The following is a 57,245-nucleotide window of genomic DNA, read 5'->3' as shown; positions in this document are numbered from 1 at the left end:
GGATGCCAGCGGCGGCCTGATCGAGGCGGTCACCGACCGGGAGATCCTGACCGCGTACCGCCTGCTGGCCCGGGAGGTCGGCGTCTTCGTGGAGCTGGGCAGCGCGGCCAGTGTGGCGGGCCTGTTGCAGCAGGCCGCCGCCGGTCGGGTGCCGGCCGGGTCCACCGTGGTCTGCACCGTCACCGGGCACGGCCTCAAGGATCCGGAGTGGGCGATCACCACGGCGCCCGCGCCGGTCACCATCGCCAACGACCCGCTCGCCGCGGCCCGTTCGCTCGACCTCGCCTGAGGCCGCAGAACCGCCCACTTTCTCCTTTATGGGCGTTTTGGCAGCAAAAGCGGCTTCTGGCGGTACAACTGTGGGGTGGCTACCGACCCGGTGGCTGCCGAGGCCCCGCGGGCACCCGGCGCGACAGGCGTCGCGTCCGTCGTCGCCGTGCAGCCACGGACCTCCTACCTGGACCTGCTGCGCGCCGCGGCACTGGCCCGGGTCCTGCTGTACCACGCCACCGGGTGGCTGTGGCTGAGCCTGCTGGTCCCGGCGATGGGCGTCATGTTCGGCGTCGCCGGTGCGTTGCTGGCCGCGTCGCTGGACCGGTACGGCACCCGGGCCGTCGCCCGCCGGATGCGGCGGCTGCTGGTGCCGTTCTGGGCCTTCGGCGCGACGGTGCTGGTGCTGGTCGTCGTCGCCGGTCGCGTGACCGGTACGCCGAGCGGGTTCGGGTTCGGCGACGTCTTCTGGTGGCTGCTGCCGCTGCGGGTGCCGTCGGCGGGCGGGATGTCCTGGGGGTGGGCGTTCACCGTCGGGCTCTGGTACGTCTCGACGTACCTGTGGCTGACCCTGCTCTCACCGCTGCTCCTGCCGCTGTACCGCCGCTGGCCGTGGCCGGTGCTCGCGGCGGCCACCGCCCTGCCGGTGTGCACGTATCTCGCCGGGGTCACCCAGTTCTACTTCGTCGTGTCGTACCTGCCCTGCTGGCTGTTGGGTTTCGCTTACCACGACGGACTGCTGCGGCGGGTGCCGGCCCGCCTCTACCACGGCCTGGTCCTGGTGTTGGCCACCGTCGGTGGCACCTGGGTGCTGCTCGCCGCCACCACGGGTACGCCGAGCGAGCTCAACCACATCCCGGCCGGCTCCACCATCTGGTCGGTGGCCTGGGTCGCGGCGCTGCTGCGGCTGGCTCCCCGCTCGTCCGGCGCCCTCCGCTCGTCCGGGGCGGCCCGGCCGGCGCGGGGCGGCGGGCTGCTGCGCCTGGTCAACGCCCGGGCGCTCACCGTCTATCTGTGGCACATCCCGGCCAGCGCGGCGATCACCGCTCTGCTCATGCCGTGGCTCTCCTTCGACTCCGTCGCCCATGTGGGGCTGCGCCTGGTCGGGATGGTCCTGCTGACCGTCGTCGCGGCGCTGGCCGTCGGGTGGATCGAGGATTTCGCCGCCCGGCGGCGGCCACGGCTGCTGCGGGTGGGCGCCCCGGCGGTGCCACAGTCGACACGCCGAGGTGGTGCGGGCGTGCCGCGTCGGCGGGCCGCCACCGACGGGCTGGTCGAGCCCGTGCCGATCACCGGGCCGATGTCACAGGTCGGGCCGGGGTCGTCGGTCGGGCCTGTGTCGTCGGCTGCGCCGGGGGAGTCGGGCGGGTGACGGCGGTCGGGGTCGAGTGACGCCGACGGTCAGGCCCGGGGCGCGACCGCGCCGGCGATGGTTCGGATGACCAGGCCGAGGGCCTCGTGCCGGGAGACCTCGTGCGAGGCCAGGTAGCTCCAGCCGGCGTACAACTGGGACCAGAGCACGGACTGCACCCACGGCGCGGGCAGCGCCGGGTCGATGCTGCCGTCGGCGTGGCCCCGCGCGATCACGGCGTAGAAGTCGTCGTCGCAGACCTCGGTGCCCCAGACCGGGTCCTCGATGATCGCCGGCTCCGCGAAGACGAGCGAGAGCAGGTCGCCCAGGTCGAAGTACTCCGCGCAGAGGCGGAGCAGCGCCTCGGCGCCGGTGCCGTCGGCCAGGCGAGCGCGTCCGGTGGCCTCGTTCAGCCGGGTCGCACCTTCGGCTGCCACGGCGGCCAGCAGGTCGGAGCGTTCGGCGAAGTAGCGGTGCAGGGTGGTCCGACCGACCTGGGCGGCGGTGGCGATCTCGCCGAGGCTGGCGGCCTGGTGGTGACTGAGCACCTCGATCGCGGCTTGCAGGATGGCCTGCCGGGTCCGCGCCCGGCTGCCGCTCTCGTCGGTGGTCGTCACGCCGGACAGGTTACCAACGTACGGATTCGGAATACTGCTTGCCCGTAGTGGAACAGTGGTGTTCCATTGCGGGGTGACTGTGACCGGCGTACCCATCGCGACCGAACCGGAGCCGACCGCCCCGCGAGCCCGCACCAGGCTGCTGCTGACCTATCTCCGACCGCACTGGCCGGCCATGCTGGTCGGGTTGCTGCTCGGCCTGGTCGCCAACGCGGCCGGGCTGGCCACCCCGCTGGTGACCAAGTGGGTGCTGGACACCCTCGGTGCCGGCGAGTCGCTGGCCCGACCGGTCGCCGTGCTGCTGGTGCTCGTGGTGGTCGGTGCCGCCATCTCGCTGTGGCAGTGGATCCTGATGGGCCGCATCGCCGAGCGGGTGGTGCTCGACGCCCGCACCGGCGTGATCCGCCGCTACTTCGCCGCCCGGATCGACCAGCTCACCCACCGCTCCGGCGGTGAACTGGTCACCCGGGCCACCTCCGACCCCGCGTTGCTGCACCAGGCGTCCGGGAGTCTGGTCGGCCTGACCAACGGTGCGTTGGCGCTGGTCGGGACGCTGGTGCTGATGGGCGCGCTCGACCTGGTGCTGCTCGGCGCCACCATGGTCGCGGTGGTCGTGGTGGCGGTGCTGATGGGACTGCTGCTGCCCTCCATCGGCCGTGCCCAGGAGGCGGCCCAGGAATCGGTCGGGCGGTTCGGCGGGGCCCTGGAAGGCTCACTGCGCGCCATCCGGACGGTCAAGGCCAGCCGCGCCGAACAGCGTCAGACGTCGGCGCTCACCACGCACGCCCGCGACGCCGCCGAGCACGGACTTCGCGCCGCCCGGCGCAGCGCCCTGGTGTGGACGATCTCCTGGACCGGCATCCAGCTCGCGGTCATCGTCATCCTGGGCGTCGGCGCGGCGCGGGCCGAACGCGGCCTGATCGAGGTGTCCACCCTGATCGCGTTCCTGCTCTACGCCTTCGGGCTGATGGGGCCGATCAGCGAGCTGACCCAGAACCTCACCGCCATGCAGGCCGGGATCGCGGCGGCCGGCCGGCTCCGCGAGATCGAGGCGGTGGAGGTCGAACCCGGCTCGTCGCCGACCACCACCACGGCCGCCGCACCGGAGCCCGTACCGGCGGTCGTCACCGCCGGATACCGCGACCCCGCCGGGCCGGTGCTGACGCTGCGCGGCGTCACCGCCCGGTACGCGCCCTCGGCGCCACCCGCCGTGCGGGACATCGACCTGGAGATCCCCCGCGTCGGCCACACCGCGCTGGTCGGGCCCTCGGGGGCCGGCAAGACCACCCTGTTCTCCCTGCTGCTGCGCTTCGTCGAACCGGAGCACGGGGAACTGCTGCTCGACGGCGGTCGGTACGCCGACCACACCCCGGCGCAGATCCGTGGCCGACTGGCCTACGTGGAGCAGGAGGCGCCGGTGGTGCCCGGCACCATCGGGGACAACCTGCGCTTCACCCATCCGGACGCCACCGACGACGAACTGTGGACCGCGCTGCGGGCGGTGAACCTGCACGAGAAGGTGAGCGGGCTGGCGCTCGGGCTGGACACGCCGTTGGCGGCCACCACCGTCTCCGGCGGCGAACGGCAGCGCATCGCGCTGGCGCGGGCGGTGCTGCGTACGCCGGACGTGCTGTTGCTCGACGAGGCCACCTCGCAGGTCGACGGCCTGACCGAGGCGGTGGTGAGCCGGTGCGTCCGGCAGCGGGCCCAGGAAGGGGCGGTGGTGACGATCGCGCACCGACTCTCCACCGTGCTCGACGCCGACCAGATCGTGGTGATGGAGCGGGGACGGATCCGCGCCGTCGGGGACCACGCCACCCTGTTGCGCACCGACGCGCTGTACCGGGACCTGGTGGCGTCGCTGCGGATCGGCACCGCCGAACCGGTGCCCGCCGGGCCCGCCCCGGACACCGACGGGCGGACCGGGTCGGGCACACTGCTCGTGCCCTTCGAACGTCTCCCCCAGGAGTGAGCCACGCCGATGTCGCTGCTCGCCAGATTCAGCCTCGCCAACCGAGGGCTGGTCGCCCTCATCGCGGTGGTGACCACGGCGTTCGGTGCGTACGCCGTGCCGTCGCTGAAGCAGCAACTCCTGCCCTCGTTGGAGTTCCCCGCCGCGTTCATCGTGGCGTCCTACCCCGGTGCCGGTCCCGAGGTCGTCGAGTCCCAGGTGACCGTGCCGATCGAGAACAGCCTGCAAGGCATTCCCGCGCTGGACAGCGTCACCTCCACCTCCCGCGAGGGCCTGAGCACCATCCAGGTGCAGTACGAGTTCGGTACCGACCTGGACGACGTGGTCAACCGGATGCAGACCGCGCTCAACCGCACCCGGCTGCCCGACGAGGTCGAGCCGCAGGTGATCGCGGGCAGCACGGACGACCTGCCGGCCGTGGTGCTGGCCGCCAGCGGCGGTGACGACGAGCGTGCCCTCGCGGCCACGCTGCGGGACACGGTAGTGCCCGAACTGGCGGCCATCGAGGGCGTACGCGGCGTCGAGCTGACCGGCGTCCGCGACGACCTGGTGGTCATCACCCCGGACCCGGCCAAGCTGTCCCGGGCCAACGTGCCGCCGACCGCGATCGGCACCGCGTTGCAGGTCAACGGGGTGTCGGTGCCCGCCGGGGCGGTCCTGGACGGCAATCGGGCGCTGCCGGTGCAGGTGGGCTCGCCACTGACCACGCTGGACGACCTGCGGGCCGTCATCGTCGCGCCGGCGAGAGGCAAGACCGGTCCGGTCCGCCTGGGCGACGTCGCCACCGTCTCCGAGCAACTCGCCCCGGCCACCGCGATCACGCGTACCAACGGTCGGGAGAGCCTGGGCATCACGGTCACCGCCGACCCGGACGGCAACGCGGTGCAGATCTCGCACGCGGTCGCCGACCGGCTCGACGGCCTGCGGGCCGCCTCCGGCGCCGAGCTGACCGTCGTGCTCGACCAGGCCCCGTTCGTGGAGAAGTCGATCAAGACGCTGAGCACCGAGGGTCTGCTGGGCCTGATCATGGCCGTGGTGGTCATCCTGGTGTTCCTGCTGTCGATCCGCTCCACCGTGGTCACTGCGGTCTCCATCCCGCTGTCCGTGGTGGTCGCGCTGCTCGCCCTCTGGATCGGCGACTACTCGCTCAACCTGCTCACCCTCGGCGCGTTGACGGTCGCCGTCGGGCGGGTGGTGGACGACTCGATTGTGGTGCTGGAGAACATCAAACGGCACCTCACATACGGCGGACCGAAGCGGGAGGCGATCCTCACCGCCGTCCGCGAGGTGGCCGGAGCGGTCACCGCCTCCACGCTCACCACGGTCGCCGTCTTCGCGCCGATCGCCCTGGTCGGCGGCTTCGTCGGCCAGCTCTTCGCACCGTTCGCGATCACGGTCACGGTGGCGCTGCTGGCCTCGCTGCTGGTCTCGCTGACGGTGGTGCCGGTGCTCGCGTACTGGTTCCTGAAGCCGGTCACCGGCGCCGACGGGGCAGCCGTGCGCCGCGCCGCCGAGGAGCGGGAACTGCGCAGCCCGTTGCAGCGGGCGTACCTGCCCGTGATCCGGTTCGCCACCGGGCGGCGGGCGTTCCGCTGGGCCACCCTGGCGGCCGGGCTGGTGGTGCTGCTCGGCACGGTCGGCCTGGCCCGGCAGTTGGAGACCAACTTCCTGGACGACTCCGGCCAGGACACCCTGAACATCCGGCAGGAGCTGCCGGTGGGCACCGGGCTGGTCGGCACCGACGCGGCGGCCCGACGGGTCGAGGCGGTGCTGGCGGAGACGCCGGGGGTGCGGTCGTACCAGGTCACCGCCGGTGGCGGCGACTCGCCGTGGGGCGGTGGCGCCGGCAACAACGTGGCCAGTTACGCGCTGCTGCTCGGCGAGGAGACCGACGCCAAGGAGATGCGCGGCATCCTGCGGGACCGCATCGGGGCGCTCGGCGCCGAGGCGGGCGAGATCACCTTCCCGGCGGGCCAGGGCGGGGCGTCCGCCAACGAGCTGGCCGTGGTGGTGCGCGCCGCCGACCCCGAGGCGCTGACCCGGGCCGCCGAGCAGGCCGAGGCGGTGTTGACCCGCCTCGGGGGCGTCGAGGACGTCTCGTCCACCCTCACCGAGCAGGTGCCACGGGTGGAGGTGACCGTCGACCGGACGGCCGCCAGCCGGGCCGGGCTCACCGAGGCTGCGGTCGGCCAGCTCGTCGCGCAGGCGTTCCGGGGTACGCCGCTGGGTCAGGTGAGCCTGGACGACGGTGCGCGCGACGTGGTGCTGCGGCTGTCCGCGCAGCCGCCGACGACCGTGACCGAGCTGCGCGAGATGCGGGTCGGCGCGGTGAAGTTGGACGACATCGCCGAGGTCACCGAGACCACCGGACCACAGCAGGTGCGGCGGATCGACGGTGAGCGCAGTGTCTCGGTGACCGGCACGGTCACCGGCTCCGACCTGGGCGCGATCAGCAGCGAGCTGCAACGCGAACTGGACGCGATCGACGTACCCGGAGCGACCCTGACCATCGGCGGGGTCAGCGCCGAGCAGCGGGACACCTTCGCCGATCTCGGTCTGGCCGTGCTGGCCGCGATCGCGATCGTGTTCCTGATCATGATGGCGACCTTCCGTAGCGTCGTACAGGCGCTGATCCTGCTGGTCTCGATTCCGTTCGCGGCCACCGGCGCGGTCGCCCTGCTGCTGGCCACCGGCACCGCGTTGAGCGTGCCGGCGCTGATCGGCGTGCTCATGCTCGTCGGCATCGTGGTGACCAACGCGATCGTGCTGTTGGACCTGGTCAACCAGTACCGGGCCCAGGGGATGGGCGTCCGGGAGGCGGTGGTCGAGGGTGGACGCCACCGGCTCCGCCCGATCCTGATGACCGCCATCGCGACCATCTTCGCGTTGACGCCGATGGCCTTCGGGCTCACCGGCGAGGGCGGGTTCATCTCCCGACCGCTGGCGATCGTGGTGATCGGCGGCCTGCTCAGCTCCACCCTGCTCACGCTGATCCTGGTGCCCACGCTGTACGCCATGGTGGAGGACACCAAGGCGTCGGTGCGGGGCCGGCGTCGGGGCCGGTCCGGCCCGCCGCCCGAGGACGAGCGACGCGAGGTCGAGCCCGCCGACGCGACCGGCGACGAGCCGGTCGGCGGGGAGGCGGATCCGGCCGCGCCGGCCGCCGAGGAGCGGAAACCGGAGAGCCGACCCGTGCCGGCGGCGCCCTCCGGCGCGCTGATCGAGAACACCGACCAGTTCGAGGTGCTCCGGCTGCCGAAGACCCGCAACTCGCCGTTCCCACCCACCGAGTGAAAGGAGGGGTCCCCTACTAACGCCTCGTGCATAGCAGGGGACCCCTCCTTACATCCGGGTGTCCGCGCCACGACTCACCGGGGGAGGGCGGCCGGGTAGGGTCCGGCTCGTGGCGTCCACCGTCGGGGTCATCACCCGCAACCGGAACTTCCGCAGCCTTTTCCTGGCCCAACTGGTGGTCTTCGGCGCCGACTGGTTCGTGATGGTGCCGCTGCTGGTCCTGTTGCCGCAGCTCACCGGCAGCGGCGTGTGGGGCGCGCTGGTGCTGGCCGTGGACACCGGCATCGTGGCGTTGCTGCTGCCGTACACCGGGACCATCGCCGACCGGTTCGACCGTCGCAAGATCATGATCGCCGCGAACGCGGCCGCGCTGGTCGGCGCCCTGCTCCTGCTCGGCGTACGCGACGCCGACACGGCCTGGCTGGCGATGCTCGGCATCGGCGTGATCGCGGTGGCCAAGGCGTTCTACTCCCCGGCCGCGCAGGCGGCCCTGCCGAACGTGCTCGACCCGGAGGAGTTGGCCGCGGGCAACGCGGTAGCCGGGTCGGCCTGGGGCACCATGACCGTCGTCGGTGCCTCCCTCGGCGGCGTCCTCAGCGCGGCCGCCGGGCCGTACGTCTGCTTCTGGGTCGCCGCCGTCGCGTTGGTGCTCGCCGCGGTGCTGGCCACCCGGATCCGCCGTCCCCTCCAGGCGCCGCGCGAGCGGGACGAGGCGCCGCCGCAGACCTGGGCGGCGATCCGTGAGGCGTTGGGCTACATCGCGCACCGCCCCCGGGTGCTGGCCCTGGTGACGGTGAAGTCGGCGGTCGGCCTGGGCAACGGCGTGCTGACCGTCTTCCCGCTGCTGGCCGGGGTGTACGGGGTCGGCGCGCTCGGCACCGGCCTGCTGTTCGCGGTACGCGGCGCGGGCGCACTGGTCGGCCCGATCCTGATGCGTCGGGTGCTGACCAACCGGGCCTGGTTGCTGCCCGGACTGGCACTGTCCATGTCGGCGTACGGACTGGCCTATCTGGGCACCTCGGTGGTGCCCTGGTTCCCGCTGGTGCTGGTGCTGGTGTTCGTGGCGCACTTCGCCGGCGGCAGCAACTGGGTGATGTCGAACTTCGCGTTGCAGGGTGAGGTGCCGGACCGGTTGCGGGGTCGGGTGTTCGCCACCGACATGATGCTGGCGACGCTGGCGATCTCGGTCAGCCAACTCGCGGTCGCCTCGGTGGTGGACGTGGTGGACGAACGGATCGTGCTGGCCAGTTGCGGCCTGGTGACTTTGGCGTACGCGATCGGCTGGCGGGTGGCCACCCGACGACTCTCGCTCGCCGCCGTGGCGCCGACCGTCGCCGAGACCGGGACTCGGTAGAACCGCCCCGCTAGCGGGTGACGGTGGGCGGTCGGTACGGGTCCGCCGAAGGTCCGTACGGGTCGGCTGGCGGCTGGTAGGCGTCCACCGGAGGTTGGTAAGCGTCGGCCGGCGACGCGTCCCAGGCTGCGGGGGCGTCCGGTCCGGTCGGGCCCGGTGCCGGGCCGCTCCGCCGGCCGGCCAACGCGGCCGCGATCAGCAGCCCGAACCCGGCCGGGAGGAGCAGCGCGTGGATCACTCCGACCACCAGGGACAGCGCGCCGAAACGGGCGGGACCCTCGGCGGCCACCCAGGGCAGGGCGACCGACCACGCGGTGCTGAACAGCGTGAGGACCAGGAGGACGGCGAGCCCGGCCAGCAGCAGGCGGCGGACCGCCTCCGACAGCCGACCCCGGGAGGAGGCCGCCAGTACGCCGCCGGTGATCAGCACCGCCAGCGTCGGCAGCTCCATCGCCACCTGCACCAGCAGATACCTGAAGTCGTACACGCAGTCCTCCCGAAGCCGTCGGTCTGGGCAGACTAGGACCTGTCGGCAAGCGTGCTCAGGCGGTAGCTGCGTCCCAGGGGACGGGCGGCGTGCCGGACGTCGTCGTTGGGGCCCTAGCATGGGCGGCGTGCCGACCACATTCGCCGCCGGCCCGGTCCGGGTCCGGGTCCCCGCCACCAGTGCGAACCTGGGTCCCGGCTTCGACGCCCTGGGCCTCGCCCTCGCGCTCTACGACGACGTCGCCGCCGAGGTGACGGCGGGTGGCGTGACCGTCTCGGTGGCCGGTGAAGGCGCCGACGACCTGCCGGCCGACGACGGGCACCTGGTGGTACGCGCCATGCGGGCGACCTTCGACGAACTCGGCGGCCAGCCGTCCGGGTTGGCGTTGGAGTGTGTCAACCGGATCCCGCAGGCACGTGGGCTCGGTTCCTCCTCGGCGGCGATCGTGGCCGGCGTGCTGTTGGCCCGGGCCCTGGTGGTCGACGGGGAGCAGCGGCTCGACGACGACGCCGCGCTGCGGCTGGCCGCCCGGATCGAGGGGCATCCGGACAACGTCGCGCCCTGTCTGCTCGGCGGGTTCACGCTGGCCTGGACGGAGTCCGCCGGTGCGCGGGCGGTGACGTTGCCGGTGGCCGAGGGCGTACGCCCGACGGTGCTGGTGCCGACCGAGCGCGGGCTGACCGCCTCCGCGCGGGCGGCGCTACCGGCGACCGTGCCGCACGCTGACGCCGCGCTCACCGCCGGGCGGGCGGCGCTGCTGGTGCACGCGTTGACCACCGCGCCGGATCTGTTGCTGCCGGCCACCGTCGACCGACTGCACCAGGGTTATCGCGCACCGTCGATGCCGGGTACGGCCGCAGTGGTCGACAAGTTGCGTGCGGCCGGTGTGGCCGCCGTGGTCAGTGGGGCCGGACCAACCGTGCTCGCTCTGTCTGAGCTGCCGGAAGGCTTCGACGCGGGAACAGAATGGCAGGTTCTGCAGTTGCCGATAGACGTGCCCGGCGCGCAGGTCGAGCAGGGTAGACTCGGACACGCGGAGCGGGACCCTGTTGCCGCAGGTCGGAAGAGTTGATTACGCTCTAGACTTAGCACAGCCGCGAAGCATGCGATCTCCTGCGGGTCGGCGCACCCCCGAAGCTCTCGGCGGTAAGCCCGTCACCCCTGCTTAGGCATACGCCGCACCGCAGTCTTCACTGGTCGCCGCAGACGGCGAAACCCGCTCTCCGGCTTCCTGGAGGGTCGGGCGACCGACCGGCTGCTGTGTCACAGACTCCCGCGAAGCGTCATGCGAGGCGGGTGCACCGAGGCCGCCCGGCCACCTGTTAGTCGATTCCGGGCAGTCCCGGCCTTATCGAGGGAAGGAATCCATTGAGCGACACCACCGACGTGACGTCGGATGTTTCCAACGTCGCTGGCGATGCCACCACCGCTGCCCCTGCCCGGCGTCGGCGCAGCGGCACCGGCCTGTCGGCGATGCTGCTGCCGGAGCTGCAGAGCCTGGCCGCGTCGCTCGGCATCTCGGGTACGGCTCGTATGCGCAAGGGCGAGCTGATCAGCGCGATCTCCGAGCGCCAGGGCAGCGCCGCCGGGGCCCCTCGACCACGGGCCGAGGTCGCGGCGGCCGCCGCACCGGTCCGCGAGGAGGTCCACGCGGAGGTTCGCGACGCGGGTGAGCGGCCGGAGGCCGAGCGCCGCGCCGAGCAACCGGCGGCGAGCGTCGAGACCGAGGGCCGGAGCCGGACCCGGCGCAGCCGGGCCACCGCTGCTGCGGAGCCCCGGACCGAGGAGCCCCGCACCGAGGAGCCCGCCGCCGAGACCGGCGAGCGCACCGAGGGCCGGTCCGGCCGTGAGCGTGGTGCCGACCGTGCCGAGCGTGCGGAGCGGGGCGACCGTGCCGAGCGGGGCGAACGTCCCGAGCGCGCGGAGCGGGGCGAGCGCGCCGAGCGCGGTGCCGACCGTGCCGAGAAGACCGACCGTGCCGAGCGCGGCGAGCGTGGTGCCGACCGCGCCGAGCGTGCGGAGCGGGGCGACCGTGGCGACCGTACCGAGCGGGGCGAGCGCACTGAGCGCACCGAGCGGGGTGACCGGGGCGAGCGCAGCGACCGCAGCGACCGCAGCGACCGTGGTGACCGCAACGACCGGGGTGACCGGGGCGAGCGCGGGCAGCGGGCCGACCGCGACAACGACGGTGACGACGACGAGGGCGGCGGTCGGCGTAGCCGGCGCAGCCGCTTCCGGGACCGTCGACGCGGTCGTGGCGACCGTAACGAGGGCGGTGGCGGCGACAGCGGCGGTCGCGAGCCGCAGGTCGGCGAGGACGACGTGCTCGTCCCGGTGGCCGGCATCGTCGACGTGCTCGACAACTACGCCTTCGTCCGGACCACCGGCTACCTGGCCGGCGCGAACGACGTGTACGTGTCGATGTCCCAGATCAAGAAGTACGGGCTGCGGCGCGGTGACGCGATCACCGGTGCGGTCCGCGCGGCACGCGACGGCGAGCAGCGGCGGGACAAGTACAACCCGCTGGTCCGGCTGGACAGCATCAACGGGATGGAGCCGGACGAGGCCAAGCGTCGGCCGGAGTTCTACAAGCTCACCCCGCTGTACCCGCAGGAGCGGTTGCGGCTGGAGACCGAGCCGCACATCCTCACCACCCGGGTGATCGACCTGGTCATGCCGATCGGCAAGGGCCAGCGGGCGCTGATCGTCTCGCCGCCGAAGGCGGGTAAGACGATGGTGCTCCAGGCGATCGCGAACGCGATCACGCACAACAACCCGGAGTGCCACCTGATGGTGGTGCTGGTGGACGAGCGGCCCGAAGAGGTCACCGACATGCAGCGGTCGGTGAAGGGCGAGGTCATCGCGGCCACGTTCGACCGCCCGCCGCAGGACCACACCACCGTCGCCGAGCTGGCGATCGAGCGGGCCAAGCGCCTGGTCGAGCTGGGTCACGACGTGGTCGTTCTGCTCGACTCGGTGACCCGGCTCGGCCGGTCGTACAACCTGGCGGCGCCGGCCAGCGGCCGGATCATGTCGGGTGGTATCGACTCCACCGCGCTGTACCCGCCGAAGCGGTTCCTCGGCGCGGCCCGGAACATCGAGAACGGCGGCTCGCTGACCATCCTCGCCACCGCGCTGGTGGAGACCGGTTCGATGGCGGACACGGTCATCTTCGAGGAGTTCAAGGGCACCGGTAACGCGGAGCTGAAGCTGGACCGGAAGATCGCCGACAAGCGGACCTTCCCGGCCATCGACATCCACCCGTCCGGTACGCGCAAGGAGGAGATCCTGCTCGCGCCGGAGGAGCTGGCCATCGTGCACAAGCTCCGCAAGGTGCTGCACTCGCTGGACTCGCAGGCGGCACTCGACCTCCTGCTGGACCGGCTCAAGCAGTCCCGCACCAACATCGAGTTCCTGATGCAGATCGCCAAGTCGACGCCGGGGGAGTGACCTCCACCGGGTGAGACCTACGTCGAAGGGGCGCGGCCGATCCGGTCGCGCCCCTTCGACGTACCGCCGGAGGGTCTCTCTGCCGCCACGCCGGACCCACGCGCCTCTCCTGTGCCGCCTTTGCTCTGCTTCAACCGGCGCATCGGTTCGGGCGTCTCCGCCGCGTGGGGTGAAGCAGAGCAAAGGGCGGCGGGTGGTAGCCGACCCGCCGGCATGTTCGGCGGGTCGGAATGCGCCAGCCCGTGCGGGGAATGCGCAGAGCGGGTCCGGCGTTGACCTGGCCGACCAGCCGGTACGGCCCGCTTCGCGGGTCGGCTGGGCCCCATGGCAGACTGGTCAATCGGCCACCGGTTCCGGTTCACGCCCCGATCGTGCGCACTGGCGCGCGAGGGCGACCCGGCGACCTAGACGAGAGGACCGAGGCGAGATGAAGTCCAACATCCACCCGGAGTACGTGACCACGAACGTCACCTGCTCCTGCGGCAACTCCTTCACCACCCGCAGCACCGCGAAGGGCGGCTCGATCCACGTCGAGACGTGCAGCGCCTGCCACCCGTTCTACACGGGCAAGCAGCGCGTCCTGGACACCGCGGGCCGGGTCGCGAAGTTCCAGCAGAAGTACGCCAAGGTTCAGGCCAAGAAGGCCAAGTAGCTCCTGGTCCGACGCCCGCGTCCGGTTTCTCCCGGACGCGGGCGTCGTCCGTCTGTCGTCCGGTCTCCCCGCCGTCCAAGGAGCGATCCGCAGCATGAGCAGCGAGCGCCTGGCCGCCCTCCTCGACGAGTACGCCGAGCTGGAGAAGCGTCTGGCCGACCCCGCCATCCACGCCGACCAGGGCACCGCCCGTCGGGTCGGCCGCCGGTACGCCGAGCTGGTGCCGCTGCACAAGGCCGCCGGGGAGCTGGAGCAGGCCCGGGCCGACCTCACCGCGGCCCGGGAGCTGGCCGCCGAGGACGCGTCGTTCGCGGCGGAGGCGGAGACGATCGCGTCGACGCTGCCGGCCCTGGAGGAACGCCTGGCCGAGCTGCTCATCCCGCGCGACCCGCACGACGCCAAGGACGTCATCGTCGAGATCAAGGCCGGCGAGGGCGGCGAGGAGTCCGCGCTGTTCGCCGGTGACCTGCTGCGGATGTACACCCGGTACGCGGAGCGGCGGGGCTGGCTCACCGAGGTGATCGACGCGCAGGACTCGGACCTCGGCGGGGTCAAGGACGTCTCGCTGGCGATCAAGACCAAGGGTGTGCCCGACGGAGGCCACGGCGTCTGGTCGCGGCTCAAGTGGGAGGGCGGCGTGCACCGGGTGCAGCGGGTGCCGGTGACCGAGTCGCAGGGGCGGATCCACACCAGCGCGGCCGGCGTCCTGGTGCTGCCGGAGGCCGAGGAGGTCGACGTCACCATCGACCCGAACGAGCTGCGGATCGACGTCTTCCGGTCGTCCGGTCCCGGTGGCCAGTCGGTCAACACCACCGACTCGGCGGTGCGGATCACCCACCTACCGACCGGCATCGTGGTCTCCTGCCAGAACGAGAAGTCCCAGTTGCAGAACCGGGAGCAGGCCCTGCGGATCCTGCGCGCCCGGCTGCTGGCCGCCGCGCAGGAGCAGGCCGACGCCGCCGCCTCGGACGCGCGCAAGGCGCAGGTCCGTACGGTGGACCGCTCGGAGCGGATCCGCACCTACAACTTCCCGCAGAACCGGATCACCGACCACCGCATCGGCTACACGGCGTACAACCTGGATCTGGCGTTGGCCGGCGACCTGGACGGCGTGCTCGACGCGCTCAGCGAGGCGGACCGCGCCGCCCGCCTGGCCGGCGACCCGGAGCTGGCCCGCCGCTGACGCCGCTCAGGCGGTACGCGGCCGGGCCTTGGCCTGCAACATCTCGCGGTCGGCGGCCTCGAAGGCGGCGCCGAGCGCGTCCCGTTGCCCCGGCCCGGCAGTGCCCACCTCGGCGAAGCCGATGCTGACGCCGACCGGCGTGCCGGGCACCAGCGACTCCCAGTCCTCGGTCCGGATCGCGGCGTCGATCCGACGCGCCACCTCGGCGGCCTCGGACATTCCGGCACCGGCCAGCACCACCACGAACTCGTCGCCGCCGTAGCGGGCCACGAAGTCGCCCCGGCGCATCACCCGGTTGATCACTCCGGCGACCCGCTGGAGGACCAGGTCGCCCGAGTGGTGGCCGTGCCGGGTGTTGACCGCCTTGAAGCCGTCCAGGTCGCAGACGCCGATCACCACGCGCTCGCCCCGGGCGACCACCGAGGCGATGTACCGCTCCAGCCGGCGCCGGTTGGGCAGCCCGGTCAGCGGGTCGGTCAGCGCCTCGCCCTCGAACCGCGCGGCCTCGCGGCGCATCTCCTCGTGGTCGATCCGGGCGGCGATGCCGTCGATGTAGACGTCGCGGAGCCGGTCGTGCCGTTGCGCGGCGAGCCGGAAGGCCAGCCGGTCGGCGCGGTGCGCCGCCGCGTGGTCACCGGCGCGGGCCAGCGCGATGCTGCGCAGCCGGGCCGGTTCGGCCGCCCCGAGCGTCTCGGCGGAGACCTGGACGGCGTCGAGTCGGGTGACCGCCTCGATCGGCCGGCCGGCCGCCACGGCGAGGCAGGCATGGCCGAGCTGGCGCATGTCGCGGGCCCGGGCACTGTCCGCGCCGTGGCCGAGCAACCGGGCCGGGTCGGCGCCGGCGGGGGAGTCGAACTCGTCGCCGAGGGCGGCCCGACGGGCCGCCGCGTAGCCGTACGCGGCCAGGCTGCTCGGCCGCAGTCGGTCGGCGCGACCGGCGGTGACGAACCGGTCGAGGTCGGTGGCGACGTCCCGCAGCACCCGCAGGCAGCCGTCGCTGTCGCCGGTGTGGTCCAGGGCGACCGCGTTGCGCAGTCGGATCCCGGGGGCGGCGAACGTCTCCTCCGGGATGCCGGCGGCGGTGCCGAGCTGGCGGGCCCGTTCGATCGCGCCGAGCGCGTAGCCGTGAAAGCTGAGGTAGGAGTACGCCATCGCCAGGTCGTGCCAGCCCCAGGCGGTGTCGCGGTCCGGGTCGTCGACCGCGCCCAGCGCCCGGGCGGCCTTCACCAGGTGCGTCACGCAGCGGTCCAGCGCGCCCTGGTGGTGGGCGGCCAGCGCGGCCAGCGCGTTGAGATGGCCGTGCAGGTACGGCTCGGCGAGGTCGCGTACGGCGGCGGACGCCTCCTCGATCGCCCGGGTGTACTCCGCCGTGCGACCGAGATTGATCAACGCGGAGAGCCGCTGGACGAGCGCGTCGGCGCGGACCCGGGAGTCGCTGCTGGTGCACAGCACCCGGTCCAGGATTGCGGACGCCTCGACCGAGCGGCTCACCTCCTGCAACGCCCGCGCCTTCGTCAGGGCGTCAACCTGGTCATCGACCCGGTCGAGCCAGCCCACCCGCGACCTCCCGTCGGTGTGTCGCCGGATGCACCCGCTTATGCACGTGCACCGCGACGACTCATGATTATTGCGTGACCTCCGTGCCGCAACACCCGTCCGAAGGGACGAGACGAGAGCGCCCCACCGTCGTGCTGGCGCGGGCCGCCCGGATCCTGGCCGACGCCGGGCTGCCCTCGGCCCGCGCCGAGGCGGAACTCCTGGCCGCGTACGTGCTGGCGGTGCCCCGGGGGCGGCTGGCGCTCGCGGACGGCTTCACCGACGAGCAACGGGCCCGCTTCGAGGCGTTGGTGACCCGGCGTTCCCGGCGGGAGCCACTGCAACACCTCACCGGCAGCACCGGCTTCCGGCATCTGGAGCTGGCCGTCGGGCCGGGTGTCTTCGTGCCCCGTCCGGAGACCGAACTGCTCGCCGGCTGGGGCGTCGAGCGGGCCGCCGAGCGGGCGGCCGACGGGGAGACCCCGGTGGTGGTGGACCTGTGCAGCGGATCGGGTGCGATCGCGTTGTCGGTGGCGCAGGAGGTGCCGGCCGCCCGCGTGGTGGCGGTCGAGCGCGCGCCCGCCGCGGTGACCTGGCTGCGTCGCAACGCGGCGACCCGGGAGGCGGCGGGGGACCGGCCGATCGAGGTGGTGACGGCCGACGTGACCGCACCGGACCTGCTGGCGGGGCTGGTCGGTCGGGTGGACGTGCTGCTCTGCAACCCGCCCTACGTGCCGCTCGCGGTGGCCGTACCGCCGGAGGTGGCCGGGCACGACCCGGCCGAGGCGGTGTTCGGCGGGGACGACGGCCTGACCGTGATCCGTCCGGTGGTGCGGCGGGCGGCGGACCTGCTGCGTCCCGGCGGCGCCGTCGGCGTGGAGCACGACGACACCCACGGCACCTCGGTGCCAGGGCTGCTCGCCGCCGACGGCCGGTACACCGCGATCACCGCCCACCGCGACCTCGCCGGCCGGTCCCGTTTCGCCACCGCGTTCCGTCGCACGGACCACCGGCGACCCGCGACGGGCGACACGTGGCAGACTGGCTCCTCGTGATGCTCTACGACTGCCGGTCCCTCGCCGACCGGGACCGCGGCATCGCTGCGGCCATCGAGGCGGTGCGCAACGGCGAACTGGTCGTCCTGCCGACCGACACCGTGTACGGGGTCGGTGCCGACGCGTTCACGCCGTACGCGGTGAAGGCTCTGGTGGACGCCAAGGGTGGGACGCAGGCGTCGCCACCGGTGCTGATCGGCTCCCGGCACACCCTCGACGGTCTGGTCTACACGCTGCCGCCCGCCGCCCGCGACCTGGTGGAGGCGTTCTGGCCGGGAGCGCTGACCATCCTGGTGAAGCACTCGGCGAGCCTGCGGTGGGACCTGGGCGACGACAGTGGGGTGGTGGCGGTCCGCATGCCACTGCACCCGGTGGCGTTGGAGGTGCTGCGGGAGACCGGCCCGATGGCGGTCGCCTCGGCCAACAAGATCGGCCGTCCGGCGGCGCAGACCGCCGACGAGGCGCGGGAGCAACTGGCGTACTCGGTGCGGGCGTACCTGGAGGCCGGACCGGCCGTCGACCCGGTGCCCAGCACGATCGTGGACCTGACCGGTGAGGTGCCGACGGTGGTCCGGGAGGGCGCCATCGACCTGGCCCGGCTGCGCGACGTGGTGCCGGAACTGGTCGAGAGCCAGGTGGCGTGAATGCCTCCGTTCACCGTCCTGCACGTCTGCATGGGGAACATCTGCCGCTCGCCGATGGCGGAGCGGCTGCTCACCCTCGCGGTGGGTCAGCGGCTGGCCCGGCATGACCTCGACCCCGGCCGGGCCGAGGAACTGCTGTACAGCCACAGCGCGGGCACCGGTGGCTGGCACGCCGGCGAGGAGATGAACCCGCCGGCAGCCCGCCAGGTGACCACCCGGGGCGGCGCGGTGACCGGCTTCGCCGCGCGGAAGCTGCGGTCCGACCACATCGACGCCGCGGACCTGGTCCTGACCGCCACCGCCGACCAGCAGGAGTACGTGGTGGCGCTGCGCCCCGACGCCGCCGCGCGCACCTTCGTGCTGGGCGAGTTCGGTCGGCTGCTGACCGCGCTGGACCGCGACGGGCTGCCCTCGGCCGAGGCCACTCCGGACGCGGTGTACGCCCGGGGCATGGCCGTGGTGGAGGCTGCCAACGTCGCCCGCCAGGGCACGTCCCTGCTGCCCAGCGACGACCTCGACGATCCGTGGGGGCGCGGCGACCAGTGCTTCAGCCGGGTGGCGGACGAGATCGAGGAGACGATCCACCCGCTCGCGGCGATCCTGTTGCCCTGATCGGTGAACTTCCTCCGGGTTTGAGGAAAACCAGGGTGCAAAGGGTGGTTAACGCCATTCTGGGAGGGTCCTGACGGCTCCTGCGGGGAGAGCTGATGACCCGGGCGTTCCTGCCGAAAGTGTTCACCGTCCTGCTGGCCGGCACGTTGGCCGGCCTGGCCCTGGCGGTGGCGGCGCTGCCGGCCGCGCTGGTGTTCGGAATCGGCTTCTCGGCGATGGCCGCGCCGTACACGGAGCTGCCCAACACGCTGCGGACACCACCGACGGCCCAGCGTTCCAACCTGTACGCCAAGGACGGCACCACGCTGATCACCTCCTTCTATCAGGAGGACCGGGTGGACGTGCCGCTCGACGAGGTGGCCCCGGTGATGCGCCAGGCCATCATCGCCGCCGAGGACGTCCGGTTCCACGAGCACAGCGGGGTCGATCTGCGGGGCGTGGCGCGGGCCTTCGCCGCCAACCAGGGCGCCGGCGGCACCCGGCAGGGCGCCTCCACCCTGACCATGCAGTACGTCCGCAACGTGTTGAGCACCGACCCCCGGTTGACCGAGTCGCAACGGGCGGCGGCCACCGAGGTGAGCACCGCCCGCAAGATCCAGGAGATGCGGTACGCGCTGGCGCTGGAGCGGGAGCTGACCAAGGAGCAGATCCTGACCCGGTACCTCAACATCGCGTACTTCGGTGCCGGGGCGTACGGCGTCGCCGCCGCCAGCAAGCGCTACTTCTCCACCTCGCCGGACCGGCTCACACTGGCACAGTCGGCGATGCTGGCCGGGCTGGTCCGCTCCCCGCACACCGACGACCCGATCAACGGCGACGCGGACGCGGCCACCGCCCGCCGGGGGTACGTGCTGGACCAACTGGTCAGCACCGGTCAGGTCACCGCCGAGGCGGCGGACGCGGCGCGGGCCGAACCGCTGAACCTGCGCCCCAGCGAGACGCCGAACGACTGCACGGCGGTGCCCTCGGGGCACAACGACTGGGGCTTCTTCTGCGACTGGTTCACCCGCTGGTGGAACGAGCAGAAGGCGTTCGGCAGCACGGTCGACGAGCGGCAGCGCACCCTGCGTCGGGGCGGTTTCACCATCGTGACCTCGCTCGACCCGAGCGTGCAGCGGGCCACCACCGAGCAGGTACGGCGGGTCTACTCGGTGGACGAGCCGTACGCCATGCCGACGGCGGTCGTCGAGCCCGGCACCGGGCGGGTGCTCGCCATGTCGGTGAACCGCAACTACAGCGTCGAGGCCAACCCGCCCGGGCAGAAGAACTACCCGAACACGGTCAACCAACTCGTCGCCGGTGGCGGCACGATCGTCGGGTACCAGGCCGGTTCGACGTTCAAACTGTTCACCATGCTGGCCGCGCTGGAGGCCGGGATGCCGCTGCGGACCGTCTACGACGCTCCGTCGCGCATCGTCACCGACTACCGGATCAGCGGTGAGACGAGCTGCGGCGGGTACTGGTGCCCGTCGAACGCCAACGTCTCGATGCGCGGCGAGCACGACATGTGGTCCGCGTTCGGCGAGTCGGTCAACACGTACTTCGTCTGGCTGACCGAGCGGGTCGGCGCGGACCGGGTGGTGGAGATGGCCGAGCGGCTCGGCATCGTGCTGCGGGCCGAGGACGACGTCCGGCTGGCCCGGCACGGCGCGCGCGAGTGGGGGCCGTTCACCCTGGGGGTGGCCGCCACCACCCCGCTGGACCTGGCCGGGGCGTACGCGACGCTGGCGGCCGAGGGGACGTGGTGCGCGCCCACCCCGGTCACCTCGATCGTCGACGGGACCGGCCGTCGGGTGACCACCGGCCAGCCGGACTGCCGCCAGGTGCTCGACGTCGACGTGGCCCGCGCGGCGGCGGACGCCGCCCGTTGCCCGGTCGGGGACCAGTCGATGTACCAGGGCTGCGACGGCGGCACCGCCTCCGCCCTGCGCGGTCAGCTCGGTCGGCCGGTGGCCGGCAAGACCGGCAGCTCCGAGCGGTACGCCACGGAGACCGTGGTGGCCTTCACCCCGCAGCTCGCGGCGGCGGCGATGGCGGCCAACCCCGACGACCCGCAGGACGCGGTCGGCCGGGCGGTGCAGAGCCGGATGGTGGAGGGGGTGGGGGAGATCCTCGCCTTCGCGCTGCGCGACGTGCCGCCCCGCGACTTCGTGCCGCCCAGCGAGACGACCGCGTGGCGGTACACCACCACCCGCAGCGGCGACTGAGCGATCCCGGGTCGGTCAGCGCGCGGCCGGGGGCGCCTCGACGGCGGTCCGCTCGGCGTCGGCGGCGATGTTGCGGGCCATCCCGCCGAAGACCACCGCGTGGAACGGCGCCACCGCGACCCAGTACGCGTGCCCGCCCAGCCCCCGGGGGAGGAACACGGCCCGTTGGCGGTACCGGACCTGCCCGTCGTCGTCGCGCTGCACCTGCATCTCCAACCAGGCCCGGCCGGGCAGCCGCATCTCGGCCCGCAGCCGCAGCAGCTCACCGGGGACGATCTCCTCCACCCGCCAGAAGTCCAGCGCCTCACCCACCCGCAGTTGGTGCGGATGCCGTCGGCCCCGGCGCAGCCCGACGCCGCCCACCAGCCGGTCCAGCCAGCCGCGCACCGACCAGGCCAGCGGGAACGAGTACCAGCCGTGCTGGCCGCCGACCCCCTCGATGACCCGCCACAGCGCCTCCGGCGAGGCTGTCACCGCCTGCTCCCGTACGTCGGTGTAGACGCTGCCGCCGCTCCACTCCGGGTCGCTGGGCAGCGGCTCGGCCGGGGCGTCCCGTCCCGCCGCCGACGACCACCGGGTCTCGACCTCGGCGTCGCGGACCTTGGCCAGCGCCAGCTCCACCGCCCGGTCGAAGCCGGTCAGCCCCTCCGGCGGGTCCGGCAGGTACGCCGCGATGTCGTGTTCGTGCGCCACCGCCTCGTGCACCAGGCTCTCCACCAGCGGACGGGCGAGCGCGTTCGGCACCGGCGTGACCAACCCGACCCAGTGCGAGGAGAGCCGGGGCGTCAGCGCGCGCACCGGCAGCAGGACCCGGCGGCTCAGCCCGGCCACCCGGGCGTACCGCTGCATCATGTCGCCGAAGGTGAGCACGTCCGGGCCGGCGATGTCGAAGGCCCGGTTCACCTCCGGCGGCAGGGCCACACAGCCGACCAGGTAACGCAGCACGTCCCGGACGGCGATCGGCTGCACCCGGTTGGACACCCAGCGTGGGGTGACCATCACCGGCAGCCGTTCGGTCAGGTAACGCAGCATCTCGAACGAGGCCGAGCCGGACCCGATGATCACCGCCGCACGCAGCACCACCGTGGGCACGCCGCTGTCCAGCAGGATCCGGCCCACCTCGGTCCGCGAACGCAGGTGCGCCGAGGCCGCGTCGCCGACGGCCGGCTCCGGGCCGCCGAGGTAGACGATCCGGCGTACGCCCGCCGCGTGCGCCGCCTCCGCGAATGCCGACGCGGCCTGCCGGTCGGCGTCCTCGAAATCGGCCTGCCCGAGCGCGTGCACCAGGTAGTACGCGACGTCGACGTCGTCGAAGACCCCGACCAGGCTCTCCGGCCGGCTCAGGTCGCCCTCGGCGATCTCGACCTGCCCGGCCCACGGCACGTCCCGCAGCCGTCTGGCCCGCCGGGCCAGGCAGCGCACCGTGTGTCCCTCGGCCAGCAGGCGGGGCGCCAGCCGCCCGCCGATGTATCCCGTCGCACCGGTCACCAGGCATCTCACGGCCTCCAGTGTGCGGCCGAATAGACTCGGGCGCTGTGGAGACCGGTAAGGGCACCTTCTGGGGGCCCGACTTCGAGCAGCTCAGCACCACCGACCCCGAGATCGCGGAGGTGGTGCTCGGCGAGCTGGACCGGCTGCGGGGCGGTCTGCAACTGATCGCCAGCGAGAACCTCACCTCCCCGGCGGTGCTGGCCGCGCTCGGCTCGACGCTGACGAACAAGTACGCCGAGGGCTACCCGGGTCGGCGCTACTACGGCGGTTGCGCCCAGGTGGACCGGGCCGAGGAGCTGGGTATCGCCCGGGCCCGGGAGCTGTTCGGCGCCGAGCACGCCAACCTCCAGCCGCACTCGGGTGCGAGCGCCAACCTGGCCGCGTACGCGGCACTGGTGCAGCCGGGTGACGCGGTGCTGGCGATGGAGTTGCCGCACGGCGGCCACCTGACCCACGGCAGCCGGGTGAACTTCTCCGGCAAGTGGTTCGACACGGTCGGCTACACCGTCCGACGGGACACCGAGCTGATCGACTACGACGAGGTCCGCGACCTGGCCCGGACCCACCGACCGAAGATGATCATCTGTGGCGCGACGGCGTACCCGAGGCTGATCGACTTCGCCGCGTTCCGGGAGATCGCCGACGAGGTGGGCGCGTACCTGATGGTGGACGCGGCGCACTTCATCGGGCTGGTCGCCGGGCAGGCCATCCCCTCCCCGGTCCCGTACGCCGACGTGGTCTGCGCGACCACGCACAAGGTGCTGCGCGGTCCGCGCGGAGGGATCATCCTCTGCCGCGAGTCGCTGGCCGACCGGATCGACAAGGCGGTCTTCCCGTTCACCCAGGGCGGGCCGTTGATGCACGCGGTGGCGGCCAAGGCCGTCGCGCTGCGCGAGGCGGCGCAGCCGGAGTACCGCACGTACGCCGCACAGGTGGTGGCCAACGCGCAGGCGCTCGCCGACGGGCTGGCGGCGGAGGGGATGCGACCGGTCTCCGGCGGCACCGACACCCACCTGGCCCTGGTCGACCTGCGGGAGACCGGGGTGACCGGGGCGCAGGCGGAGGCCCGCTGCGACGCGGCGACCATCACGCTGAACAAGAACGCCATCCCGTACGACCCGCAGAAGCCGATGGTCGCCTCCGGCATCCGGGTGGGCACCCCGAGCGTCACCACGCAGGGCATGGGCGAGCCGCAGATGCGCCAGGTCGCCGAGCTGATCGCACGGGCGCTACGCACCGATCCGGCGGCGCCGGGCGGCACCGACGAACTGGCCCGCGTCGCCTCCGATGTGGCCGAGCTGGTCGCCGAGTTCCCGGCGTACCCCCGATGACCGCGCCTCGCGCGGGGGAGCCCGGCGCCATCCGTGCCCGCCTGCCGCACCTGCGCCTGCCGCTGCTGGCCTGCGCCGGGCTGGCCGTGGTCGGCGTACCGATCGCCGCGCTGCTGCGGGGCCCGACCGGCGCGGCCGGGGTGGCCGCCGGGATCGGCCTGGTGGTGGTGAGCTACCTGGTCTCCGGGCTCTCGGTGGCCTGGGCGGACGCGGTCAGCCCGAAGATGGTCATGCCGGTGGGGCTGGTCACCTACGCCACCAAGATGGTCTTCCTGGGCGTGGTGATGGCCGCCGTGGCGCGGACCGGCTGGCCCGGACTGCCCGACATGGGGGTGGCGATCATCGCGGGCGTGCTGGTGTGGATCGTCGCGCACACCACCTGGGCCTGGCGCTCCCCGCTGCCCACCGTCGACCGGGCGTCGGGTCACTGACCGTACGGCCGGTGTTCGCCCGGCGTTTCGCCCCCCTTCCCGGCGGGCTCTGCAGGAGTAAGCTGAGCGCGGCTTGAGGCGCCGTATCGATCGCCCGCACGCTGCTCGGCAGTGTGGGGGGTGCCGCACACTCGCGAAACCCCCGGCTGATAAAGTTCGCCTCGTCATGGCCGACAACCCTCATCGCGGAAGCTCCGACGAGCACTCGTCGGAAGGCGTTGCCGGAGCCGTTCTTGGCTACCTGCTCGCCGGCATCCTGGTGTGGGGATTCCTCGGCTGGTTGGCGGGGACGTTCCTCGGCCTGCCGACCGGCATCGGGATCGGCGTGGGCATGATGCTCGGCGCAGCCGGAGCGATCTACCTGATCATGAAGAGGCTCGGTGCCTGAGTTTCGGCACGCGCGGGTCTGTCGAGTGCGGAGGATGACACGGTGAGCGCACAGCTTGTCGCCGCTGAAGGGCTGCCCTGGCCCCCGGGGGTCTCGGACTTCTATCTGCCGGAAGTGGCCGGCCCATTCGTCACCAAGTTCACCCTCATGATCTGGCTGGCCGTCGGGCTGCTGATCATCTTTTTCATGGTCACCTATCGGAACCCGAAGCTGGTGCCGACCAAGGGCCAGTGGATGGCCGAGTCGATCTACGGCCTGGTCCGGGACAACATCGCCAAGGAACAGATGGGCAGCGCGGGCGTCAAGTTCGCGCCCTATTTCACGGTGCTGTTCTGCTACGTCGCGTTGACCAACCTCTTCGGCATCATCCCGGGGTTGCAGATCTCGCCGAACTCGCACATCGCCTTCCCGATCGTGCTCGCGGCGATCACCTACGTGATGTACATCTACCTCGGCATGCGCAAGCACGGTGTCGGCGGCTACCTCAAGCAGAGCCTGATCCTGCCGGGCATCCCGTGGCCGATGCACATCCTGCTGATCCCGATCGAGTTCCTGCAGACCTTCATCAACCGGCCGGTCACGCTGGCGGTGCGTCTCTTCGCCAACATGTTCGCCGGTCACCTGATCCTGCTGGTCTTCACCATCGGTGGCTTCGTGCTGCTCGCCTCGGACAACATCTTCATCCAGGCGACCTCGATCTTCTCCTTCATCATGGCGATCGTGATGGCCTTCTTCGAGGTGCTGATCGCGCTGTTGCAGGCATACGTCTTCGTCACGCTGAGCGCCAACTACATGGGGTCGGCGATCGCGTCCGAGCACTGATCCGATCCACCGGCGGGGCACCCGCCGAAGCTTCAGGTACGACCGTGTACGCGTGAAACCTCACGTGTCAAACAGGAGGAATACCGGCAATGACTGTTCTCGCTGCGATCGAGGGTAACGTCAACACGATCGGCTACGGCCTCGCCGCCGTCGGCCCCGCGATCGGCGTGGCTCTGATCTTCGTTGCGTACATCAACTCCAGCGCCCGTCAGCCCGAGTCGGCCGGCTACAACCGGACCTGGCTGGTCCTGGGCTTCGCCCTGGTCGAGGCGCTCGCCCTGTTCGGCCTGGTGCTCGCCTTCGCTGTCTGACCGTCCGCTTCCCGACCCGGAGGTCTGAAATGTTTGTCGCCGCCGAAGGTGTGGAGCACCACCCGCTCATTCCGCTGTGGCAGGAGCTGGTGATCGGCACGATCGCCTTCGCCCTGCTCTGCTTCGTGCTGCTGAAGTTCGTCATGCCGCGTATCGAGGCGATGTACCAGGCGCGGGTCGAGGCGATCGAGGGTGGCCTCAAGCGCGCCGAGGCGGCGCAGGCCGAGGCCAACCAACTGCTTGAGCAGTACCGGGCCCAGCTCGCCGAGGTGCGTACCGAGGCGGCGCGGATCCGGGACGACGCCCGTGCCGACGCCGAGTCGATCCGCACCGACATCCTCGCCAAGGCGCGGGAGGAGTCCGACCGGATCATCGCCGCCGGCCGGGAGTCGCTGGCCGTCGAGCGTCAGACCATCGTGCGCGAGCTGCGCGCGGAGGTCGGCGGTCTCGCGGTCGACCTGGCCGGTCGGATCGTGGGCGAGTCGCTCGCCGACGAGGCCCGCCGTAAGGGCACCGTCGAGCGCTTCCTCACCGACCTCGAGAGCGCGGGGGCCCGCTGATGCAGGCCGCCAGCCGGGAGTCCTACACCGTCGCGAGTCAGCGGCTGGAGGAGTACGTCCGGGGCGCCGATTCGACGGCTCTCGCCACCACCGGTGCCGAACTGCTCGCCGTGGCGGACCTGCTGCGGCGGGAGGTCCGGCTGCGCCGGGCGCTCTCCGACCCGGCCCGCCCGGGCACGGACCGCAGCGGCCTGCTCGGCTCGGTGCTCTCCGGCAAGGTCGGCGCGGACGCGCTCGACCTGCTCGGTGTGCTGGTCGCCGGTCGGTGGTCGGCACCGTCGGAGCTGCTCGACGGTGCCGAGCGGCTCGGCGTGCAGGCCCTGCTCGCCAGCGCGGACCGCGCCGACGAGCTCGGTGAGGTCGAGGACGAGCTGTTCCGCTTCGGCCAGGTGGTCGCGGCGGACCCGCAGCTCTCCAACGCCCTGTCCGACCCGGTGGCCCCGGTGGCCCAGCGGGCCGAGCTGATCGGGATGCTCCTGACGGGCAAGGCCCGGCCGGTGACGGTGCGACTGGTGGAGGCGGCGCTGGCCGGCTTCGGCGGTCGGTCGTTCTCCGCCGCGCTGTCCCGGCTGGTGGAGCTGGCGGCCGAGCGGCGTGACCGGCAGGTCGCGTACGTGACGGTCGCGGCGCCGCTGTCCGCGGACGAGGAGAGCCGGCTCACCAACCAGCTCTCGGCCATCTACGGCCGGGCGGTCGCCGTGAAGCTTACGGTTGACCCGACGATCCTCGGCGGAGCGAGCGTCCGGGTGGGTTCGGACCTGTACGACGGGACGATCCTGCGCCGCCTCAACGAGACCCGTAACGCGCTCGCGAAGCGCTGACCAGCACCCCGCGAAGCGCCCGGAATAACAGTCGACCCGAGGACCGGTCGGTACTAGGTATCCCGGGCCCCTGATACTTAAGGAAGCAGAGGATGGCCGAGCTGACCATCTCGACGGAGGAGATCCGCGGCGCCCTGGAGCGCTACGTCTCCTCCTATTCGCCCGACGTCTCCCGTGAGGAGGTCGGCACCGTCGCCGACACCGGCGACGGTATCGCCCACGTCGAGGGCCTGCCCTCGACCATGACCAACGAGCTGCTCGAGTTCGAGGACGGCACGCTCGGCGTGGCGCTGAACCTCGACGTCCGGGAGATCGGTGTCGTCGTCCTGGGCGACTACGCCGGTCTTGAGGAGGGCCAGCGGGTCAAGCGCACCGGCCGGGTGCTCTCCGTGCCGGTCGGTGACGCCTTCCTGGGCCGCGTGGTCGACGCGCTCGGCGCTCCGATCGACGGCCTCGGCGAGATCGCCGACGAGGGCTACCGCGAGCTGGAGCTCCAGGCCCCGAACGTGATGGCCCGGCAGTCCGTCTTCGAGCCGATGCAGACCGGCATCAAGGCCATCGACGCGATGACCCCGATCGGTCGGGGCCAGCGGCAGCTGATCATCGGTGACCGGAAGACCGGTAAGACCACGGTCGCCCTGGACGCCATCCTCAACCAGCGCGAGAACTGGGCCTCCGGCGACCCGACGAAGCAGGTCCGCTGCATCTACGTCGCCATCGGCCAGAAGGCCTCCACCATCGCCTCGATCAAGGGGCAGTTGGAGGAGGCGGGCGCGATGGAGTACACCACCATCGTCGCCTCCCCGGCCTCCGACCCGGCCGGCTTCAAGTACCTCGCCCCGTACACCGGCTCGTCCATCGGTCAGCACTGGATGTACGGCGGCAAGCACGTCCTGATCGTCTTCGACGACCTGAGCAAGCAGGCCGAGGCGTACCGGGCCGTGTCGCTGCTGCTGCGTCGCCCGCCGGGCCGTGAGGCGTACCCGGGTGACGTCTTCTATCTGCACTCCCGCCTGCTGGAGCGCTGCGCGAAGCTCTCCGACGAGATGGGCGGCGGGTCGATGACCGGTCTGCCGATCATCGAGACGAAGGCCAACGACATCTCGGCCTTCATCCCGACCAACGTCATCTCGATCACCGACGGCCAGATCTTCCTGGAGACCGACCTGTTCAACCAGGGCGTCCGGCCGGCTATCAACGTCGGTACCTCGGTCTCCCGGGTCGGTGGCGCCGCGCAGGTGAAGCCGATGAAGAAGGTCTCGGGTTCGCTGCGGCTCAACCTCGCCCAGTATCGCGAGCTGGAGGCGTTCGCCGCCTTCGCCTCCGACCTGGACAAGGCCTCCCGCGCCCAGCTGGACCGCGGTGCCCGCCTGGTGGAGCTGCTCAAGCAGCCGAACTACTCGCCGTACCCGGTGCAGGAGCAGGTCATCTCGGTCTGGTCCGGCACCGAGGGCAAGCTGGACGACATCCCGGTGGGTGACGTGCGGCGCTTCGAGACCCAGTTCCTGGAGCACCTGCGGCGCAAGCACAACGGCACCCTGCTGGCGATCGCGGACAACAAGTGGGACGACGAGATCATCGCCACCCTCGACGCGGCCGTCACGGAGTTCAAGCAGGGCTTCCTCGGCCGGGAGGACGAGCGCACGATCAACGAGGCGCCGGCGGCGCCGCTGGAGGGCGAGGCCGAGCAGGAGACGGTCACCCGTTACAGCGCTGCGCCGGCCCAGAAGCGTTAGGGCCGGGCCATGGCGGCGCAGGTACGTGTTCTTCGTCAACGCATTCGCTCGGCGAAGGGGATGAAGAAGATCACCAAGGCGATGGAGCTCGTGGCGACGAGCCGGATCGCCAAGGCCCAGGCCCGGGTGGAGGCGTCCCTGCCGTACGCCCGGGCCATCACCGGCGTCCTCACGGCGCTGGCGTCCAACGCGTCGGTCGACCACCCGCTGCTGACCCCGCGCGAGCGGGTACGGCGGGCGGGCGTGCTGCTGGTGACCGCCGACCGGGGTCTGGCCGGCGGTTACAGCTCCAACGCCATCAAGACGGCGGAGTCGCTGATCGCCCGGCTGCGGGAGGACGGCAAGGAGCCGGTGCTCTACGTCGTCGGGCGCAAGGGCGTGTCGTTCTACCGGTTCCGGAACCGGCCGATCGAGGCGAGCTGGACCGGCTTCTCCGAGCAGCCGTCGTTCGCCGACGCCCGCGAGGTGGGCGAGACGCTGGTGAAGGCGTTCTCGGCCGGCGCGGACGACATCGACGGCGGTCCGGGTGCGGACGGGGTGCTCGGGGTGGACGAGTTGCACATCGTCTTCACCGAGTTCAAGTCCCTGATGACGCAGACGCCGGTCACCCGGATCATCGGTCCGTTGCAGGTGGAGGAGCGGCCTCGGTCGGAGGCGGCCCCCGGGCTGCTGCCCGACTACGAGTTCGAGCCGAACCCGGAGGAACTGCTCGACGCGCTGCTGCCGAAGTACATCAACACGCGGATCTACGCGGCGTTGCTGGAGTCGGCGGCGAGCGAGTCGGCGGCCCGGCGGCGGGCGATGAAGAGCGCCACCGACAACGCCGAAGAGATGATCGACAAGTACACGCGTGAGATGAACTCGGCCCGCCAGGCCGGGATCACCCAGGAGATCAGTGAGATCGTCGGCGGCGCTAACGCGCTGGCCGCGTCGGGAAGTGAAGTGTGATGACTGTTTCCATCGCGGCTGGGGGACCAGCCGAGACCAAGACGGCCACGGGTCGCGTGGTCCGGGTCATCGGCCCGGTCGTCGACGCCGAGTTCCCGCGCGACGCCATGCCGGACCTGTTCAACGCGCTGCACGTCAACGTGACCCTCTCCGGCGGCGAGAAGACGCTGACCCTGGAGGTCGCCCAGCACCTGGGTGACAACCTGGTCCGCGCGATCTCGATGCAGCCCACCGACGGCCTGGTGCGCGGCGCCGAGGTGCGCGACACCGCGTTCCCGATCCGGGTGCCGGTCGGCGACGCGGTCAAGGGCCACGTCTTCAACGCGATCGGCGAGTGCCTCAACCTCACCGAGGGCGAGACCATCCAGGCCGACGACCACTGGGGCATCCACCGCAAGGCCCCGGCCTTCGCGGACCTGGAGCCCAAGACCGAGATGCTGGAGACCGGCATCAAGGTCATCGACCTGCTCGCCCCGTACGTCAAGGGTGGCAAGATCGGCCTGTTCGGCGGTGCCGGCGTGGGCAAGACGGTGCTCATCCAGGAGATGATCACCCGGGTCGCCCGGAACTTCGGTGGTACCTCCGTCTTCGCCGGTGTGGGTGAGCGGACCCGTGAGGGCAACGACCTCATCCACGAGATGACCGAGTCCGGCGTCATCGACAAGACCGCGCTGGTCTACGGCCAGATGGACGAGCCGCCGGGCACCCGGTTGCGCGTCGCGCTCTCCGCGCTGACCATGGCGGAGTACTTCCGTGACGTGCAGAAGCAGGAGGTGCTGCTCTTCATCGACAACATCTTCCGCTTCACCCAGGCCGGTTCCGAGGTCTCCACCCTGCTGGGCCGGATGCCCAGCGCGGTGGGTTACCAGCCGACCCTGGCCGACGAGATGGGCGAGCTCCAGGAGCGGATCACGTCCGTCAAGGGCCAGGCCATCACCTCGATGCAGGCGATCTACGTGCCGGCGGACGACTACACCGACCCCGCTCCGGCCACCACCTTCGCCCACCTGGACGCCACCACCAACCTGGAGCGGTCCATCTCCGACAAGGGCATCTACCCGGCGGTGGACCCGCTGGCGTCCTCGTCGCGGATCCTCGCCCCGGAGTTCGTCGGCCAAGAGCACTTCCAGGTGGCCAGTGAGGTCAAGCGGATCCTCCAGCGCTACAAGGACCTGCAGGACATCATCGCCATCCTCGGTATCGAGGAGCTCTCCGAGGAAGACAAGATCACGGTCCAGCGGGCCCGTCGGATCGAGCGCTTCCTGTCGCAGAACACCTACGCGGCGGAGCAGTTCACCGGTGTGCCGGGCTCGACGGTCCCGATCAAGGAGACCATCGAGGCGTTCCGGAAGATCAGCGAGGGCGAGTACGACCACTTCCCCGAGCAGGCGTTCTTCATGTGCGGTGGGCTCGACGACCTGGAGAAGAAGGCCGCCGAGCTGATGAAGGGCTGACCCTTCGGTCCGAAACGAAGAAAGGCCGTCCCGGTTCACGCCGGGACGGTCTTTCGTTCATCTGCGGGACGTACCATGCTCGCTGCCCGGTTTCCCGTGCTCGGCGATCACGCCGCGCCCGAGATACCGTCTAGTCCAGCTCAGGCGCGGATGAGCGGCGAACGACTTAAACCTTTCGGCTACGCGCACCCGTACCCTCCCGGGGGCGCGACGAACGGAGAAGCTTGTGGGTAAGGCCGGCAGCGGCGGCACGCGCGGCAAGCGTGGTGGCAAGAAGAAGTCGATCTGGCAGGGCGTACCGCTGTGGGCAAAGCTCTGCACCATCTTCGGGGTGGTGCTGATGATGGTCAGCGGCACGTCGCTGGTGGGCGCCGAGGCGCTGATGGCCCGCTACGAGGGGGCGATCGGCAAGGCCGACCTCTTCGGTGACCAGGCGGCGGGCGAGGCCAAGAGCGACATCGAGGGCCCGCTGAACATCCTGCTGGTCGGCATCGACCCGGTCCGGGACGACCGTCCGCCGCTGAGCGACGCCATCATGATCCTGCACGTGCCGAAGGAGATGGACCGGGCGTACCTCTTCTCGCTGCCGCGGGACCTGTACGTCGAGATCCCCGCCTTCCCCAAGGCGAACTTCAACGGCAGCACCACCAAGCTGAACGCGGCGATGTCGTTCGGCAGCCGGGTGCCCAACGGTAAGCCGGATGCGGCACGCGGCTTCGAGCTGCTCGCCCTCACCGCGCAGGAGGTCACCGGCATCGAGCGCTTCGACGCCGGCGCGATCATCAACTTCTCCGGCTTCCAGAAGATCGTCGACGCGATGGGCGGCGTCACGATGAACATCGAGCGGGAGGTCCGCTCCCGGCACCGCCAGCCGGACGGCAAGCACCGTGAGGGTCGGCCCGGCGGTGGGGGCTACATCGGGCCGCAGGCGATCTACCCGAAGGGCAAGCAGCACCTGCAGGGCTGGCAGGCGCTGGACTACGTCCGCCAGCGCTACCCGGAGAACGGCGTGCCGGACGGCGACTACGGCCGGCAGCGGCACCAGCAGCAGTTCGTCAAGGCGATGGCCGGTCAGGCGCTCAGCGCCGACGTGGTGACCAACCCGGTGAAGCTGGACCGGGTGCTGCGGGCGGCCGGTGAGTCGCTGATCTTCAGCGGCCGGGGGCACAGCGTGATCGACTTCGGTCTCGCGCTGAAGGACATCCGCCCCGGCAACATCCAGATGATCAAGCTGCCGGGTGGCGGGGTCATGCAGAACGGCAAGTACCTCGGTGAACGGTTCGAGCCCGAGGTGGACGACTTCTTCGTCGCGTTGGAGCGGGAACTCCTGGACCCGTTCCTCCTCGAACATCCCAAGTTCGTCAACAAGGGCTGATCGGGGCGCGGCTCCCGGCACCCGCATGAAGCACAGGTCAGGGCCGCGACTAGACTTTCCCCAATCCGCCGCCTCAGCAAGGAGACAGCGTGGCACAGCACCTTAACGTCCAGCTCGTGGCCGTCGAGGAGAAGGTCTGGTCGGGCGAGGCCGAGATGGTCATGGCCCGTACGACCGAGGGTGAGCTGGGTGTGCTGCCGGGGCACGCGCCCCTGCTCGGCCAGCTCGCCGACTCCGGCCAGGTGCGCATCAAGCTGCCCGGCGGTGAGCAGGTCGTCTACGAGGTGGCCGGCGGCTTCCTCTCGGTGAACGAGCGGGGCGTGACCGTACTCGCCGAGACCGCGACCCCGGCCTCCGCCTCCCAGGGCAACTGAGCCGACCCGCCGATGGAGATCGTCGAAGGGATCGGAATCGGCGTCGCCGTGATCCTCGGCGCGATCCTGGTCCTCTTCGTCCGGCGGGCGCTGGTGACCCGCAGCGGCGGGATCATCCGACTCAGCGTCCGGACCTCCACCATGCTCGACGGCCGGGGCTGGGCACCCGGCTTCGGCCGTTTCGCCGGTGACGAGCTCCGCTGGTACCGGCTGGTGAGTTTCGCCGTACGCCCCAAGCGGGTGCTGTCCCGCGAGGGCCTGACCGTGGAGCGACGACGGCTGCCCGAGGGGCAGGAACGAATGTCCATGCCGTCGGACTGGATCATTCTCCGGTGTAACTGCGGGCATGCTCCGGTCGAGATCGCCATGGCGCGATCCACCGTCACCGGATTCCTCTCCTGGCTCGAAGCCGCCCCCCCGGGGGCGGCTTCGCCGCGTCTGGCGTCTTCTCAGGACTGGCCCGCCGCCTGATCGACCCCGTACGTCCACGGCACGCACCGAGTGCGTGCCGTGTCCGACCGTGTCCCGGTGTGTCGCCCGCGCCGGTCTGACCGGCCCCCGCCCCCTGCGCCACCACCACCGCACATGTGCCGTGGTGGCACATCTGTGCCAGATCTCTGCCCGGCGCCCGGCGGAACCTCCTAGAGATCTTCCCTTCATCAATATCTAGTGGTATCAATCTCCGAACGTCCCCCTGCTACCCCGGAGTACGACGTGCGGAGAACCCGTCTGGCGACGCTTGCCACGAGCATGGTCGTCGCCCTCGCCACCACCCTCAGCCTGACCGCCGCCCCCGCCCAGGCGGCACCGAGCGACCACTACGTGGCCCTCGGCGACTCGTACGCCTCCGGCGTGGGCGCCGGCAGCTACACCTCCGAGAGCGGCTCCTGCCAGCGCAGCACCGCCGCCTACCCGGCGCTCTACGCGGCCCGAGTCGGCCCCGCGTCGTACCGCTCGGTCGCCTGCTCGGGCGCCACCACCACCAGCGTGGTCAACACCCAGCTCTCGGCCCTGGCCAGCCGGACCACGCTGGTCAGCGTGACCGTCGGCGGCAACGACGTCGGGTTCGGCACCATCATGACCACCTGCGTGCTCCAGGGCACCACGGAGTGCGTCGCCGCGGTCGACGCGGCACAGGCCAAGGCCCGGGCCGACCTGCCGAGGCTGCTCCGCGCCGTCTACGACGGAATCAAGAGCCGGGCGCCGTCGGCCCGGGTGGTGGTCACCGGCTACCCGGTCTTCTATCAGCTCGGCACGATCTGCGCGGGACTCAGCGCGACCTCCCGAACGAAGATCAACGAGGGCATCAACCTGGTGAACGACATCATCCGCACCGCAGCCCTGGCCGCCGGCTTCGCGTTCGCCGACGTCCGCTCCCAGTTCGTCGGCCACCAACTGTGCAGCTACGGCGAGAAGTGGCTGCACGCGTTGAACTTCGCCAACATCGGCATCTCCTACCACCCGACGGCGGCCGGCCAGTCCGGCGGGTACTACCCGGTCTTCCGTACCGTCGCCGGCTGAGCGACGCCCGGCCCGACCGACGGGGCGGGGGTCACGAGGTGGCGGCGACCAGCTCCACCTCGTACCCCTGCCCGTCGGTCAGGTAGGCGGCGTACGTGTCGGGGCCGCCGGCATGCGGGTGGCGGTCGGGGAACAGCAGCGTCCAGCCGTACTCGGGGGCCGTGGCGACCAGGCGGTCGACGGCGGCCGGTGAGCCGGCGTGGAAGGCCAGGTGGTTCAGGCCGGGCGCGAGACGGTCGTGCCGCCGCCCGGAGAGCGCGGGGGACTCCTCCAGCACCAGGTACGTCGGGCCGAGCCGCCAGGACCGACCGGCCGGCCACTCCTGGAAAGGGGTCCAACCCAACTGGCCGAGGAGCCAGCCCCAACTGCGCATCGAGGCGCCCAGGTCGGGTACCCAGACCTCCACGTGGTGCAGTGCTCCGAGCGTCAACGACCTCCGCCCGGAACCCATAGCACGTCTCCGTCCGGATTTGCCGTTCTTGCCAGAATAAAGAGTAGATCCGACAACCGGTTGAGATACTTTGCCGGGAGATGGCTGGTCCGGTCGGGGTCGTGTGCGACGAGGGCCCATGCCGACCGCTCGGCGCGCCGGGCGACGGTCCGCGCCGCGTGCAGCAGTGCCGCACCCGCGGTGCCGCCGGGGAGGATGAAGGAGTCGAGCTTGCTCAGGCGCGCGTTGTACTCGTCGCACCAGCCCTCGAGGCGCTCGACGTACTCCTCGGTCACCCGCAGGGGCGGGTACTTCGGGTCCGGTTCGACCGGGGTGGAGAGGTCGGCTCCCACGTCGAACAGGTCGTTCTGGATCGGCCCCAGCACCGCTCGCAACCCGTCGTCGAGCCCACCCAGGGCGAGCGCCACACCGATCGTGGCGTTGCACTCGTCCACGTCGGCGTACGCGGCGATCCGTGGATCGTTCTTCGGCACCTGCTCGTTGTTGCTCAGCCTGGTCATGCCGGCGTCGCCGGCCTTGGTGTAGATGCGCGTGAGGTGGACGGCCATGACGCACAGCCTACGGATACCGGACCTGACGATCCCGACCCGGCCGACGGCCGGTACGGGCTGGTCCAGCGGGGTCGGCCCGGGTGACGCGGGTGACGCGGCGGTCGCCGACGTCGACGTCATCCGGGTACGCGGCGGCGCCCGGCTCGCCGGCACCGTGCACGTGGTCGGCGCGAAGAACTCCGCGTTGAAGCTGATGGCAGCCGCGCTGCTGGCGCCGGGCCGGACGGTGATCACCAACGTGCCCCGGATCACCGACATCGCCATCATGGGCGAGGTGCTGCGCCGACTCGGCTGCGGCGTCCGCTTCGACGCCGACGAGCCGGTGGACCCGATGGTCGCCGTCGGCGGGGTGCCCCGGTCCCGCTCGGTCACCATCGACGTACCGGAACAGCCCGGCGTCGAGGCCGACTACGACCTGGTCCGTCGGCTGCGGGCCTCGATCTGCGTACTCGGGCCGCTGCTGGCCCGGCGCGGCTACGTCCGGGTGGCCCACCCGGGCGGCGACGCGATCGGCTCGCGCGGTCTGGACATGCACATCTCCGGGCTGACCCGGATGGGCGCCGACATCTCCGGTGAACACGGTTTCGTGATCGCCGCCGCGCCGGACGGTCTGCGGGGCGCGGAGATTACGCTGGACTTCCCGAGCGTCGGCGCGACCGAGAACCTGGTCATGGCGGCGGTGCTGGCCGAGGGCACCACCGTGATCGAGAACGCCGCCCGCGAGCCGGAGATCGTGGACATCTGCACCATGCTCCAGCGGATGGGCGCGCTGATCGAGGGGGAGGGGACCTCCACGATCACCATCGTCGGCGTACCCCGGTTGCAGCCGGTCCGGCACGCCACGGTGGGCGACCGGATCGTCGCCGGGACCTGGGCCTTCGGCGCGGCGATGACCCGTGGCGACGTGACCGTGACCGGTCTCGACCCGGCCTTCCTGGAGGTCGCGCTGGACAAGGTGGTCGCGGCCGGCGGCCTGGTGGAGACGCGGCCGGACGCCTTCCGGGTACGCATGGACGACCGGCCCCGGGCGGTGGACGTGGTGACGCTGCCCTACCCGGGCTTCGCCACCGACCTGCTGCCGATGGCGATCGGGCTCGCCGCGCTCAGCGAGGGCGCGTCCCTGATCACCGAGAACATCTTCGACGGCCGGTTCATGTTCGCCAACGAGATGATGCGGCTCGGCGCGGACATCAAGACCGACGGGCACCACGCCGTGGTACGCGGACGCGACCAGCTCTCCGGCGCACCGGTACGCGCCACCGACATCCGTGCCGGCGCCGGACTGATCATCGCCGGGCTCTGCGCCGACGGGGTGACCGAGGTGTCGCACGTGCACCACGTCGACCGGGGATACCCCGACTTCGTGGCCGACCTGCGGGCGCTCGGCATCGAGGTGGAGCGCGCCACCGCACCTGAGGAACCCGAACTGACCATCTGAGCGGCGGCTCTCCTTAGCCGTCGTTCAGGCTCGCCGACTAGGGTGCAGGCAGACACTCGAAATCGCAGCGAGGGAGTTATCAGATGGCGGGTCGACTCGCGGTCGTGGGCGCCGGGCTGATGGGCTCGGGCATCGCACAGGTGGCGGCACAGGCGGGCTGGCAGGTGGTGCTGCGGGACCTGGACGACGCGGCCACCCGGCGCGGTCTGGACGGCATCCGTACGTCGCTGGGCAAGTTCGCGGAGAAGGGCAAGATCTCCACCGACGACGCCGAGGCGGCGCTGGGGCGGATCACGGCCACCACCGACCTGGAGGCGGCGGCCGACGCGGACATCGTGGTCGAGGCGGTCTTCGAGCGGCTGGAGATCAAGCACGAGGTGTTCCGCGCGCTGGACAAGATCTGCAAGTCCGACGCGGTGCTGGCCACCAACACCTCGGCCATCCCGGTCACCCAGATCGCGGCGGTCACCGAACGGCCCGAGGCGGTCGTCGGCACCCACTTCTTCTCGCCGGTGCCGATGATGAAGCTCTGCGAGCTGATCCGGGGCTACAAGACCACCGACGCCACGCTCGACACGGCGAAGTCGTTCGCCGAGGAGATCGGCAAGACCGTGGTGGTGGTCAACCGGGACATCGCCGGTTTCGTCACCACCCGGCTGATCACCGCTCTGGCGATGGAGGCGGTCCGGCTGGTCGAGACCGGCGTGATTTCCGCCGAGGACCTGGACACCGCCTGCAAGCTCGGCTTCGGGCACGCCATGGGCCCGCTCGCCACCGTCGACCTGACCGGCGTCGACGTGCTGCTCAACGCCACCCGCAACATCTACACCGACACCGGTGACGAGAAGTTCTTCCCGCCGGAGCTGCTCCAGCGCATGGCCACCGCCGGCGACCTGGGCCGCAAGACCGGCCAGGGCTTCTACGCGTACTGACCTGGATGTAAGGAGGGGTCCCCTGCTAACGCCTCGTGCATAGCAGGGGACCCCTTTTAACGGCGTTGCCCGTCGAGCGTCGTCGGGCTGTTAACAGGGGACCCCTGCTCTACCGCAGGCGTTAATAAGGTGCCCTTCCTTGCATCTCAGCCGTCGCGGCGGGTGGTCCAGCGGAAGGTGGTCAGGCAGAGCACCAGGCCGATCACGCACCAGGCGCCCAGCACCAGCGCGACCCGGGTCAGCTCGAACGAGCCGCCCGGCTCGTTGGCGCCGAAGCTCTCCGGCAGGAAGACCGCCCGCAGCCCCTGGCACATCCACTTGAGCGGGAAGATGGCCGCCACCTGCTGCATCCAGCTCGGCAGGTTGGTGAAGACGAAGAACACCCCGGAGATGAACTGGAGCACCAGGGCGACCGGGGTGACCACGGCCGAGCCGCTGCGTGCCGTACGGGCCAGGGACGAGATCGCGATGCCGCAGAGCGTGCAGGCGGTGATGCCCAGCGCGCTCACCCAGCCGAAGGTGACCCAGGCCGTCGCGGTCGTCGGCAGGTTCAGGTCGAACAGCAGCACCGAGACCGTGAGCAGCAGGGCGGTCATCACCGCGCCGGTCACCAGCACCATGATCACCTTGCCGGCGAACCAGACCCACTTCGGCATCGGCGTGCCCCGGTAGCGCTTGAGCACGCCCCGGTCCCGCTCGATCGGGATCCAGATGCCGAGGTTCTGGAAGCTGACCGTCATCAGGCCGGTGGCGATCATGCCGGTGATGAAGTACTGCGTGTAGCTGACGCCCTCGCCGAGGTCGCCGTCGAAGATCGACGCGAAGATCAGCACCATGATGATCGGGAAGCCCAGCGTGAAGACGACGGACTCCCGGCTGCGCAGGAACTGCCGGATCTCCATGCGGCCCTGGCGCAGGGCGAGCGCGGAGGGGCCGAGACGGCGGGCGGCGGGGGCGGCGACCGGGGCGTCCGGTCGGGTGGTGGTGGTCATCAGTGTCCGATCATCCGCAGGTAGATGTCCTCCAGCGTGGGCCGGGTGACGGTCAGGCCGGGCACCTCGCCACCGAACCGCGCGGCCAGCTCGGTCACCAGCGCCGTCGGCGTCGCGCTCTGCGCGCTCTCCGACGTGCCCTCCGGCGTACGCCAGGAGACCGTGGCCAGCGCCTCCTGCCGGTTGCCCAGCTCGGCGGGTACGGCGACCTCGACCAGCCGGCCACCGGCGATGACGCCCACCCGGTCGGCGAGCGCCTCGGCCTCGTCCAGGTAGTGCGTGGTGAGCACGATGGTGGTGCCGGCCGCGGAGAGGTCCCGGATCAGCTCCCAGAACTCGCGGCGGGCCTCCGGGTCGAAACCGGTGGTCGGTTCGTCGAGGAAGAGCAGTTCGGGGCGGCCGATGATGCCCAGCGCCACGTCCAGGCGGCGCTTCTGCCCGCCGGAGAGGGTGTGCGTACGGGCGGTGGCCTTGGCGGTGAGTCCGACCCGGGCGATCACCTTGTCCGGGTCGTCGCCGTCCGGATAGAAACCGGCGAAGTGGTGCACCACCTCGGCCACGGTCAGCTCGTCGAACTCGCCGGTGCCCTGGAGCACGATGCCGACCCGACCCCGCCAGTCGCGGACCGAGCGGCCTGAGCGGCCCGGTGCGCGGGAACCGCCCGACCGGGATCCGTGGGCGAAGGAGGGGTCGGCGTCCAGTACGCGGACCTCACCGGCGTCGCGCTGCCGGTAGCCCTCCAGGATCTCCACCGTGGTGGTCTTGCCCGCGCCGTTCGGGCCCAGGAGGGCGAACACCTCGCCCCGGTGGACGTCGAGGTCCAGATCGGCCACGGCGACGTTGTCGCCGTACGCCTTGCGCAGGCCCCGGACGTGGATCGCGACGTCGTCACTCATGCCGTCAAGTGTGCGGCCCGCCCGGGTCCGCCGTCCGCACCGGGGGTGGTGGTTCCTCCCCGTCACGGGCATGTCGGACCCGGGCGTCACCGTCGTCGTGCTGTGCGGTTCTGCACAATCCCGGGTCCGTCCGCCCGGCGCACGCCACCCCGGCGGTGGATCAGCGGTGGCTGTACGTCATGCAGTCGGCCATGTCGGCGTCCGGGCCGACCCTGATCGCCGGGGCCTGGCACTCCAGTTGCTCGTTGTGCCGACAGTCGGCCCGCTGGCACGCGCCCACCTGGGCCACCTGGCCGTCGATGCCGGCGCGCACGGCCGGCATCTCGATGAAGGTGTGGCAGTGCGCGTGGTCCATGCTGCCGATCGTGATGGCGAAGGCGTTGCAGTCGCCGGTGTGGTTGTACGCGCAGGCGGACACCACACACTCCTGGACCCGGGGCATCTCCATCGCTGCGGTCATGACCCAACCTCCTCCGTTGAATTTGCCCTAATTTTAGGCTTTCGGAGGGTTGGTCAGGACCGGTTCACCGGTAGTCAGGGGCAGACGCGCCACTCGCCGTCCTCGCGGAGCAGGCTGATCGACTCGTTCGTCTCGCCGTTGGCCGTCTCCAGGCGTACCGAGGCGGCGCCGGTGGTCCGGCCGTTGTTGGTGGAGACCCGCATCCCGGTGATGTCGTACTCCACCAGTTTCGGCATCGCCTGCCGTTGCAGGGCGAACTCGTCCGCCGTGACCTGGTCGCGTTGCCGCTGGCAGAGACGGTCGTAGGCGCGCTGGTGGTCGCCGTCCCGGAGGGCGTCCAGATACTCGCCGGTAGCGCTGCGGGCCGGGCCGACCGCGTCCTGCACGGTCTGGTAGAGGAACCAGCCGCCGACCGCACCACCCAGGCAGCAGAGGGCGACGACCACCCCCACCACGACGAGCACGATCCGCAGCGGGCGGTTGTTGCGGGGCGGGACCGGAGTCGGGTGGTACGTCATGCAGGGCAGCGTAGATCCACTACGCAACCGGTCGGCCCTGCGTACCCGGGATCAGACCCGGAAGCCGGCGTCCCGGGCGGCCTGGCGCTCGCGGCGTCGGTCCGCGCGTCGGCGCAGGAACCACGGCAGATAGAACGCGAACGCGACCAGGAACACCAGCACCAGCACCGGCAGCACGATCGCCACCAGGGACATCACCACGCTGGTCGCGTCCTCGGCGGTGCTCGCCACCGGGGCGCCGAAACCGGCCGTGGTCGCGTTGATGACCGGCCGCGCGGCGGACTTGAGCAGGTGTACGCCGAGCGCGATCAACACCCCGACGATGACCGGTAGCCACTGGCCACCGTCGGCGAAGAAGCTGTCCGGGTCGCTGACCGTCACCGTCTCCGAGGCGGAGCCGGCACCGAAGGCCAGCCCACCGGCGGTCGGGCGGACCACCGTCTGCACCACGTCGTTGACGTGGTCCACCACCGGGACCTTGTCCGCGACGACCTCGACGACGAGCAGCACCGCGAGGATGCCCAGCACCCAGTCGTTGCCGAGCCACTGCCAGCCGCCGGGCAGGTCGATGACGCTGGTGAAACGGGCCAGCGTGCCCATCAGCAGCAGCGGGATGTAGGCGTTGAGCCCCGCCGAGGCGGCGAGGCCGGTACCGGTCAGTACTTCGAGCACCATCTCAGCATGGCACCGGCGCGCCAGTGCCGCTCGGCGGCGGTGCCCGGGGTCTCCGCTACCCTCGTCGGGTGCGGTTGGTGATTGCGAAATGCTCGGTGGACTATGTCGGACGCCTCTCGGCCCACCTGCCGCCGGCCACCCGGCTGCTGATGGTGAAGGCGGACGGTTCGGTGTCCATCCACGCCGACGACCGGGCCTACAAGCCGTTGAACTGGATGAGCCCGCCCTGTCGGCTGGAGGAGGCGCCCGGGGTGTGGCGGGTGGTCAACAAGGCCGGCGAGGAGCTGCGGATCACCCTGGAGGAGATCTTCCAGGACACCTCGTACGAACTCGGTGTCGACCCGGGCCTGCGCAAGGACGGGGTGGAGGCGCACCTGCAGGAGCTGCTGGCCGCCAACCCGGAGACGCTGGGCGAGGGGTACACGCTGGTCCGCCGCGAGTACATGACCGCCATCGGGCCGGTCGACCTGCTCTGCCGCGACGCCGAGCAGGGCACGGTCGCGGTCGAGGTGAAGCGCCGGGGCGAGATCGACGGCGTCGAGCAGCTCACCCGCTACCTCGAACTGCTCAACCGTGATCCGCTGCTCGCCCCGGTGGCCGGCGTCTTCGCCGCGCAGGAGATCAAGCCGCAGGCCCGGGTGCTCGCCCGGGATCGCGGCATCCGGTGCGTGGTCGTCGACTACGACCGGCTGCGCGGCATCGAGCGCGACGAGCTGACCCTCTTCTGACGGTCGGCCCGGAACTCCCGAGCCGCAACCGGTCCTGCGGTGTGTCCGCGCGGTCAGGTGGTGCGTTGGCGAGGGATCGTGGTCCGGACCGCGATCAGCGACTTGGGCAGGCCGCCGACCCGTTCCACCAGGATGCGGGACTGCGGGAAGTAGTGCCGCATCTGGGACCGGTCGAGCAGTTCGGTCCAGAGCACCTGGTGGATGGCCGCGTCGTGGGTGTGGGTGGCCTTGTGCCCGAGCGGCCACCGCCGGGCGACCGCGGTGCGCAGACGTACCGGCAGGAACTGCATGCCCGGCGCGATCCAGTGCGGCTCGATCGGGAAGTAGCGGTAGGGCGTCTGCACCCAGTGCCGCTCGGCCAGCGTGTGCACCGCCTCGGCGAACCGCAGCCGACGCTCGTGCCCACCCACGTGTTCCAGCACCGAGTTGGAGAAGACCAGGTCGTAACGGCGCCCGGTGATGTGGGCCGGCAGGTCGCAGGCGTCGGCCTGGTCGACCTCGGCCCACTCGGGTACGTCGGCGGCGGGTCGCTCCAGATTGACCACGTGTACGCGAGCCGGCCGGACGGCCGCACGGGTCCACGTGCCGAGGCGTCCACCAAGGTCGATCACGTGCATCTCGGACAGTCGGGGAAACGTCCGGACCAGCCATTCGGCGCGGCGCTGGCGTTGCCGCGCGGCCCATGAGCCGTCCTTGTCCACGAGATGGAATCGCAATCGATGGGGGCGCATCTAACGGAATGTACCGTCGCGGCTACCCACGTTAAACCCTTGGATGTCGATCGAAGACGGCGACGATCGGTCCGCCGGGCGGCGGCGGGTGTCGGACCCCCGCGCTCACCTGCCGTAGAGCATCTTGACCGCTTTGACGAGACGGGCCACGTCAGCGGGGGTGCGATCGAACGTGGTCGAGGGGAGCAGCGTCCGGCCCCGGCGACGGGTCACCGCCTTGGCCCGCCCGAACTCGCGCAGCCCGTCCTCGCCGTGGATGCGGCCGAACCCCGACTCGCCGACCCCGCCGAACGGCAGGGTGGACATGCCGGCGAAGGTGAGCGCCGAGTTGATCGACGCCATGCCGGAGCGCAGTCGGCGGGCGATCGCCACCGCCCGACGCTTCCCGAAGACCGAACCGCCCAGACCGTAGGGCAGGGCGTTGGCCCGGGCGAGCGCCTCGTCCGCGTCCCGGACCCGGTTCACGGTCAGCGTCGGGCCGAAGGTCTCCTCGCGTACGGCGGCAGAGTCCTCCGGCACGTCCACCAGTACGGTCGGGTGCGCGTACGGCGGCCGTACGGCGTCCCGGCCGCCCAGGGCGGCACGCCCGCCCCGGGTCAGCGCGTCGTCGATGTGCCGCCGGATGACGTCGAGCTGGCTGGGCATGGTGATCGGGCCGACGTCGGCGTCGTCCGGGCCGACGGTGAGGCGGCCCGCGCGCTCGACCACCTTGTCCAGGAACGCGTCGAAGACCGGCTCCACCGCGTAGACCCGCTCGATGCCGATGCAGGTCTGTCCGGCGTTGGTCATCGCACCCCAGACGGCGGCCTCGGCGGCGGCGTCCAGATCGGCGTCGGTGTCCACGATCATCGCGTCCTTGCCGCCGGCCTCCAGCAACACCGGGGTCAGCGACTCGGCGCAGGCGGCCATCACCTTCTTGGCGGTCGCCGTGGAGCCGGTGAAGGCGAGCTTGTCGACCCCGGACCGGCACAGTGCCGCGCCCACGTCGGCGAGGCCGTGCACCGTGCTGAACACCGGCTGCTCGGGCACCACCTCGGCGAACGTGTCGACCAACCACTGGCCGACCACCGGGGTGTACTCGCTCGGCTTGAGGACCACCGCGTTGCCGGCGGCCAGCGCGTACGCGGCGGAGCCGATGGGGGTGAAGACCGGATAGTTCCACGGCCCGATCACCCCGACCACCCCGTACGGCTGATACTCCAGGTGGGCCGAGAACTCGGCCAGGATGAGCCGGGAGCGGACCCGGCGGGCGCCGAGCACCCGGCGGGCGTTGTTCGCGGCCCAGTCGACGTGCTCGACGGCGGACACGATCTCGACCAGCGCGTCGGCGACCGGCTTGCCGCCCTCGGCGTGGACCAGCTCCGCAAGCGTCTCCATCCGCTGCGCGAGCAGTCGCCGCCAGCGCAGCAGACGCTCCCGCCGCCCGTCGAAGCCGAGCCCGGCCCACCACAGACCGGCGGCGCGGGCACTCGCGACGGTGCGCTCGACGTCCATGGCGGTGGCGACCGGTACGCGGCCTGCCTCGTCGCCGGTGGCCGGATTGGTCGAGATCAGGTGGTGGCCCTCGATCATCGGGGTGCCGGGGCGGTGGACAGCCGTCATGGCGGAAGTCTAGACCCGAATATTACTCACAGGTAGGGGAGTGGTGCGGGGCTCAACGGGCTGGGCGGCGGATGGTTGAATCGGACTGAGCAGCAGTTTTCGCCGGGAGGTCGGCGCCCTGTCCACCGAAAGGGCCGAACGGAAGGTGTCCGGCCGGTTACTCGGTGATGACTGGCCGGGTGGTGGAGGTGGCCGCCCGGTGGTGGCAGGCTGACGCGGGGGTGGCCGCGCGGGGTGGAGGTCCGACTGTCCATGGAGGAATATCCGCAACTGATGCCGCTGCTGACGGTGGCCGCCGGACCCATGCGTGGGCTCGGGTTCCGGCTGCGTCGCCAGCCGCAGGTGATCGGCCGCGATCCGGCGGTCGACATCGTCGTGCACGACCCGCACCTGAGTCGTCGGCACGCCGAGATCTGGCTGGCCGGCGAGGGAGTGTCCCTGGTGGACCTCGGCTCGACCAACGGCACCTGGGTGAACGAACGTCGGATCACCGAGCTGACCCGACTGAGCGACGGCGACGTGATCCGGATCGGACGTACCGACCTGCGGTTCTTCGACCCGGGCGTGGCCCGCACCGACCCGGTGGGATTCAGCTTCGGGGTGCCGCGTCAGGAGCGGCGACCGACCCTGCCGCTGCCGGCCGCGCCCGCCACGCGCGCCATCACCGGCGGCTCCTGACCTGTGCGCCCGGCCGCTGACCTGAGCCCGAACGCTGACCTGTACCCGGCGCGGTGACAAACCCCACCGCGTCTGGACAGGCCCGCGCCACGTGGCAGACTCGCGCGCATGACCTGAGCGACCGTTAAAGTCCGGTCGCCGGTAACGCGGACAAGGGGAGGCCGGGCGTGGCGCGCGAGTTCACCAGCGTGGGTGTGGTGGGTCTGGGCACCATGGGTGCCGGCATCGTCGAGGTCTTCGCCCGCAGCGGCGTCGACGTGGTGGCCGTCGAGATCACCGACGACGCCCTGGAGCGGGGCCGGACCACGCTGACCGGCTCGACCGACCGGGCCGTGGCCAAGGGCCGGCTCGCCGCCGCCGACCGGGACGCCCTGCTCGACCGGGTCACCTTCGCCGTCGGGCTGGACGCCCTGCACGCGGTCGACCTGGTGATCGAGGCGGTGCCCGAGCGCCTCGACCTCAAGCGACGGCTCTTCGCCGACCTGGACCGGATCTGCAAGCCCGAGGCCGTCCTCGCCACCAACACCTCCTCGTTGAGCGTCACCGAGATCGCGGTCGCCACCGGCCGGCCCGAGCAGGTGATCGGCATCCACTTCTTCAACCCGGCACCGGTGATGAAGCTGGTCGAGGTCGTGCGTACGGTCGTCACCGCCGACGACGTGGTGGCCGACGTGGAGGCGCTCTGCGCGCGGCTCGGCAAGGTCGACGTCACCATCGGCGACCGCGCCGGGTTCGTCGCCAACGCGCTGCTCTTCGGCTACCTCAACCACGCCGTCACGATGGTCGAGGCCCGCTACGCGACCCGCGAGGACATCGACGTCGCGATGAAACTCGGCGGCGGACTGCCGATGGGCCCGCTCGCCCTGATGGACCTGATCGGGCTGGACACGTCGTACGAGGTCCTGGACACCATGTACCGCCGGGGCGGCCGGGACCGCCGCCACTCCCCGGCGCCGCTGCTGCGGCAGATGGTGACCGCCGGTCTGCTCGGGCGGAAGTCCGGCCGGGGCTTCTACACCTACGAGCGGCCCGGCTCATCGAAGGTCGTACCCGACGCGCAGACGCCGGCACCGGCGGGGGAGCCACCCACCGACCCGGTACGCACCGTCGGGGTGGTCGGAGCGGGTGCGTCAGCGCACCGACTCGTCGCGGTCTTCGCCGCCGCCGGATACCAGGTCGTCGCGGTCAGCCCCGAATCCGAGGACCTGGCGACGGCTGGCGCGGCGGTGCGGACCGCGCTGGACGAGAACGTGGCCCAGGACCAGCTCGGCGAGGCCGACCGCGACGCCGCCCTCGACCGGATCACCTGGTCGACGGCGTCGACCGAGCTGGCCGACGTCGACCTGGTGGTCGAGGCGGTGGCCGACGATCTCGACGTCAAGAAGGCACTTCTCGCCGATCTGGCCGCAGTGTGCAAGCCGGGCACCGTGCTGGCCACCACCACCTCCGTGCTGCCGGTGATCGACCTGGCGATGGCGACCGGGCGTCCGGACGACGTGGTGGGCCTGCACTTCGTCCACCCCGGTGCGGCGACCCCAGTGGTGGAGATCGTCCGGACGATCCGAAGCTCGGTGGCGGCCGTCGACACGGCGCGGGCAGTCTGCGCCACGCTGGGCAGGACCGGGGTGGTCTGCGACGACCGGGCCGGTTTCATCGTCGACGCGCTGTTGTTCCCGTACCTCAACGACGCGGTGCGGATGCTGGAGGCCGGGTACGCCGGCACCGACGACGTCGACCACGCGATGAAGCTCGGCTGCGGCTACCCGACCGGACCGTTCGCACTGCTCGACGCGATCGGCCTGGACGTGGCGCTGGCCGTGCAGCGGCGGTTGTACGCGGAACTGCGCGATCCCGGCTTCGCCCCGGCCCCACTGCTGGAGCAACTCGTCACCGCCGGTCACCTCGGCGACCGCACCGGACGCGGCTTCCGCTGACCTTCCGGTCCCGGTAAGGAGGGGCACCTTAGAGCGACCGGAAATTGGGTGGTGGAGGCGAGGCGGGTCCTGGCCGAGGATGGCAAGGCGGAAGAGGAGGCCATGCCGGTGTTGCATGGCCGATGACGACAACGCCGCCGGCCGACGTGTCAGGCTCGCCGCAGCCCCGCCAGTCCTATTGCCGGTCGCTCATGGGGCCGGACCCGCTGGACCGAGGATGGCCTGCGACCGTGGCGACCGCCTTCTGCTGCTCACGCTGGTCACCTGCCGAGTCGAGTCGGCACGCGGATCGCGGCCAGAAGCGGGCATGCGAACCGCCTTGCTCAGGCCCATGCTGTCGCCTCCATCGCAAGATCACGCTCGATCCGGGATCGAGTGGTCATCGTCGCGCTCGGATACCACTCGATCCCGGATCGAGCGTCAGCTTCCGATGACGACAACGCCCGCCAGCCGACGTGCCAGGTCTCGCCGCAGCCCCGCCTGTCCTATCGCCGGTCGCTCTTGTTAACGCCTGCGGTATAGGAAGGGTCCCCTCCTAACCGCAACGCCGGCCGGGCGACGAGAAGCACGGCGCCACCCGGCCTTACGCTGGGTGACGTGAGCCCTCGTCGCAACCGTCCCCGCCGTGACGATGACACGCGTCTGGACGCCGAACGTGCCCGGCACGGAGTCGCCTCGGTGCAGCAGTGGCGGGACGGCGACTGGCAGGTACGCGCGATCAGCGGCGGTGGGTCGACCAAGACGTACCGCTGTCCCGGCTGCGACCAGGAGATCCGGCCCGGCGTGGCGCATCTGGTCGCCTGGCCGGCCGACGACCGGGGCGACCTGACCGACCGGCGGCACTGGCACACCGGCTGCTGGCGCGCCCGGGACCGGCGGACACCGGGGATCCAGCGCGGCCGCAGCGCCCCCCGCTACGGCTGAACGCCGCCCCGCCCGTCGCGAGGTCGCCCGGCGCCCGCCGCTACGGCTGAACGCCGGCTCGCCCGTCGCGAGGTCGGCCCGGCGCCCGCCCGCCCGGCGCCCGCCGCTACGGCTGAACGCCGGCCCGCCCGTCGCCGGGTCCGCTCGGCGGCGGCCCGCCTGTCGATGGCCCGCCTGTCGCCGGCCAGCCCGTCGCTGGGGCGCCGAGACGCTGGGACGCCGGGGCGCCGGGGGACCAGGGCGCCGAGACGCCGGGTGGCCGAGACACAGATACGCCGAGACGCTGGGGCGCTGGCCGTCCGTACCCGCCTTCCGGCGATCTTTGTCACCTGGCCGCGCGGCCGGGACGGTGGGACGGGAGGATGGAGGGGTGAGTGCACCCATTCGCGCGTCGTCGATCCTGCCCGGCCGCCGGGAGGACATCGAGCTGCACACCGCGGACGGACTGCGGCTGGTCGGTGAGCTGGCCCGCCCGGTCGACCGCGAGCCGGTGGCCACGCTGGTCTGCCTGCACCCGCTGCCCACCCACGGCGGGATGATGGACAGCCACGTGTTCCGCAAGGCGGCCTGGCGGCTGCCCGCGCTGGCCGACCTGGCCGTGCTGCGCTTCAACACCCGGGGCACCAGCAGCGTACGCGGCACCAGCGAGGGCAGCTTCGACTCGGCTGTCGGCGAGCGGTACGACGTGGCCGCCGCCATCGAGTACGCCGAGTTCCACGAGCTGCCGAACATCTGGCTGCTGGGCTGGTCGTTCGGCACCGACCTGGTGCTCAAGTACGGCGGTGACCCGGCCGTGTCCGGCGCGATCCTGCTCTCCCCGCCGCTGCGCTTCTCCGAGGCGGCCGACCTGGCCCACTGGGCGGAGTTCGGCCGACCGCTGACCGCGTTGGTGCCGGAGTTCGACGACTACCTCCGCCCCGAGGAGGCCCGCGAGCGGTTCGCCGCAGTGCCGCAGGCCGAGGTGGTCGGGGTACCGGGAGCGAAGCACCTCTGGGTCGGGGACGCCGAGACGGTGCTGGACGAGGTGGTCCGGCGGGTCAACCCGGCGGTGCCGGTGCCGCTGCCGACGACCTGGGACGGCCCGATGGAGACCGGCGACGCCAGCGCGTACGCCGACCGCACGGTGGCCGCCTTCGCCGACATCCCGGTCACCGGCCCGGAACAGCGTCGCGCCGACTGACCCCCGGTCCCACCTGTCGGCCGATGCGGCACTCGCGCAGCGATCCCGCCGGTGGCGACGACGCGAGCCCGCTGGTGGTCAGCGGCGGTCCTGGCGGGGGATCACCACCTCGCGTAGGACGATCTGGATCGCGGCGACCGTCGGGATGGCGATCAGCGCGCCGATCACGCCGAGCAGTGACACCCCGAGGAGCGCGGCGACCAGCGCCGCCACCTCGTTGACGTGCACCGACCGGCGCATGATCTTGGGATAAAATAGATAGTTCTCGATCTGCTGATAGATCACGAAGAACACCACGCAGGCGATGCCGACGGACGGCTCGGTGGCGAACCCGACCAGGCTGACGACCACCGCGCCGAGCGTCGCGCCGATCTGCGGGATGAGGTCCGTGATCGCCACGACCACGGCGAGCGCGAACGGATAGGGCAGGCCCACCGCGAGCGCGAAGACGAAGGCGGCGACACCGGCCAGCACCGCGATGGAGAGCGCACCGACCATGTACGCGCCGACCTTGGTCAGCATCTCGTCGCCGATGAGCTGCACCCGCTCCCGGCGCGAGCGTGGCACCAGGGCGTACGCGAGGTCGCGCATCCGGTCGAAGTAGACCAGGAAGTAGATGGTCAGCACCAGCACGGTGAGCACCCGGAAGATCGTGCCGAAGAGGAACTGGGCACCACCGAGCACGCCGCCCAGCGCCCGCCCGACCACGTCCGCGCTGGCCAGCTCCTGCGCCCGCCGCATTAGGTCGAAGCGTTCCACCAGGTCGTTGACCGTCTCGTTGCGGCGCAACGACTCCAGGTAGCTCGGCAACTGGTCGAGGAACTGGGTCAACTGGGTCAGGATCGGAGGCACCAGGGCCAGTACGCCCCCGCTCAGCAGCGCGACCACGACGAGCGTCACGATCGCCACGGCCAGGCCGCGCGGCACCCCCCACGACCGCAGGCGGACCACCGCCGGGTGCAGGCCCACCGCGAGGAACAACGCGATGACCACCAGCACGACCATCCCGGCCGCGTTGCGCAACCCCAGATAGACGGCGTACGCGAGCAGCACGCCGAGCGCACCGGTGAACCCGACCAGGAAGCTGTTGCGCCGTAGCGGCCGCCCCGGCGTACCGAACCGACCCGCCTCGGGGTGTGGATCGTGCGCCGGGCCCACCGTCGACGTCTCCGGCGTGGTCTGCGCCCCCGACCTGCCCGGCGTGGTCTGCGCCGCCGACCCCTCCGGCGTGGCCTGCGCCGCCGACCTGCCCGGCGTGGCCCCGGCCGCCACCGGCCGGTCCGTCGTGCCGGGCACCGACCCCGGATCGCTCTCGTCGTGGGAGCCGGTCGTCCCGCCCCCTTGCCGGCCCGGCGGAGACTGCTCCGCCCGGGGCTGCGCCGTCGCGGACCGCTTCGTGCCGGGATCGTCGGACCCCGGCTGCTCCACTGCGGACCGCTCCGGCTCGTCCTGCGCCACTCGGCCTCCCCGCTCAGACCTCGACCGCTGCTGCCGGAACCGTGCCGACCCGTTCAGGCGGCTGCGGGCCGGCCGGCATGACCGGCACGCTACTGCACCGGCGGATCAGTCCGATCGCGGGTGGAGGCTCCGAGAACGTGTCTCCGCGTTCGGTCGGATCCGGTCCGGTGCCGGGGACGTCCCGGCACCGCTCTGCGCCTGCCGTGGCCGGTCGTGGTCTGCGGCGGTCGTGGCCGGTCGCGGTCTAGGGCGGTCGCGGTCTAGGGCGGTCCTGGCCGACCTCGGTCTGCGGCGGGCTGGTGTCCGGGCCAGTGGCTCAGTGCTGTTTGACCTGCCGGACGAACGAGCGCCAGGTCGACGGGGCGAACGCGAGCACCGGGCCCTGCCGGTCCTTGCTGTCGCGGACCGCGACCACGCCGGGCAGGTTGTCGGCCACCTCCACGCAGTCGGTGTTGCCGCTGCGGCTGGCGGTGCGCCAGGTCGCGCCGTTCAGGTCCATGACTTCGCCACCCTGTCGAGGAGTTCGATCGACTGCTGGCGGGACAGTGCCTCGTTGCGCACCGTCTCCCAGCGCGCCAACAGCGTAGCCAGGTCCGTCTCGCTGTCGGTCGGCGTGGCGGTCAGTTGGTTCTCCATGATCGCCACCCAGCCACCCTCCTCGCTGCGGGCCAGCGAGAACGGCCCGGAGAGCCCGATGTGTACCCCGACACCGAGCGGGACGACGTGGATGCTGACGTTCGGCCGCGCGGCAGAGGCGATCAGGTGCTCGATCTGGTGCACCATGACCGGCCAGAAGCGTTCCTCCCGCCGGTGCAGGACGGCCTCGTCGATGACCGCGATGAGCTGGGGCGGGTCGGGCTGAGTGAGGATGGCCTGCCGCTCCAGCCGGGCGGCGACCCGCCGGTCCACCTCCTCGTCGCTGAGCAGGTCGTCGCAGCGGATCACCGCGCGGGCATAGCCCTCGGTCTGGAGCAGGGCCGGGATCAGCGTGGGTTGGAAAACCCGGAGCTGCCGGGCCAGGCGTTCGGCGTCCAGCCACGGCAGGAACCACGACGGCTGCCCCTCCCGTTCGGCGATCCGCAGCAACGCCACCAGCAGCCCGCCGGAGCGCAACACCTCGTCGGCGCGGGCGAGCATCGACCGGTCGTACGGCCGACTGCCGGTCTCGACGGCCGAGACCATCGACGGCGAGTAGTGCACCTGCTTGCCGAACTCCTCCTGGCTGAGCCCGGCGGCCACCCGAAGCCGGCGAAGCTGCGCCCGGATCAGGTCCGCCGTCGATCCCTCCACAGTGCCTCCACAGTCTGAGCCCGAGAAACGCTCGGGATTGCCGGTCGGGGTCAGGACTTCGCAGCGATGCGACGACCAGCCTCGATGCCTTCCGACAGTAGTGGCTCGCTCAGCAGACTGTCAGCCATGCCGGACTGGTTCGTTGCCGAGGGGGCGCGGGCTGGTCCAGGCCGGGGGCCGCCCCCGCCATCCCCCGCGTGGGCGGCCCCTCCCGCAGTCCTGGCCACATCCGGCGCCGCGTCAGCAACAGATGTGTCCAGGCTTTCCCGAGGGAGGTCGATGTGCGCAGCAAGTGGTACCAGTGCCCGACGGTGATCCTGCCGGTCCTGCCGCAACGGCGGCGGGGCACTCACCTGCCCGGCTGGACGGAGCAGCCGACCCAGCCGCTGCCGCGCCAACACGCGGGACGCCCCGGCCGGCTCACGCCGGGCCAGTGGTGGCGGGCGACCGGCGGCCGACAGCGGCGTACGCCGGGTGGCCAGGCATGATCACCACGCGCCTGCCCATGCCGGGCGACGGCCCCCGTCCCGAACGTCCGCGCCCCGTCGGCAGTCTGCCCCCGCACACCCCGTTACGACCGACCTGGTGCTGTCGCGCCGATGGGCAGCCCTGGCCCTGCGGGGAGGCACGACTGCTGCTCCGGCTGGAGTACGACGGCAACAGCGCCGGCCTCACCATCTATCTGGCCGGCCTGATGTACGAGGCGATGCGGGACCTCTATCACCTCAACCCGCACGACGGCCCGGCACCTCGGGCGCTGTTCGACCGGTTCGTCGCCTGGGGAGCGTCCCGTCGACCGGCCGAGCACCGCCGTCCCGACTCACCCTGACCGCCGGCCGCCGTAGCCCGCCCCGAGTCCGCCGGATCGTCGGGGTGCTGTCGGTTTCGTCCCGAGGCCGCTGGGGTGGCCGGGTGGCGTCGCTCCGCCCCGAGACCGCTTGAGCGGCCGGGTGGCGTCGCTCCGTCCCGAGTCCGCCTGGGCGTTGGGCGTCGTCGGTTCGTCCCGTCCGCCTGATCGTCGGGCGCCGTCGGCTCAGTCCGAGGTGACCTTGCTCGGCTTGGCGCTGCGTTCGTCAGTGGTCGGCTTGGTCGGGCGCTTGCCGTTCTCGCCGGTGCTGGTGATCTTCGTCGGGGTGGCGTCCCGGCCACCCGCCCCCGGCACGGCCGCCACCGTCGGCTCGCCGTCCACACCGGCGCTCGCCGTGCTGCCGTCGACCGAGGTCGGCTCGGTGGCCGGCTTCGCCGTCGCGTCCTCGACCGTGGTGACCGGCTCCGCCACCGGCTTCGTCGCCGGTCCTTCGTCGCCCGTGGTCGCGGGCTTCGTCCCAGGACCGTCCTGACCTGCGGTCGCAGGCTTCGTCGTCGGCTCGTCGTCGCCGGTGGTCGCGGTCGGTCCGTCGTCGCCTGCGGTCGCGGGCTTCGCGGTCGGTCCGTCGTCGCCGGTGGTTGCCGGCGTCGTCGACGGGCCGCCGTCGCCCGCAGGTTCGGTGGGCCTGGTGGCGGTGTCGGCCGAGCCACCCGGTCCGCTCGCCGCGCCGACGACGCTGTTGCTCGGGCGGCTGCCGTTGACGGCGACCGGCGCCGTGGCGGAGGCGGTGGTGGCGGAGGCGGCCATCGCGGCAGCCGGGGCGGACGCGGCCACGGAGGCGGGAGCACCCGGACCGTCGGGGCCGGTCGCCGCCGTCAGCCGCAGGTCGAGCAGCTTGCGCTGCAGGTCGTCGGACTCCTGCCGGGACTTCCAGGTCTCCTGACGCAGGTCGGCGAGTTGCTGCTGGGCCTTGGCGATCTCCAGCATCACCTGGGCGAGCTGCTGGCGGCTCGCCGCCGCCTCCTGCTGCGTCGCGGCCAGGTGCTGCTGCGTGGTGGCCAGGTGCTGCTGGGTGGTGGCGGCGTACTCCTCGAACTGGCGGCGGGAGGAGGCCACGTACTCGTCGGCCTCACGACGGGCGGTGGTGACGTGCTCGTCCGCCTCGCGACGCGTGGTGGTGGCGTACTCGTCGGCTTCCTGGCGCTTGTCGGCCGCCTCGGTCCCGGCGTCGCGCAGCAGCGCGGTGGCCCGCTCCTCGGCCTCGGCGCGTACCGTGGCGGCCTCCTGCTCGGCGGCCTGGCGGATCGCGTCGGCGCCCTGCTCGATCTCGTTCTTCCGGGTGGTGTACTCCGACTCCAGCTCGGCGCGGCGGGTCTCGAAACCCGACTCCAGCTCGACGGTACGGCCCTGGAACTGCTCGTCCAGCTCGGCGTTGCGGGTCGTGAACTTCTTCTCCAACTCGTCGCGACGGCTGGTGAACTCCCGCTCGGCGGTTGCCCGCCGCTCGGCCAGCTCCCGGTCCGCCGCCTCCCGCCGGCCGTTGACCTCCTTCTCCACCCCGGCCCGCCAAGCGCCCAGTTCCTGCTGCGCCTGAGCGCGGGCGTGCTGCACGTACGCCTCGGTCTCGGTGCGCATTCGCTGCGCGTACGCCTCGGTCTCCGTGCGGGTGCGGCGGGCCGCCTCGGTGGTCTGCGCGGTCAGCCGCTCGGCCTCCTGGCGGGTCTTGTCGCGCGTGGCGCGGCCGGCCGTGGCGGCGTCGTCGATGATCTGCTTGGCCTCCTGCTGGGCCTTGGCGTGCGTGGCGCGACCGGCCTCGGTGGCCTGGTCGACCAGGCGCTTGGCCTCCTGCTGCGCCTTCGCATGCACCTCCTTGGCCGCGTCGCGGAGCTGGGTGGCCTCCTGCTGGGCGGTGGCGTGCACCTCGCGTGCCGCCTCCCGGAGCTTGGTCGCCTCCTGCTGGGCCCGGGTGTGGATCTCCTTGGCGGCGTCGCGGAGCTGGGTCGCCTCCTGCTCGGCCTTGGCCAACGCCTCCTGGGCGGCCTTGCGCAGCCGGGCGGCCTCCTCACGGGCGGCCCGGGCAGCGGCCTCGGACTCCGCCTTACGGGCGGCGGCCTGCCGCTCCTCCTCGGCCCGGCGGGTGGCCAGCGCGATCTCGAAATCCTTGAGCGCCTTGGCGGCCTCCGCGCGCGCCTCGTCGATGATGTGCTCGGCGGTGGCCCGGCGCGCCTCGATCTCCTCGTGGGCGGCACCGAGGATGTCCTCGGCCTGCTCCTCGGCGAGCGCCAGGATCTGCTCCACCCGGGGACCGAGATGGCGGAACGCGGCACGGTCGACCACGCCGACCTGCTTGCGGACCTGGGCGAGGTCGCGCTGGAGCACCTCGACCTGACCGGCCAGCTTGTGGATCTGGGTGTAGGCCTGTTCACGCTCGGTCGCCAACGCCGCGATCTCGTGCTCCGCACGAGCGACGTACCGGTCGACCTGCCGTTTTTCGTATCCTCGCAGGGCGGACTCGAAGCTGGGCTCCGTGGTCACGTCCCCGCCGAGGGAGAACAGTTCCTCGCCGTGCGACATGCTCCCATCCTCACACGCAACGGCCACTCCTGGGGCGATACGGACGCCCCTGTTGGGACCTACTTCACGTGCCCGGGCGAGCGGTTGCCGACACGTCCCGCATAAGCAGGGCGGCGCGGGGTGGCACCGTCACCCGGTGTCACCCCGCGCCGTCGATCATGCCCCGAGCCGCCGGATCAGCTGGTGGTCTCCGCAGCGACCTTGTCGTCGGACTCGTCGGCCTTCTTGGCCGCCGGCTTGTCCGCCGCCGCCGCGGCGTTCGCGTTGTTCGGTACGCCCGGCACGATGCCGGCCAGGCCGGAGAGCATCTGCCCGAGCTGCGAGGTGACCGCGTCCTTCTGACGGGTGAGGTCCTCGACCTCGCGGCGGGCCGCCTGGGTGGTCAGCTCGGCCTCGGTGCGCGCCTCGTTGAGCAGACGCTGCGACTCGGCGCGGGCCTCGCTCAGGGTCCGCTCGGAGAGCGCCTTGGCCTTCTCGACCGTCTCGGTCGCGTTGCGCTCGGACTCGACCCGACGGGCCTCGGCCCGCTGCTCGATCTCCTTGGCCCGCTCCTGCGCGGCCCGGGCCCGCTGCTCGGCCTCGCTGACCAGCTTCTGGGTCTGCGCGACCTGGGCGGCGTGCCGCTCCGACTCCTCGCGCTCGGCCTTCTCCCGCCGCTCGGCGAGCTGCAGCTCCAGCGCCTGGAGGTCCTTGTCGCGCTTGTCGCGGGCGTCGGTGAGGAGCTTGGTCGCCTCGGCGCGCTTCTCCTCGGCCTCCCGGGCGGCCTTGGCCCGCTGCTGGGTGATCTCCCGCTCGGCGGTGGCCCGGAGGGTGGCCACCTCCCGCTCGACGGTCGACTTCAGCTCGGCGACCTCGTGCGCGGTCACCGTACGCAGCTGCTTGGTCTCCCGCTCCGCGTCGGCGCGCAGCGTGTCGGCCTCCCGGCGGGCCTGCACCCGCGCCTCGGCCGCCTCGCGCTCGGCGGCGGTGCGGACGTTGCCCGCCTCGCGCTCGGCGCTGGCCTTCATCGCGGCGGCCTCGGCACGGGCCTTGTCGGTGATCTCCCGCGCCTCGAGGCGGGCGGCGGAGAGGATCCCCTCCGACTCGCGCTTGGCCTCGTTGCGGTGGTCGTTGGCCTGCTCCTCGGCGAGCCGGAGGATCTGCTCGACCCGGGTGCCGAGACCGGACAGCGTCGGGCGGCTGTTCTCCTCCAGCTGCTTGCTGGTGTCGGTGAGCTTCTGCTCCAGGGCGGTGAGCCGCTGCTCGGACTGCCGGAGCCGGCGCTGGGCGTCGTTGAGCGCCTGCTCGGCGTCGGCGCGGTCCTTGTTGGCCTGGCTCAGCGCGGCGTTGAGCCGGCCGATGAAGTCGTCGACCTGACCGGTGTTGTATCCGCGCAGGCCAACCGTGAAATCGGGCTGCGAGTTCGCGTTATCGAAGAACGCGAGAGGGGAGGACTGCTGCTGGGGCATTGGGACATACTGGCAGACCCCCCGGGGTGCTTCGCAAGAGCGTGCCGCCCTTTGCCGTCCTCATTACATGGTCAACTCGACAGGGTGCCGGACCGCCGGGGGAAGTGGCGATCTTGCCAGCTCCGAGGCGAGCGCGAAGGCACGCAGCGTGAGGCGGAAAAGGGGACCGGCGTCCTTATGTTTCCGGCCGCCCCGTCTCACTCGAATGGGTGTCGGCGTGCCTCTGGGAAAGCCAAAGGCGGTTCACCGAATGGCCACCGGCACCTCGTCCGTGAGGCCAGCCGCCGCGCCCGCCCGTCACTCCGCGCCGCCCCCGGCCAGCCGCGTCGTACCGGGGGCGAGCTGCGTCGTACACGAGGGCCGCGCGTGTGCGGCGCGCTGTCGCGCGTGGGCTGCTGCGCGGCGTGCTGCGTGTGTACGGGCTTCGTCGTGCACGGCGTGCTGCGCGTGTGCGGCGTGCTGCGCGTGTGCGGCGTGCTGCGCGTGTGCGGCGTGCTGCGCGTGTGCGGCGTGCTGCGCGTGTGCGGCGTGCTGCGCGTTAGGAAGGGTCCCCTTCTAACGCCTCGTGCATAGCACGGGACCCTTCCTAACAACGCTTCGCGCGCTGTGCCGCTTCACGCGCTGTGCCGCTTCGCGCGCTGTGCCGCTTCGCGCGCTGTGCCGCTTCGCGCGCTGTGCCGCTTCGCGCGCTGTGCCGCTTCGCGCGCTGTGCCGCTTCGCGCGCTGTGCC

General features: G+C 71.8%; 54 protein-coding genes (1 of these 54 cut by a window edge). 36 read left to right on the top strand and 18 right to left on the bottom strand.

Features of this window, described 5'->3' with window-relative positions; genetic code table 11:
* A protein-coding gene (gene thrC, locus ABT008_RS00610; protein ID WP_350693143.1) for a threonine synthase crosses the window boundary here: on the top strand, positions 1-289 show its final stretch. Its footprint begins 761 nt before the window's first position; 289 of the gene's 1,050 nt are visible here — the last part of the coding sequence; the start codon falls outside the window, past its left edge; it ends in the stop codon at positions 287-289.
* Between the two features lie 147 nt (positions 290-436).
* On the top strand, positions 437-1,642 hold the full coding sequence (locus ABT008_RS00605; RefSeq protein ID WP_350692459.1) for an acyltransferase family protein: 1,206 nt from the start codon (positions 437-439) through the stop codon (positions 1,640-1,642).
* Positions 1,643-1,671: 29 nt separating this feature from the next.
* On the opposite strand, the gene ABT008_RS00600 is transcribed toward ABT008_RS00605, so the two are convergent.
* Positions 1,672-2,238: a TetR/AcrR family transcriptional regulator gene (locus ABT008_RS00600; protein WP_350692457.1), complete on the bottom strand. Its 567-nt coding sequence runs from the start codon at positions 2,236-2,238 to the stop codon at positions 1,672-1,674.
* A 73-nt stretch (positions 2,239-2,311) separates the two neighbouring features.
* Here ABT008_RS00600 and ABT008_RS00595 point away from each other — a divergent pair, with 73 nt between their 5' ends.
* The 3 genes from ABT008_RS00595 to ABT008_RS00585 all read left to right on the top strand — a co-directional run bounded on the left by ABT008_RS00595 (position 2,312) and on the right by ABT008_RS00585 (position 8,858).
* Positions 2,312-4,210, top strand: coding sequence for an ABC transporter ATP-binding protein (locus tag ABT008_RS00595; protein WP_350692456.1), 1,899 nt, complete (start codon positions 2,312-2,314; stop codon positions 4,208-4,210).
* Positions 4,211-4,219: 9 nt separating this feature from the next.
* The gene (locus tag ABT008_RS00590; protein WP_350692454.1) at positions 4,220-7,504 is read left to right on the top strand and encodes an efflux RND transporter permease subunit; all 3,285 of its coding nucleotides are present in this window, start codon (positions 4,220-4,222) and stop codon (positions 7,502-7,504) included.
* A gap of 109 nt (positions 7,505-7,613) precedes the next feature.
* Entirely contained in the window at positions 7,614-8,858 is a 1,245-nt protein-coding gene (locus tag ABT008_RS00585) for an MFS transporter (protein ID WP_350692453.1), read from the top strand.
* 10 nt (positions 8,859-8,868) lie between these two features.
* Here the strand turns inward: ABT008_RS00585 and ABT008_RS00580 are convergent, their stop codons facing one another.
* Positions 8,869-9,345, bottom strand: coding sequence for a hypothetical protein (locus ABT008_RS00580; RefSeq protein ID WP_350692451.1), 477 nt, complete (start codon positions 9,343-9,345; stop codon positions 8,869-8,871).
* A gap of 127 nt (positions 9,346-9,472) precedes the next feature.
* On the opposite strand from ABT008_RS00580, the gene thrB reads away from it, so the two are divergent.
* The 4 genes from thrB to prfA all read left to right on the top strand — a co-directional run bounded on the left by thrB (position 9,473) and on the right by prfA (position 14,630).
* Entirely contained in the window at positions 9,473-10,417 is a 945-nt protein-coding gene (thrB, locus tag ABT008_RS00575) for a homoserine kinase (protein WP_502890308.1), read from the top strand.
* A 296-nt stretch (positions 10,418-10,713) separates the two neighbouring features.
* Positions 10,714-12,795 (top strand): transcription termination factor Rho, encoded by a 2,082-nt coding sequence (gene rho, locus ABT008_RS00570; protein WP_350692448.1) that lies wholly within the window; start codon positions 10,714-10,716, stop codon positions 12,793-12,795.
* Between the two features lie 427 nt (positions 12,796-13,222).
* Positions 13,223-13,447: a 50S ribosomal protein L31 gene (rpmE, locus tag ABT008_RS00565; RefSeq protein WP_350692447.1), complete on the top strand. Its 225-nt coding sequence runs from the start codon at positions 13,223-13,225 to the stop codon at positions 13,445-13,447.
* Between the two features lie 94 nt (positions 13,448-13,541).
* Positions 13,542-14,630, top strand: a complete 1,089-nt coding sequence (prfA, locus tag ABT008_RS00560) for a peptide chain release factor 1 (protein WP_350692446.1) — start codon at positions 13,542-13,544, stop codon at positions 14,628-14,630.
* 6 nt (positions 14,631-14,636) lie between these two features.
* On the opposite strand, the gene ABT008_RS00555 is transcribed toward prfA, so the two are convergent.
* Entirely contained in the window at positions 14,637-16,187 is a 1,551-nt protein-coding gene (locus tag ABT008_RS00555; protein ID WP_350692444.1) for a GGDEF domain-containing protein, read from the bottom strand.
* Between the two features lie 83 nt (positions 16,188-16,270).
* Between ABT008_RS00555 and prmC the strand changes: the two genes are divergently transcribed.
* The 4 genes from prmC (at position 16,271) to ABT008_RS00535 (ending at position 20,684) form a co-directional block, all read left to right on the top strand.
* On the top strand, positions 16,271-17,221 hold the full coding sequence (prmC, locus tag ABT008_RS00550) for a peptide chain release factor N(5)-glutamine methyltransferase (RefSeq protein WP_350693142.1): 951 nt from the start codon (positions 16,271-16,273) through the stop codon (positions 17,219-17,221).
* Positions 17,221-17,865, top strand: coding sequence for an L-threonylcarbamoyladenylate synthase (locus ABT008_RS00545; RefSeq protein WP_350693141.1), 645 nt, complete (start codon positions 17,221-17,223; stop codon positions 17,863-17,865). Before prmC ends, ABT008_RS00545 begins: the two co-directional genes overlap by 1 nt.
* Positions 17,866-18,477 (top strand): arsenate reductase/protein-tyrosine-phosphatase family protein, encoded by a 612-nt coding sequence (locus ABT008_RS00540; protein WP_350692442.1) that lies wholly within the window; start codon positions 17,866-17,868, stop codon positions 18,475-18,477.
* Between the two features lie 95 nt (positions 18,478-18,572).
* On the top strand, positions 18,573-20,684 hold the full coding sequence (locus ABT008_RS00535) for a transglycosylase domain-containing protein (protein ID WP_350692440.1): 2,112 nt from the start codon (positions 18,573-18,575) through the stop codon (positions 20,682-20,684).
* A gap of 15 nt (positions 20,685-20,699) precedes the next feature.
* Here the strand turns inward: ABT008_RS00535 and ABT008_RS00530 are convergent, their stop codons facing one another.
* Positions 20,700-22,184, bottom strand: a complete 1,485-nt coding sequence (locus ABT008_RS00530) for an SDR family oxidoreductase (protein WP_350692439.1) — start codon at positions 22,182-22,184, stop codon at positions 20,700-20,702.
* Positions 22,185-22,219: 35 nt separating this feature from the next.
* Between ABT008_RS00530 and glyA the strand changes: the two genes are divergently transcribed.
* The 14 genes from glyA to ABT008_RS00460 all read left to right on the top strand — a co-directional run bounded on the left by glyA (position 22,220) and on the right by ABT008_RS00460 (position 34,247).
* Entirely contained in the window at positions 22,220-23,506 is a 1,287-nt protein-coding gene (gene glyA / locus ABT008_RS00525) for a serine hydroxymethyltransferase (protein WP_350692438.1), read from the top strand.
* Positions 23,503-23,937 (top strand): Cg1360 family ATP-synthase-associated protein, encoded by a 435-nt coding sequence (locus ABT008_RS00520; protein WP_350692436.1) that lies wholly within the window; start codon positions 23,503-23,505, stop codon positions 23,935-23,937. Before glyA ends, ABT008_RS00520 begins: the two co-directional genes overlap by 4 nt.
* 166 nt (positions 23,938-24,103) lie before the next feature.
* A complete protein-coding gene (locus ABT008_RS00515) occupies positions 24,104-24,325 on the top strand; it encodes a hypothetical protein (RefSeq protein ID WP_117225980.1) in 222 nt (73 codons plus the stop codon).
* 42 nt (positions 24,326-24,367) lie between these two features.
* Complete coding sequence (gene atpB / locus ABT008_RS00510) at positions 24,368-25,147, top strand: F0F1 ATP synthase subunit A (RefSeq protein WP_350692434.1); 780 nt, start codon at positions 24,368-24,370, stop codon at positions 25,145-25,147.
* An 89-nt stretch (positions 25,148-25,236) separates the two neighbouring features.
* Positions 25,237-25,458 (top strand): ATP synthase F0 subunit C, encoded by a 222-nt coding sequence (gene atpE, locus ABT008_RS00505; protein WP_350692432.1) that lies wholly within the window; start codon positions 25,237-25,239, stop codon positions 25,456-25,458.
* A gap of 29 nt (positions 25,459-25,487) precedes the next feature.
* Positions 25,488-26,018, top strand: coding sequence for a F0F1 ATP synthase subunit B (locus ABT008_RS00500; RefSeq protein ID WP_117225977.1), 531 nt, complete (start codon positions 25,488-25,490; stop codon positions 26,016-26,018).
* Positions 26,018-26,839: a F0F1 ATP synthase subunit delta gene (locus tag ABT008_RS00495; protein WP_350692429.1), complete on the top strand. Its 822-nt coding sequence runs from the start codon at positions 26,018-26,020 to the stop codon at positions 26,837-26,839. The genes ABT008_RS00500 and ABT008_RS00495 overlap by 1 nt, the downstream gene beginning before the upstream one ends.
* A gap of 92 nt (positions 26,840-26,931) precedes the next feature.
* Positions 26,932-28,575: a F0F1 ATP synthase subunit alpha gene (gene atpA, locus ABT008_RS00490; RefSeq protein ID WP_350692428.1), complete on the top strand. Its 1,644-nt coding sequence runs from the start codon at positions 26,932-26,934 to the stop codon at positions 28,573-28,575.
* Positions 28,576-28,584: 9 nt separating this feature from the next.
* Positions 28,585-29,523 (top strand): F0F1 ATP synthase subunit gamma, encoded by a 939-nt coding sequence (locus ABT008_RS00485; RefSeq protein WP_350692426.1) that lies wholly within the window; start codon positions 28,585-28,587, stop codon positions 29,521-29,523.
* Complete coding sequence (atpD, locus tag ABT008_RS00480) at positions 29,523-30,977, top strand: F0F1 ATP synthase subunit beta (RefSeq protein WP_502890305.1); 1,455 nt, start codon at positions 29,523-29,525, stop codon at positions 30,975-30,977. Before ABT008_RS00485 ends, atpD begins: the two co-directional genes overlap by 1 nt.
* Positions 30,978-31,203: 226 nt before the next feature.
* Positions 31,204-32,352: an LCP family protein gene (locus ABT008_RS00475; RefSeq protein WP_350692422.1), complete on the top strand. Its 1,149-nt coding sequence runs from the start codon at positions 31,204-31,206 to the stop codon at positions 32,350-32,352.
* An 89-nt stretch (positions 32,353-32,441) separates the two neighbouring features.
* Positions 32,442-32,726, top strand: coding sequence for a F0F1 ATP synthase subunit epsilon (locus tag ABT008_RS00470; protein WP_350692420.1), 285 nt, complete (start codon positions 32,442-32,444; stop codon positions 32,724-32,726).
* A 12-nt stretch (positions 32,727-32,738) separates the two neighbouring features.
* Complete coding sequence (locus ABT008_RS00465) at positions 32,739-33,197, top strand: DUF2550 domain-containing protein (RefSeq protein ID WP_350692419.1); 459 nt, start codon at positions 32,739-32,741, stop codon at positions 33,195-33,197.
* A 243-nt stretch (positions 33,198-33,440) separates the two neighbouring features.
* Complete coding sequence (locus tag ABT008_RS00460) at positions 33,441-34,247, top strand: SGNH/GDSL hydrolase family protein (protein WP_350692418.1); 807 nt, start codon at positions 33,441-33,443, stop codon at positions 34,245-34,247.
* Between the two features lie 31 nt (positions 34,248-34,278).
* Here the strand turns inward: ABT008_RS00460 and ABT008_RS00455 are convergent, their stop codons facing one another.
* Positions 34,279-34,698 carry a VOC family protein gene (locus ABT008_RS00455; protein ID WP_350692417.1) on the bottom strand — a complete coding sequence of 140 codons (420 nt, stop codon included), beginning with the start codon at positions 34,696-34,698 and terminating at the stop codon, positions 34,279-34,281.
* Positions 34,674-35,246, bottom strand: coding sequence for a cob(I)yrinic acid a,c-diamide adenosyltransferase (locus ABT008_RS00450; RefSeq protein WP_350692415.1), 573 nt, complete (start codon positions 35,244-35,246; stop codon positions 34,674-34,676). The genes ABT008_RS00455 and ABT008_RS00450 overlap by 25 nt, the downstream gene beginning before the upstream one ends.
* Between ABT008_RS00450 and murA the strand changes: the two genes are divergently transcribed.
* Positions 35,245-36,687, top strand: a complete 1,443-nt coding sequence (murA, locus tag ABT008_RS00445) for a UDP-N-acetylglucosamine 1-carboxyvinyltransferase (protein ID WP_350692414.1) — start codon at positions 35,245-35,247, stop codon at positions 36,685-36,687. The genes ABT008_RS00450 and murA overlap by 2 nt on opposite strands.
* An 83-nt stretch (positions 36,688-36,770) precedes the next feature.
* Positions 36,771-37,619: a 3-hydroxyacyl-CoA dehydrogenase family protein gene (locus ABT008_RS00440; protein WP_350692412.1), complete on the top strand. Its 849-nt coding sequence runs from the start codon at positions 36,771-36,773 to the stop codon at positions 37,617-37,619.
* A gap of 146 nt (positions 37,620-37,765) precedes the next feature.
* On the opposite strand, the gene ABT008_RS00435 is transcribed toward ABT008_RS00440, so the two are convergent.
* From ABT008_RS00435 to ABT008_RS00415, 5 genes are all read right to left on the bottom strand, one after another.
* The gene (locus tag ABT008_RS00435) at positions 37,766-38,611 is read right to left on the bottom strand and encodes an ABC transporter permease (RefSeq protein WP_350692410.1); all 846 of its coding nucleotides are present in this window, start codon (positions 38,609-38,611) and stop codon (positions 37,766-37,768) included.
* Positions 38,611-39,507: an ABC transporter ATP-binding protein gene (locus tag ABT008_RS00430; RefSeq protein WP_350692409.1), complete on the bottom strand. Its 897-nt coding sequence runs from the start codon at positions 39,505-39,507 to the stop codon at positions 38,611-38,613. Before ABT008_RS00430 ends, ABT008_RS00435 begins: the two co-directional genes overlap by 1 nt.
* Positions 39,508-39,667: 160 nt before the next feature.
* Positions 39,668-39,967 carry a DUF1540 domain-containing protein gene (locus ABT008_RS00425; RefSeq protein ID WP_350692407.1) on the bottom strand — a complete coding sequence of 100 codons (300 nt, stop codon included), beginning with the start codon at positions 39,965-39,967 and terminating at the stop codon, positions 39,668-39,670.
* Between the two features lie 74 nt (positions 39,968-40,041).
* Positions 40,042-40,485, bottom strand: a complete 444-nt coding sequence (locus ABT008_RS00420) for an Rv0361 family membrane protein (protein ID WP_350692405.1) — start codon at positions 40,483-40,485, stop codon at positions 40,042-40,044.
* A gap of 51 nt (positions 40,486-40,536) precedes the next feature.
* Positions 40,537-41,157: a DUF4126 domain-containing protein gene (locus ABT008_RS00415; protein ID WP_350693139.1), complete on the bottom strand. Its 621-nt coding sequence runs from the start codon at positions 41,155-41,157 to the stop codon at positions 40,537-40,539.
* A gap of 71 nt (positions 41,158-41,228) precedes the next feature.
* Here ABT008_RS00415 and nucS point away from each other — a divergent pair, with 71 nt between their 5' ends.
* Positions 41,229-41,888, top strand: coding sequence for an endonuclease NucS (gene nucS / locus ABT008_RS00410; protein ID WP_350692403.1), 660 nt, complete (start codon positions 41,229-41,231; stop codon positions 41,886-41,888).
* Positions 41,889-41,941: 53 nt separating this feature from the next.
* Here the strand turns inward: nucS and ABT008_RS00405 are convergent, their stop codons facing one another.
* Both ABT008_RS00405 and ABT008_RS00400 read right to left on the bottom strand, forming a co-directional pair.
* Entirely contained in the window at positions 41,942-42,619 is a 678-nt protein-coding gene (locus tag ABT008_RS00405) for a methyltransferase domain-containing protein (RefSeq protein ID WP_350692402.1), read from the bottom strand.
* A 105-nt stretch (positions 42,620-42,724) separates the two neighbouring features.
* Complete coding sequence (locus ABT008_RS00400) at positions 42,725-44,221, bottom strand: aldehyde dehydrogenase family protein (RefSeq protein WP_350692401.1); 1,497 nt, start codon at positions 44,219-44,221, stop codon at positions 42,725-42,727.
* A 252-nt stretch (positions 44,222-44,473) separates the two neighbouring features.
* Here ABT008_RS00400 and ABT008_RS00395 point away from each other — a divergent pair, with 252 nt between their 5' ends.
* From ABT008_RS00395 to ABT008_RS00380, 4 genes are all read left to right on the top strand, one after another.
* A complete protein-coding gene (locus ABT008_RS00395; protein ID WP_350692399.1) occupies positions 44,474-44,899 on the top strand; it encodes an FHA domain-containing protein in 426 nt (141 codons plus the stop codon).
* Positions 44,900-45,066: 167 nt separating this feature from the next.
* On the top strand, positions 45,067-46,833 hold the full coding sequence (locus ABT008_RS00390) for a 3-hydroxyacyl-CoA dehydrogenase family protein (RefSeq protein ID WP_350692397.1): 1,767 nt from the start codon (positions 45,067-45,069) through the stop codon (positions 46,831-46,833).
* Positions 46,834-47,430: 597 nt separating this feature from the next.
* A complete protein-coding gene (locus ABT008_RS00385; protein WP_350692395.1) occupies positions 47,431-47,757 on the top strand; it encodes an Rv1322 family protein in 327 nt (108 codons plus the stop codon).
* A gap of 370 nt (positions 47,758-48,127) precedes the next feature.
* Complete coding sequence (locus ABT008_RS00380; protein WP_350692393.1) at positions 48,128-48,937, top strand: alpha/beta hydrolase; 810 nt, start codon at positions 48,128-48,130, stop codon at positions 48,935-48,937.
* 78 nt (positions 48,938-49,015) lie between these two features.
* Here the strand turns inward: ABT008_RS00380 and ABT008_RS00375 are convergent, their stop codons facing one another.
* The 3 genes from ABT008_RS00375 to ABT008_RS00365 form a co-directional block, all read right to left on the bottom strand.
* A complete protein-coding gene (locus tag ABT008_RS00375) occupies positions 49,016-50,095 on the bottom strand; it encodes an AI-2E family transporter (RefSeq protein WP_350693137.1) in 1,080 nt (359 codons plus the stop codon).
* A gap of 616 nt (positions 50,096-50,711) precedes the next feature.
* Entirely contained in the window at positions 50,712-50,894 is a 183-nt protein-coding gene (locus ABT008_RS00370; protein ID WP_350692392.1) for a DUF397 domain-containing protein, read from the bottom strand.
* Positions 50,885-51,685, bottom strand: a complete 801-nt coding sequence (locus tag ABT008_RS00365; RefSeq protein ID WP_350692391.1) for a helix-turn-helix domain-containing protein — start codon at positions 51,683-51,685, stop codon at positions 50,885-50,887. The genes ABT008_RS00370 and ABT008_RS00365 overlap by 10 nt, the downstream gene beginning before the upstream one ends.
* Before the next feature lie 281 nt (positions 51,686-51,966).
* On the opposite strand from ABT008_RS00365, the gene ABT008_RS00360 reads away from it, so the two are divergent.
* Both ABT008_RS00360 and ABT008_RS00355 read left to right on the top strand, forming a co-directional pair.
* Positions 51,967-52,173: a hypothetical protein gene (locus tag ABT008_RS00360; protein ID WP_350692389.1), complete on the top strand. Its 207-nt coding sequence runs from the start codon at positions 51,967-51,969 to the stop codon at positions 52,171-52,173.
* Positions 52,170-52,514, top strand: coding sequence for a hypothetical protein (locus ABT008_RS00355; RefSeq protein ID WP_350692388.1), 345 nt, complete (start codon positions 52,170-52,172; stop codon positions 52,512-52,514). Before ABT008_RS00360 ends, ABT008_RS00355 begins: the two co-directional genes overlap by 4 nt.
* Before the next feature lie 204 nt (positions 52,515-52,718).
* Here ABT008_RS00355 and ABT008_RS00350 read toward each other — a convergent pair whose 3' ends face one another.
* Both ABT008_RS00350 and ABT008_RS00345 read right to left on the bottom strand, forming a co-directional pair.
* A complete protein-coding gene (locus ABT008_RS00350; RefSeq protein WP_350692387.1) occupies positions 52,719-55,067 on the bottom strand; it encodes a hypothetical protein in 2,349 nt (782 codons plus the stop codon).
* A 176-nt stretch (positions 55,068-55,243) separates the two neighbouring features.
* Positions 55,244-56,515 carry a DivIVA domain-containing protein gene (locus ABT008_RS00345; RefSeq protein WP_350692385.1) on the bottom strand — a complete coding sequence of 424 codons (1,272 nt, stop codon included), beginning with the start codon at positions 56,513-56,515 and terminating at the stop codon, positions 55,244-55,246.
* Positions 56,516-57,245 lie beyond the last annotated feature (730 nt).

Source organism: Micromonospora sp. NPDC002389, from assembly GCF_040296095.1.
Classification (GTDB): domain Bacteria; phylum Actinomycetota; class Actinomycetes; order Mycobacteriales; family Micromonosporaceae; genus Micromonospora.
Note: the sequence above shows the minus strand (reverse complement) of the source record. Positions and strands in the feature narration are given on the sequence as shown.

Excerpts from the sequence above, each read along its gene's own strand:
- ABT008_RS00590 (WP_350692454.1), top strand. The coding sequence starts at position 4,220 with ATGTCGCTGCTCGCCAGATTCAGCCTCGCCAACCGAGGGCTGGTCGCC.
- rpmE (WP_350692447.1), top strand. The coding sequence starts at position 13,223 with ATGAAGTCCAACATCCACCCGGAGTACGTGACCACGAACGTCACCTGC.
- prfA (WP_350692446.1), top strand. The coding sequence starts at position 13,542 with ATGAGCAGCGAGCGCCTGGCCGCCCTCCTCGACGAGTACGCCGAGCTG.
- ABT008_RS00545 (WP_350693141.1), top strand. The coding sequence starts at position 17,221 with ATGCTCTACGACTGCCGGTCCCTCGCCGACCGGGACCGCGGCATCGCT.
- ABT008_RS00540 (WP_350692442.1), top strand. The coding sequence starts at position 17,866 with ATGCCTCCGTTCACCGTCCTGCACGTCTGCATGGGGAACATCTGCCGC.
- ABT008_RS00535 (WP_350692440.1), top strand. The coding sequence starts at position 18,573 with ATGACCCGGGCGTTCCTGCCGAAAGTGTTCACCGTCCTGCTGGCCGGC.
- ABT008_RS00520 (WP_350692436.1), top strand. The coding sequence starts at position 23,503 with ATGACCGCGCCTCGCGCGGGGGAGCCCGGCGCCATCCGTGCCCGCCTG.
- ABT008_RS00515 (WP_117225980.1), top strand. The coding sequence starts at position 24,104 with ATGGCCGACAACCCTCATCGCGGAAGCTCCGACGAGCACTCGTCGGAA.
- atpE (WP_350692432.1), top strand. The coding sequence starts at position 25,237 with ATGACTGTTCTCGCTGCGATCGAGGGTAACGTCAACACGATCGGCTAC.
- ABT008_RS00500 (WP_117225977.1), top strand. The coding sequence starts at position 25,488 with ATGTTTGTCGCCGCCGAAGGTGTGGAGCACCACCCGCTCATTCCGCTG.
- ABT008_RS00495 (WP_350692429.1), top strand. The coding sequence starts at position 26,018 with ATGCAGGCCGCCAGCCGGGAGTCCTACACCGTCGCGAGTCAGCGGCTG.
- atpA (WP_350692428.1), top strand. The coding sequence starts at position 26,932 with ATGGCCGAGCTGACCATCTCGACGGAGGAGATCCGCGGCGCCCTGGAG.
- ABT008_RS00485 (WP_350692426.1), top strand. The coding sequence starts at position 28,585 with ATGGCGGCGCAGGTACGTGTTCTTCGTCAACGCATTCGCTCGGCGAAG.
- atpD (WP_502890305.1), top strand. The coding sequence starts at position 29,523 with ATGACTGTTTCCATCGCGGCTGGGGGACCAGCCGAGACCAAGACGGCC.
- ABT008_RS00465 (WP_350692419.1), top strand. The coding sequence starts at position 32,739 with ATGGAGATCGTCGAAGGGATCGGAATCGGCGTCGCCGTGATCCTCGGC.
- ABT008_RS00455 (WP_350692417.1), bottom strand. The coding sequence starts at position 34,698 with ATGGGTTCCGGGCGGAGGTCGTTGACGCTCGGAGCACTGCACCACGTG.
- murA (WP_350692414.1), top strand. The coding sequence starts at position 35,245 with ATGACGCACAGCCTACGGATACCGGACCTGACGATCCCGACCCGGCCG.
- ABT008_RS00450 (WP_350692415.1), bottom strand. The coding sequence starts at position 35,246 with ATGGCCGTCCACCTCACGCGCATCTACACCAAGGCCGGCGACGCCGGC.
- ABT008_RS00440 (WP_350692412.1), top strand. The coding sequence starts at position 36,771 with ATGGCGGGTCGACTCGCGGTCGTGGGCGCCGGGCTGATGGGCTCGGGC.
- ABT008_RS00435 (WP_350692410.1), bottom strand. The coding sequence starts at position 38,611 with ATGACCACCACCACCCGACCGGACGCCCCGGTCGCCGCCCCCGCCGCC.
- ABT008_RS00430 (WP_350692409.1), bottom strand. The coding sequence starts at position 39,507 with ATGAGTGACGACGTCGCGATCCACGTCCGGGGCCTGCGCAAGGCGTAC.
- ABT008_RS00425 (WP_350692407.1), bottom strand. The coding sequence starts at position 39,967 with ATGACCGCAGCGATGGAGATGCCCCGGGTCCAGGAGTGTGTGGTGTCC.
- ABT008_RS00420 (WP_350692405.1), bottom strand. The coding sequence starts at position 40,485 with ATGACGTACCACCCGACTCCGGTCCCGCCCCGCAACAACCGCCCGCTG.
- ABT008_RS00405 (WP_350692402.1), bottom strand. The coding sequence starts at position 42,619 with ATGCGCCCCCATCGATTGCGATTCCATCTCGTGGACAAGGACGGCTCA.
- ABT008_RS00400 (WP_350692401.1), bottom strand. The coding sequence starts at position 44,221 with ATGACGGCTGTCCACCGCCCCGGCACCCCGATGATCGAGGGCCACCAC.
- ABT008_RS00395 (WP_350692399.1), top strand. The coding sequence starts at position 44,474 with ATGGAGGAATATCCGCAACTGATGCCGCTGCTGACGGTGGCCGCCGGA.
- ABT008_RS00370 (WP_350692392.1), bottom strand. The coding sequence starts at position 50,894 with ATGGACCTGAACGGCGCGACCTGGCGCACCGCCAGCCGCAGCGGCAAC.
- ABT008_RS00355 (WP_350692388.1), top strand. The coding sequence starts at position 52,170 with ATGATCACCACGCGCCTGCCCATGCCGGGCGACGGCCCCCGTCCCGAA.
- ABT008_RS00350 (WP_350692387.1), bottom strand. The coding sequence starts at position 55,067 with ATGTCGCACGGCGAGGAACTGTTCTCCCTCGGCGGGGACGTGACCACG.
- ABT008_RS00345 (WP_350692385.1), bottom strand. The coding sequence starts at position 56,515 with ATGCCCCAGCAGCAGTCCTCCCCTCTCGCGTTCTTCGATAACGCGAAC.